Annotated in this window: 51 protein-coding genes and 1 rRNA gene; 31 read left to right on the forward strand and 21 right to left on the reverse strand. The window is 39.7% G+C overall.

The features are described from left to right. Positions 1–884: carbohydrate porin (locus tag BBP83_RS03470; RefSeq protein WP_068886027.1), on the reverse strand; the 884-nt coding region annotated here is incomplete at its 3' end. Positions 885–1,275: 391 nt separating this feature from the next. Between BBP83_RS03470 and mutM the strand changes: the two genes are divergently transcribed. After that, positions 1,276–2,130, forward strand: a complete 855-nt coding sequence (mutM, locus tag BBP83_RS03475) for a bifunctional DNA-formamidopyrimidine glycosylase/DNA-(apurinic or apyrimidinic site) lyase (RefSeq protein WP_068886028.1) — start codon at positions 1,276–1,278, stop codon at positions 2,128–2,130. Then, the gene (locus tag BBP83_RS03480; RefSeq protein WP_068886029.1) at positions 2,127–2,408 is read left to right on the forward strand and encodes a peptidylprolyl isomerase; all 282 of its coding nucleotides are present in this window, start codon (positions 2,127–2,129) and stop codon (positions 2,406–2,408) included. Before mutM ends, BBP83_RS03480 begins: the two co-directional genes overlap by 4 nt. A gap of 111 nt (positions 2,409–2,519) precedes the next feature. On the opposite strand, the gene mscL is transcribed toward BBP83_RS03480, so the two are convergent. Continuing rightward, the gene (gene mscL, locus BBP83_RS03485) at positions 2,520–2,954 is read right to left on the reverse strand and encodes a large conductance mechanosensitive channel protein MscL (RefSeq protein WP_068886030.1); all 435 of its coding nucleotides are present in this window, start codon (positions 2,952–2,954) and stop codon (positions 2,520–2,522) included. Between the two features lie 223 nt (positions 2,955–3,177). Then, a complete protein-coding gene (typA, locus tag BBP83_RS03490; protein ID WP_068886031.1) occupies positions 3,178–5,016 on the reverse strand; it encodes a translational GTPase TypA in 1,839 nt (612 codons plus the stop codon). Between the two features lie 175 nt (positions 5,017–5,191). Here typA and BBP83_RS03495 point away from each other — a divergent pair, with 175 nt between their 5' ends. From BBP83_RS03495 to BBP83_RS03505, 3 genes are all read left to right on the forward strand, one after another. After that, positions 5,192–6,562: a uracil-xanthine permease family protein gene (locus tag BBP83_RS03495; protein ID WP_068886032.1), complete on the forward strand. Its 1,371-nt coding sequence runs from the start codon at positions 5,192–5,194 to the stop codon at positions 6,560–6,562. Positions 6,563–6,627: 65 nt separating this feature from the next. Continuing rightward, positions 6,628–7,665: a methyltransferase gene (locus BBP83_RS03500; protein ID WP_068886033.1), complete on the forward strand. Its 1,038-nt coding sequence runs from the start codon at positions 6,628–6,630 to the stop codon at positions 7,663–7,665. Further along, positions 7,662–9,128 carry an amino acid permease gene (locus BBP83_RS03505; protein ID WP_068886034.1) on the forward strand — a complete coding sequence of 489 codons (1,467 nt, stop codon included), beginning with the start codon at positions 7,662–7,664 and terminating at the stop codon, positions 9,126–9,128. The genes BBP83_RS03500 and BBP83_RS03505 overlap by 4 nt, the downstream gene beginning before the upstream one ends. Positions 9,129–9,249: 121 nt before the next feature. Here BBP83_RS03505 and BBP83_RS03510 read toward each other — a convergent pair whose 3' ends face one another. Then, the gene (locus tag BBP83_RS03510) at positions 9,250–9,780 is read right to left on the reverse strand and encodes a cysteine peptidase family C39 domain-containing protein (protein ID WP_068886035.1); all 531 of its coding nucleotides are present in this window, start codon (positions 9,778–9,780) and stop codon (positions 9,250–9,252) included. Between the two features lie 115 nt (positions 9,781–9,895). Beyond that, the gene (gene omp38 / locus BBP83_RS03515) at positions 9,896–10,930 is read right to left on the reverse strand and encodes an outer membrane protein Omp38 (protein WP_068886036.1); all 1,035 of its coding nucleotides are present in this window, start codon (positions 10,928–10,930) and stop codon (positions 9,896–9,898) included. A 377-nt stretch (positions 10,931–11,307) separates the two neighbouring features. Here omp38 and BBP83_RS03520 point away from each other — a divergent pair, with 377 nt between their 5' ends. The 3 genes from BBP83_RS03520 to BBP83_RS03530 all read left to right on the forward strand — a co-directional run bounded on the left by BBP83_RS03520 (position 11,308) and on the right by BBP83_RS03530 (position 13,812). Further along, on the forward strand, positions 11,308–11,829 hold the full coding sequence (locus BBP83_RS03520; protein WP_068886037.1) for a GspH/FimT family pseudopilin: 522 nt from the start codon (positions 11,308–11,310) through the stop codon (positions 11,827–11,829). A 109-nt stretch (positions 11,830–11,938) separates the two neighbouring features. Beyond that, on the forward strand, positions 11,939–13,114 hold the full coding sequence (locus BBP83_RS03525; RefSeq protein WP_068886038.1) for a thiolase family protein: 1,176 nt from the start codon (positions 11,939–11,941) through the stop codon (positions 13,112–13,114). A 257-nt stretch (positions 13,115–13,371) separates the two neighbouring features. Further along, positions 13,372–13,812 (forward strand): VOC family protein, encoded by a 441-nt coding sequence (locus BBP83_RS03530; RefSeq protein WP_068886039.1) that lies wholly within the window; start codon positions 13,372–13,374, stop codon positions 13,810–13,812. A 56-nt stretch (positions 13,813–13,868) separates the two neighbouring features. On the opposite strand, the gene BBP83_RS03535 is transcribed toward BBP83_RS03530, so the two are convergent. The 5 genes from BBP83_RS03535 to BBP83_RS03555 form a co-directional block, all read right to left on the reverse strand. After that, a complete protein-coding gene (locus BBP83_RS03535) occupies positions 13,869–14,354 on the reverse strand; it encodes a DUF934 domain-containing protein (RefSeq protein ID WP_068886040.1) in 486 nt (161 codons plus the stop codon). Continuing rightward, complete coding sequence (locus BBP83_RS03540; RefSeq protein ID WP_068886041.1) at positions 14,347–15,990, reverse strand: nitrite/sulfite reductase; 1,644 nt, start codon at positions 15,988–15,990, stop codon at positions 14,347–14,349. The genes BBP83_RS03535 and BBP83_RS03540 overlap by 8 nt, the downstream gene beginning before the upstream one ends. A 262-nt stretch (positions 15,991–16,252) precedes the next feature. Further along, positions 16,253–18,649, reverse strand: coding sequence for a glucose/quinate/shikimate family membrane-bound PQQ-dependent dehydrogenase (locus BBP83_RS03545; RefSeq protein ID WP_068886042.1), 2,397 nt, complete (start codon positions 18,647–18,649; stop codon positions 16,253–16,255). A 172-nt stretch (positions 18,650–18,821) separates the two neighbouring features. Beyond that, positions 18,822–20,102, reverse strand: a complete 1,281-nt coding sequence (locus BBP83_RS03550) for a carbohydrate porin (protein WP_078055390.1) — start codon at positions 20,100–20,102, stop codon at positions 18,822–18,824. Between the two features lie 116 nt (positions 20,103–20,218). Then, positions 20,219–21,337 (reverse strand): CaiB/BaiF CoA transferase family protein, encoded by a 1,119-nt coding sequence (locus BBP83_RS03555; RefSeq protein ID WP_068886043.1) that lies wholly within the window; start codon positions 21,335–21,337, stop codon positions 20,219–20,221. A gap of 211 nt (positions 21,338–21,548) precedes the next feature. Here BBP83_RS03555 and BBP83_RS03560 point away from each other — a divergent pair, with 211 nt between their 5' ends. Beyond that, complete coding sequence (locus tag BBP83_RS03560; protein ID WP_068886044.1) at positions 21,549–22,559, forward strand: AraC family transcriptional regulator; 1,011 nt, start codon at positions 21,549–21,551, stop codon at positions 22,557–22,559. A 97-nt stretch (positions 22,560–22,656) separates the two neighbouring features. Here the strand turns inward: BBP83_RS03560 and BBP83_RS03565 are convergent, their stop codons facing one another. Beyond that, the gene (locus BBP83_RS03565) at positions 22,657–23,091 is read right to left on the reverse strand and encodes an NUDIX hydrolase (protein ID WP_068886045.1); all 435 of its coding nucleotides are present in this window, start codon (positions 23,089–23,091) and stop codon (positions 22,657–22,659) included. Positions 23,092–23,294: 203 nt separating this feature from the next. Between BBP83_RS03565 and BBP83_RS03570 the strand changes: the two genes are divergently transcribed. After that, on the forward strand, positions 23,295–24,500 hold the full coding sequence (locus BBP83_RS03570) for an acetyl-CoA C-acetyltransferase (protein WP_068886046.1): 1,206 nt from the start codon (positions 23,295–23,297) through the stop codon (positions 24,498–24,500). Between the two features lie 279 nt (positions 24,501–24,779). Next, positions 24,780–26,912, forward strand: coding sequence for a 3-hydroxyacyl-CoA dehydrogenase NAD-binding domain-containing protein (locus BBP83_RS03575; RefSeq protein ID WP_068886047.1), 2,133 nt, complete (start codon positions 24,780–24,782; stop codon positions 26,910–26,912). Between the two features lie 67 nt (positions 26,913–26,979). Here BBP83_RS03575 and BBP83_RS03580 read toward each other — a convergent pair whose 3' ends face one another. Beyond that, the gene (locus tag BBP83_RS03580) at positions 26,980–27,450 is read right to left on the reverse strand and encodes an Lrp/AsnC family transcriptional regulator (RefSeq protein WP_068886048.1); all 471 of its coding nucleotides are present in this window, start codon (positions 27,448–27,450) and stop codon (positions 26,980–26,982) included. A 138-nt stretch (positions 27,451–27,588) separates the two neighbouring features. Here BBP83_RS03580 and BBP83_RS03585 point away from each other — a divergent pair, with 138 nt between their 5' ends. Beyond that, positions 27,589–28,221, forward strand: coding sequence for a LysE family translocator (locus BBP83_RS03585; protein ID WP_068886049.1), 633 nt, complete (start codon positions 27,589–27,591; stop codon positions 28,219–28,221). Positions 28,222–28,347: 126 nt separating this feature from the next. Further along, positions 28,348–28,683 carry a hypothetical protein gene (locus BBP83_RS03590; protein ID WP_068886050.1) on the forward strand — a complete coding sequence of 112 codons (336 nt, stop codon included), beginning with the start codon at positions 28,348–28,350 and terminating at the stop codon, positions 28,681–28,683. Between the two features lie 90 nt (positions 28,684–28,773). On the opposite strand, the gene BBP83_RS03595 is transcribed toward BBP83_RS03590, so the two are convergent. Both BBP83_RS03595 and BBP83_RS03600 read right to left on the reverse strand, forming a co-directional pair. Continuing rightward, positions 28,774–29,202, reverse strand: coding sequence for a GNAT family N-acetyltransferase (locus BBP83_RS03595; RefSeq protein WP_068886077.1), 429 nt, complete (start codon positions 29,200–29,202; stop codon positions 28,774–28,776). A gap of 8 nt (positions 29,203–29,210) precedes the next feature. Then, on the reverse strand, positions 29,211–30,431 hold the full coding sequence (locus BBP83_RS03600) for a class I SAM-dependent methyltransferase (protein WP_068886051.1): 1,221 nt from the start codon (positions 30,429–30,431) through the stop codon (positions 29,211–29,213). 102 nt (positions 30,432–30,533) lie between these two features. Between BBP83_RS03600 and trhA the strand changes: the two genes are divergently transcribed. Both trhA and BBP83_RS03610 read left to right on the forward strand, forming a co-directional pair. Next, entirely contained in the window at positions 30,534–31,181 is a 648-nt protein-coding gene (gene trhA, locus BBP83_RS03605; protein WP_068886052.1) for a PAQR family membrane homeostasis protein TrhA, read from the forward strand. 142 nt (positions 31,182–31,323) lie between these two features. Then, positions 31,324–32,637 carry an MFS transporter gene (locus BBP83_RS03610; RefSeq protein WP_068886053.1) on the forward strand — a complete coding sequence of 438 codons (1,314 nt, stop codon included), beginning with the start codon at positions 31,324–31,326 and terminating at the stop codon, positions 32,635–32,637. 78 nt (positions 32,638–32,715) lie between these two features. On the opposite strand, the gene BBP83_RS03615 is transcribed toward BBP83_RS03610, so the two are convergent. Together BBP83_RS03615 and BBP83_RS03620 are read right to left on the reverse strand one after the other, a co-directional pair. After that, a complete protein-coding gene (locus BBP83_RS03615; RefSeq protein WP_068886054.1) occupies positions 32,716–33,063 on the reverse strand; it encodes a hypothetical protein in 348 nt (115 codons plus the stop codon). A gap of 163 nt (positions 33,064–33,226) precedes the next feature. Beyond that, positions 33,227–34,237, reverse strand: coding sequence for a metallophosphoesterase (locus BBP83_RS03620; RefSeq protein ID WP_068886055.1), 1,011 nt, complete (start codon positions 34,235–34,237; stop codon positions 33,227–33,229). A 184-nt stretch (positions 34,238–34,421) separates the two neighbouring features. Here BBP83_RS03620 and BBP83_RS03625 point away from each other — a divergent pair, with 184 nt between their 5' ends. Beyond that, positions 34,422–35,978, forward strand: a complete 1,557-nt coding sequence (locus BBP83_RS03625; protein WP_415502434.1) for a phospholipase D family protein — start codon at positions 34,422–34,424, stop codon at positions 35,976–35,978. 22 nt (positions 35,979–36,000) lie between these two features. Here BBP83_RS03625 and BBP83_RS03630 read toward each other — a convergent pair whose 3' ends face one another. Then, positions 36,001–36,819, reverse strand: coding sequence for a lysophospholipid acyltransferase family protein (locus tag BBP83_RS03630; RefSeq protein ID WP_068886057.1), 819 nt, complete (start codon positions 36,817–36,819; stop codon positions 36,001–36,003). A 374-nt stretch (positions 36,820–37,193) separates the two neighbouring features. Between BBP83_RS03630 and hflX the strand changes: the two genes are divergently transcribed. The 6 genes from hflX (at position 37,194) to BBP83_RS03660 (ending at position 41,313) form a co-directional block, all read left to right on the forward strand. After that, entirely contained in the window at positions 37,194–38,525 is a 1,332-nt protein-coding gene (gene hflX, locus BBP83_RS03635; RefSeq protein WP_068886058.1) for a ribosome rescue GTPase HflX, read from the forward strand. Positions 38,526–38,568: 43 nt separating this feature from the next. Further along, the gene (locus BBP83_RS03640; RefSeq protein WP_068886059.1) at positions 38,569–38,940 is read left to right on the forward strand and encodes a hypothetical protein; all 372 of its coding nucleotides are present in this window, start codon (positions 38,569–38,571) and stop codon (positions 38,938–38,940) included. Between the two features lie 9 nt (positions 38,941–38,949). Then, on the forward strand, positions 38,950–39,624 hold the full coding sequence (locus tag BBP83_RS03645) for an LrgB family protein (RefSeq protein ID WP_068886060.1): 675 nt from the start codon (positions 38,950–38,952) through the stop codon (positions 39,622–39,624). 140 nt (positions 39,625–39,764) lie between these two features. Continuing rightward, complete coding sequence (locus BBP83_RS03650) at positions 39,765–40,211, forward strand: DUF2147 domain-containing protein (protein ID WP_068886061.1); 447 nt, start codon at positions 39,765–39,767, stop codon at positions 40,209–40,211. A 146-nt stretch (positions 40,212–40,357) separates the two neighbouring features. After that, on the forward strand, positions 40,358–40,807 hold the full coding sequence (locus BBP83_RS03655; RefSeq protein WP_068886062.1) for a DUF2147 domain-containing protein: 450 nt from the start codon (positions 40,358–40,360) through the stop codon (positions 40,805–40,807). Positions 40,808–40,860: 53 nt separating this feature from the next. Further along, positions 40,861–41,313: a DUF2147 domain-containing protein gene (locus BBP83_RS03660; protein WP_068886063.1), complete on the forward strand. Its 453-nt coding sequence runs from the start codon at positions 40,861–40,863 to the stop codon at positions 41,311–41,313. A 56-nt stretch (positions 41,314–41,369) separates the two neighbouring features. On the opposite strand, the gene BBP83_RS03665 is transcribed toward BBP83_RS03660, so the two are convergent. The 3 genes from BBP83_RS03665 to pdxA are packed head-to-tail and all read right to left on the reverse strand — an operon-like array spanning position 41,370 to position 44,039. Next, the gene (locus BBP83_RS03665) at positions 41,370–42,224 is read right to left on the reverse strand and encodes a symmetrical bis(5'-nucleosyl)-tetraphosphatase (protein ID WP_068886064.1); all 855 of its coding nucleotides are present in this window, start codon (positions 42,222–42,224) and stop codon (positions 41,370–41,372) included. Then, positions 42,225–43,037 carry a 16S rRNA (adenine(1518)-N(6)/adenine(1519)-N(6))-dimethyltransferase RsmA gene (rsmA, locus tag BBP83_RS03670; RefSeq protein WP_068886065.1) on the reverse strand — a complete coding sequence of 271 codons (813 nt, stop codon included), beginning with the start codon at positions 43,035–43,037 and terminating at the stop codon, positions 42,225–42,227. Positions 43,038–43,070: 33 nt separating this feature from the next. Beyond that, a complete protein-coding gene (gene pdxA, locus BBP83_RS03675) occupies positions 43,071–44,039 on the reverse strand; it encodes a 4-hydroxythreonine-4-phosphate dehydrogenase PdxA (protein ID WP_068886066.1) in 969 nt (322 codons plus the stop codon). Between the two features lie 501 nt (positions 44,040–44,540). On the opposite strand from pdxA, the gene rplM reads away from it, so the two are divergent. The 9 genes from rplM to BBP83_RS03720 all read left to right on the forward strand — a co-directional run bounded on the left by rplM (position 44,541) and on the right by BBP83_RS03720 (position 50,345). Continuing rightward, the gene (gene rplM, locus BBP83_RS03680; protein ID WP_068886067.1) at positions 44,541–44,969 is read left to right on the forward strand and encodes a 50S ribosomal protein L13; all 429 of its coding nucleotides are present in this window, start codon (positions 44,541–44,543) and stop codon (positions 44,967–44,969) included. Positions 44,970–44,982: 13 nt separating this feature from the next. Further along, the gene (rpsI, locus tag BBP83_RS03685) at positions 44,983–45,369 is read left to right on the forward strand and encodes a 30S ribosomal protein S9 (protein ID WP_068886068.1); all 387 of its coding nucleotides are present in this window, start codon (positions 44,983–44,985) and stop codon (positions 45,367–45,369) included. 380 nt (positions 45,370–45,749) lie between these two features. After that, positions 45,750–46,400 (forward strand): glutathione S-transferase N-terminal domain-containing protein, encoded by a 651-nt coding sequence (locus BBP83_RS03690; RefSeq protein ID WP_068886069.1) that lies wholly within the window; start codon positions 45,750–45,752, stop codon positions 46,398–46,400. An 11-nt stretch (positions 46,401–46,411) separates the two neighbouring features. Continuing rightward, positions 46,412–46,840: a ClpXP protease specificity-enhancing factor gene (locus tag BBP83_RS03695; protein ID WP_068886070.1), complete on the forward strand. Its 429-nt coding sequence runs from the start codon at positions 46,412–46,414 to the stop codon at positions 46,838–46,840. A gap of 18 nt (positions 46,841–46,858) precedes the next feature. Continuing rightward, the gene (locus BBP83_RS03700) at positions 46,859–47,500 is read left to right on the forward strand and encodes a hypothetical protein (protein WP_068886071.1); all 642 of its coding nucleotides are present in this window, start codon (positions 46,859–46,861) and stop codon (positions 47,498–47,500) included. 421 nt (positions 47,501–47,921) lie between these two features. Next, a complete protein-coding gene (locus BBP83_RS03705) occupies positions 47,922–48,281 on the forward strand; it encodes a roadblock/LC7 domain-containing protein (protein WP_068886072.1) in 360 nt (119 codons plus the stop codon). Between the two features lie 124 nt (positions 48,282–48,405). Then, positions 48,406–49,362: a hypothetical protein gene (locus BBP83_RS03710; RefSeq protein WP_245669707.1), complete on the forward strand. Its 957-nt coding sequence runs from the start codon at positions 48,406–48,408 to the stop codon at positions 49,360–49,362. Between the two features lie 12 nt (positions 49,363–49,374). After that, on the forward strand, positions 49,375–49,914 hold the full coding sequence (locus tag BBP83_RS03715; RefSeq protein WP_068886074.1) for a GTP-binding protein: 540 nt from the start codon (positions 49,375–49,377) through the stop codon (positions 49,912–49,914). Between the two features lie 11 nt (positions 49,915–49,925). Further along, positions 49,926–50,345, forward strand: a complete 420-nt coding sequence (locus tag BBP83_RS03720; RefSeq protein ID WP_068886075.1) for a roadblock/LC7 domain-containing protein — start codon at positions 49,926–49,928, stop codon at positions 50,343–50,345. Positions 50,346–50,428: 83 nt separating this feature from the next. Here the strand turns inward: BBP83_RS03720 and rrf are convergent. After that, positions 50,429–50,543 (reverse strand): 5S ribosomal RNA (gene rrf, locus BBP83_RS03725). Positions 50,544–50,603: the final 60 nt, after the last annotated feature.

The following is a 50,603-nucleotide window of genomic DNA, read 5'->3' on the forward strand; positions in this document are numbered from 1 at the left end:
CCGCCATAACTGCGGTCTTCGCCCACGGTTCCGGCTTTATAGGCAACATCATATTGGTTTTTAGCGTCATCGGCGGTGTTGTACAGCATACCCACGCGATAACTTCCCGGTAAATCATTCAAGCCTTTTTTCGGTGACCAAACCACTTCACTTAAAATATTTACACCATCTGCATTCTTTGTGTCTAAATTCCAGCCATGGCGCTCTAAGGCATTTTCAGGGTTATATTCAAACACCCCAACTTGCGCAAATAATTCAGGGTTTATTTGATATTTCACACGGCCACCCCATTGGGAAACAGGTGTGTTGTACCAAAGCTTACCTTGCCATTTGCCCATTTGAGCCGCACAAAAAGCGTTGCTTTGGAAATCGCATGCCATGGTATTAAATTCAGTCCCAAGCCCCATGCGACCCAATCTAATGCTAATGCCTTGGTCTTTAAATGTTTTATCAAGGTAAAATTCACTTAGGCGACTGCCCGAATTGCCTCTCCCCCAGTTTGCTTGTGAGTTGGCCCACTGCGGTGCAGCTGGGTCTTGAATCCCTTCAAGACTGGTGCTTTGCCCTTGGCGTGCCGTCACCAACGCACGAATAATGGTGCCGTCCCAACCTGCTAGTTTTTCCATATCTAGCGTAGTGCCAAGCCCGAACTGCGTACCGAAGGTTGGCGATTGATGCGCATCATACCCCCCGTCTGCTAAATATGCGCCGTCTGTTGCAATCGTTGCGTCAAACTTTAGACCTTCTGTTGCCAGTGCAGTACGTTTTCCATTCCAATCACCCAATAAATATTGACCATTGGGAGAAAATGCATCTTCAGCATAGGTATGAGTCGTGGTTGCCGCCATCAATAAAGGCAATAGAGTTAGACTAAATTTTTTCATAGAAAAACCTGATTTTTAGAGAGTTTTTTCAGACTGCAATGGCAAGATTGAAAACTATTGCATGAATAATTACATAATTATTCAACCCCAATATCTGCAAAATTTTTATCATTTTAAAAACTTTTTTTTATGTATTTATTTGAAATAAATAACCAAAATACAGGATAAAAATAATTCTTTTAAATTTCAAACAATTATAAACATACTTATTAAAACAGATACTCTCCAGAGCAAAAAACTGTCAGAAAAGCCTCCATTCGGCTATACAGTCTACTCGCAGTTTTCTTGTACTCTATTCATTATAATGTCCAAGGATCTATGCCATTTTAACCTTGCATTCAAACGCAATTAGCCCAATATTAAGCACATCTCAATCTCATCCTTATGTCGCATGCCTGAATTACCTGAAGTTGAAACGACAAAAACCAGTTTATTACCGCTCCTTGGTCAAACAGTACTTAAGGTGACTGTGCATCAACCTAGCCTGCGCTGGCCCATTCCAAATGATCTACAAAAACTGGTGGGACAAAAACTCATTCAACTCACACGTCGCTCTAAATATATTTTGGCGCAATTTGAACAAGACACCATGCTTTGGCATTTAGGCATGTCAGGCAGTTTTAGAATTTGTGATGAGCACGATGAACTACGTAAACATGACCATTTCATTCTTCAGTTGGATGATGTGCAATTACGCTACCATGACCCACGACGTTTTGGCTGTATTTTATGGTTAGATGAGTATTCTCAAAGCAAGCTAATAGATACATTAGGCCCTGAACCACTCAGTGAAGCCTTTCATGCAGAATATTTATTCTCTAAATTTAAAACTAAAAATACCGCTATAAAAGTCGCCATGATGGACAATCACATTGTGGTCGGTGTCGGCAATATTTACGCAACAGAAAGCTTATTCAATTTAGGTATTCACCCTGCCCAGCCTGCCTCTAGCCTGACATTTCAGCAAGTTGAAAAAATGGTCATTGAGATTAAGCGCATTTTAAAACAAGCCATTGATTTAGGGGGGTCAACCTTACGCGATTACAGCAATGCCATGGGCGAAAATGGTTACTTTCAGCAAACCTTATTGGCTTATGGTCGCGCGGAGGAAATGTGCGTGAACTGCGAGACCACTTTAGAAAATTTAAAATTAGGACAACGTGCCAGTGTTTTTTGCCCACAATGCCAAGCCTTAAAACAGGTTAAAATAGTGCCGAAGAAAGCACTCAAAGGAAATAAAGCATGAAATCTGCCATCGTGCGTCATATTTTAGTCAAAGACAAAGAATTGGCTGAACAGTTAAAAAAGAAAATTACAGGTGGGGCAGATTTTGCCAAAATAGCCAAACAGCATTCGACTTGTCCGTCAGGAAAAAAAGGCGGTGAGCTGGGTGATATTAAAAAAGGACAATTGGTTGGCCCAATTGATAAAGCGGTGTTTACGTTAGCTGAACGTGAATTGCATGGCCCCATTAAAAGCCAATTTGGTTGGCATTTATTAGAAATTAAATTTCGGATGGATTAGGGTTACTAATCCCTCCGAACCTCCCTTTAATAAAGGGAGGAAAAGTCCCTCTTAAAAAGGGGATTAAAAAACGGCGCATTAAGCGCCGTTTTTTATATATGTAAATCTACATTAACCTTTACGTTTTAATTCATCACGAATTTCGCGAAGTAACTCAATATCTTCTGGGGTTGCTTCAGGTGCAGGTGCTTCTTCTTCTTGTTTACGGCGTATTTTGTTCATGACTTTCACCAACAAGAACACCACCCAAGCCAAGAGTAAGAAATTAATCAGAATGGTGAGAAAATTACCATACGCTAAAACGTTCAATCCAGCATCTTGCGCTGCTTTTAATGTATTCAAGTTATTAGGATTATCACCTAAAACGACAAACCAATTTGAATAATCAACATCACCGCCCAAAATCCAAGAAACGATTGGCATGATAATATCTTTTACCATCGAATCAATAATTTTACCAAATGCGCCACCGATGATGACACCAACAGCCAAGTCCATTACGTTGCCTTTTACAGCAAACTCTTTAAATTCTTGAACAATACTCATCTCAATCTCCAGCGAACGTTCGTAACTATTCTTTATTAAAATATTTTAGTGATATACATCACAAATTATAATGTATAAGTATTTTAAATTCCTTGTAATTTACTCGGAAATCATCTGCTTTTATACATGGGTTTGCTAATTCTAAACAAAAAAAATGCCATCAATCACTTGATGACATTTTTAAATCATGTTGCCCCAGTAGGAGCAACATCATTTTTAAATCTTATTTACCAGAACGGTTACGCTTACGCTCACCTTCAGTTAGGAAACGCTTACGAATACGGATTGACTTAGGTGTTACTTCAACTAATTCGTCATCTTCAATGAATTCAAGCGCTTGTTCAAGCGTGTATTCAATTGCAGGAACCAATGTTAACGCTTCATCTGTACCAGATGCACGTACGTTGGTTAACTGTTTCGCTTTTGTTGGGTTAACAGTCATGTCGTCTGAACGAGAGTTGATACCAATGATCATACCTTCGTAAACTTCTAACTGTGGCTTAGCGAATAGACGACCACGGTCTTGCAATGTGAACAATGCATAACCCAAGCACACGCCTTGAACCATAGAAACCAACACACCGTTTTGACGTTTCGCAACAGTACCTTGTTTCATTGGACCATAATGCGAGAAGCTTGACGTCATGATCCCTGTACCAGAAGTCATGGTCAAGAATTCAGAACGGAAACCAATTAAGCCACGTGAAGGAACAGTTGCTTCAATACGGATACGGCCTTTACCGTCAACTTCCATATTGGTCATTTCGCCTTTACGGTAACCCATTTGCTCCATTACAGAACCTTGGTGCTGTTCTTCAACGTCAAATGTTACGTTTTCATACGGTTCTTGCTTTTCGCCGTCAACTTCTTTCAAGATTACTTGTGGACGTGATACGCCCATCTCGAAGCCTTCGCGACGCATGTTTTCAATCAGAACTGAAAGGTGAAGCTCACCACGACCAGAAACTTTGAAACGGTCTGGACTGTCAGTATCTTCAACACGTAAAGCTACGTTATGAATCAATTCACGGTCTAAACGCTCACGGATGTTACGTGAAGTTACAAACTTACCTTCTTTACCAGCAAACGGTGAGTTGTTTACTTGGAATGTCATGGTAACAGTAGGTTCGTCTACAGAAAGCGGTGGAAGTGCTTCAACAGCTTTCGGATCACAAATTGTGTCAGAGATATGAAGTTGATCAATACCTGTGATACATACGATATCACCCGCATTTGCTTCTTCTACGTCAACACGGTCTAGACCATGGTAACCCATAATTTTTAAGATACGACCGTTACGAGTCTTACCTTCTTTATCAATTACAGTAACTTGTGTATTCAACTTAACAGAACCACGTTGAATACGACCCACACCGATAACACCAACGAAGCTGTTATAGTCCAAAGACGAAATTTGCATTTGGAATGGACCATCAATGTCAACTGCTGGTGGCTCAACGATGTCTACAATTGTTTGGAACAATGGCGTCATGTCGTCAGCAAGTTCTTCTGGAGAAGGACCAGCAACACCACGAAGACCCGATGCATAAACGATTGGGAAGTCTAACTGTTCATCAGTACCACCAAGGTTGTCGAATAAATCGAATACTTGGTCAATTACCCAGTCTGGACGCGCGCTTGGCTTGTCTACTTTGTTAATGATTACGATTGGCTTTAGACCGCTCGCAAAGGCTTTTGATGTCACAAAACGTGTTTGTGGCATTGGACCTTCTTGAGAATCGACAAGAAGAAGTACGCAGTCAACCATCGACATTACACGTTCAACTTCACCACCGAAGTCGGCGTGTCCCGGGGTGTCCACGATGTTAATACGATATTCGATATCTGTACGTGCATCAGTCCATTTAATTGCAGTGTTTTTTGCAAGAATGGTAATACCACGTTCACTTTCAATAGCGCCTGAATCCATCACACGTTCAATCTCACCCGCGCGATCACCGAGAGCACCAGATTGTTGCAAAAGTTTGTCTACAAGAGTCGTTTTACCATGATCGACGTGCGCAATAATGGCAATGTTACGGAGAGTTTTAATATCTGACATGTAAAAATTCAATACGTATATAATTTGAGGGCAAATTATACAGAAAAATACGCAACTTTTATAGTCACAGTTTATTGACAATACCGATTTTTTTGACCAACAGCGGTTTTTTAGGTTTTGTAAAGCTGTGTAATCAGATTAGAATAGCGCCACCTAGCCTTTATTTGCCTTGAACATGTCTGATTTTAATCAATCTCCCCATCCCAAAGATCAACTCGATTTAGTCTACGAACTCAATGATCGTCCGAAACCTCTTGTTGCATTTCTAGCTGCATTTCAGCATTTATTAGCCATTATTGTACCAATTGTTACGCCGGGCTTACTCATTTGCTTAGCATTAGGGGTCTCGAAAGAAGACACCAATATGATTTTATCGATGTCATTGGTGATTTCGGGTATTGCGACATTTCTTCAGTGTAAAAAAGTTGGCCCATTTGGCGCAGGTTTACTGATTGTTCAAGGCACAAGTTTTAACTTTATTGGCCCCATTATTGGTATTGGTTCTGCCATGGTGGCTGCAGGTACACCTGTAGAAGCAGTCATGGCATCGATTTTTGGTGTGGTAATTGCGGGTTCTTTTATTGAAATGGGCGTGTCGTGTATTCTGCCTTGGATCAAAAAACTCATTACACCTTTAGTTACAGGTATCGTGGTATTGCTCATTGGTTTGACTTTAATTAAAGAAGGTCTAATCAGCATGGGTGGTGGCTATCAAGCCATGGGCGATAAAACCTTTGCCAATGCTGACAATTTGATGATGTCATGTACTGTTTTAGCATTAATTATCATTCTTAACCGTGTCCGTGTGACATGGATTAAAAGCTCTGCCATTTTAATTGCATTAGTTATTGGCTATATTTTAGCTGGCTTTATGGGATATCTAGATTTTTCTGGCTTAAAAGATTCACCTGTAATACAAGTGCCTATGCCTATGCATTTTGGTTTAAGTTTCTCTTGGAGCTTATTTATTCCAATGGCATTTATCTATTTAGTGACTTCATTAGAAGCCATTGGTGATATTACTGCAACATCGAAGCTGTCAAACCAACCTGTCGATGGCCCTCAATGGATGCAACGCATTAAAGGTGGTGTGTTGGTTAATGGTGCAAACTCATTATTGGCAGGTTTATTCAATACCTTCCCTAGTTCTGTATTTGCGCAAAATAATGGCGTCATTCAACTGACAGGTGTTGCAAGTCGTTATGTCGGGATTTGGATTGCGGTACTTTTAGTGATTCTAGGTTTATTTCCAGCAGTTTCCGGTGTAATCCAAGCGGTTCCACAAGCGGTACTGGGTGGCGCAGTGATGGTGATGTTTGGTGCAGTGGCAGCTTCAGGCATTAATATTCTTTCAGGTGTACAATTAGACCGCCGTGCTTTACTAATTATTGCCATCTCCCTTGCATTGGGTCTTGGCGTTGCGCAAGTACCTCAGATTCTTGAGCATCTGCCTGAATTATTCCGCAACATTTTCAGCTCAGGTGTCGCAACAGGCGGTATTGCAGCCCTTTTACTTAATATTATTCTTCCTGAAACGAAGAAATAATTTCATTTCAGTATGTACCTTGCCCAGCACTGTCTGGGCATCGTTTTTACTTAGGAGTAGCAAAAATGGATCCGAGAAGTGAAGTAGTTCTTCGTCAGCAAGACTATTTATCTGGCCCTATCCTGTTGGTCAATGCACCTTGTGATGATCTATCATCTCAGTTGCCAGCCACTGTTGATGCACATTTTTGGACATGGAATCACAACGAATCGTTGTATTTTCAAAATAAACAAAACCCAGTCCATTTTGGCATTGATTTACCCACAGCAGATTTTGAACAAGCTATTGTTTTTGTGCCCAAATCAAAAGAATTACTCAATTACATTTTGCACAATTTAGCGAGTCGCCTCAAAATTGGTGCTTCTATTTTTTTAGTGGGTGAAAAAAAAGCTGGCGTAGAACGTGCAGCCAAACAATTACAACCTTATGGTCATACTCTTAAGTTAGACAGTGCGCGCCATTGCCAAATGTGGCAATTAACAACCAATACCCAGCCTGACCTAAAACCAATTGAAAGCTGGATACAGGAATATACGGTCAACACACCAAATGGCGATTTAAGCATTTGTGCATTGCCCGGTGTATTTAGCCAAAATCGTTTAGATGTAGGTACAGCAGTATTATTGCCGTATTTAACACAAGTGACTTCTGGCAAAATTGCAGACTTTGGTTGCGGTGCTGGAGTCATTAGCGCCTATTTAGCCAAACTAAACCCAAAGAATCGTATTTTTGCGCTAGATGTTGATGCGTTCGCGCTCGCATCGACACAACTGACCTTTACTAAAAATAATCTTTTGCCTGAACAACTTGAAATTAAAGCCGTCAGTGGCATTGAAGATGCACCGCTATTTTTGCATGCAATTGTCAGTAATCCCCCATTCCATCAAGGCATCCATACCGATTACAATGCCAGCGAAAACTTATGTAAAACCTCACGTCGCCATCTTAAATCGGGTGGCGAGCTTTGGATTGTTTCAAATCGCTTTTTGAATTATCCATTATTAATTGAACAAAATTTTGGAAAATGTACAACCAAAGCCGATCAACAAGGCTTTAAAGTGCTGTTTGCCAGTACACAGAAAAAACTTAAGGATGAACGATGAGCGAAACAGATTTACCCCAGCTCAAGCGTAAGCTTGGTGCTCGCCATCTTAATATGATTGCCATTGGTGGCTCGATTGGTACAGGATTATTTCTTGCCTCTGGTGCAACCATTGCCAATGCTGGCCCAGGTGGCGCGTTACTGGCGTATTGCCTTATTGGCATCATGATTTACTTTCTCATGACCAGCTTAGGTGAGCTTGCGACACATAACCCAACATCGGGCGCATTTTTTACCTACGGTACAAAATATGTAGAAGGTGGTTTTGGTTTTGCCTTGGGATGGAATTATTGGTACAACTGGGCCATTACCGTTGCCTTTGAACTGGTTGCTGTACAGTTCATTATGAAGTTTTGGTTTCCTGATATTCCGGGTTTCTACTGGAGTGCGATCTTTCTAGCGATCATTTTTGGCATTAATGCATTAACCGTTAAAGGCTTTGGTGAAACTGAGTTCTTATTTTCTTTGGTGAAAGTCCTTGCCATTATTGTCTTTATCATTATTGGTATTGCCATGATTGTAAAAATTATGCTGACACCTAATATGGTTACTTTTGCCAACTGGACCAAAGGAGATGCACCCTTTGTTGGAGGCTTCCAAGCCCTGATTGGCGTCGCAATGATTGCAGGGTTCTCTTTCCAAGGAACCGAAATGGTTGGCGTGGCTGCGGGCGAATCAAAGGATCCAAAGAAAACTATTCCTATTGCCATTAAACAAATTTTCTGGCGAATCCTCCTGTTTTACGTGGTGTGTATTTTCATTATTGGTACATTAGTCGCTTATGATGACCCACGCTTATTACAAGCCGCTGCCAGTGAAAACATTACTCTTTCACCTTTCACCTTAATGTATGAAAAAGCAGGGTTTGCCTTCGCTGCCGGCTTAATGAATGCTGTCATTTTGACGGCCATTCTATCCGCAGGTAATTCGGGCATGTATTCTTCTACACGTATGCTATTTGATATGGCACGTAAAGGAAGCGCACCCAAATGGTTTGCGAAACTAGACCCGCGTGGTGTGCCTATGAATGCACTCTATGCAACAACAGCTATCGCAGCACTTTGTTTCTTAACCACATTTATTGGTGAACAACAAGTCTTTAACTGGCTACTCAATATGTCTGGGATGTGTGGCTTTATTGTTTGGTTAGGTATTGCTATTTCACATTACCGGTTCCGTAAAGGCTATTTAGCGCAAGGTCATAAGCTTGAAGATTTAGCGTATAAAGCTAAATTTTTCCCATTTGCACCGTGGTTTGCTTTTATTCTTTGCTCGATCATTATTTTAGGTCAAAACTACGAAGCACTGATTGGCGGTAAAATTGATTGGCTTGGCTTACTGTCAACCTACATCAGTATTCCACTGTTCCTTGTAATCTGGCTCGGTTATAAGTGGAAATATAAAACTAAACTGGTCTCTTACCAAGACATGGACGTTAAGCCCATGAATCCCGATCTTGATTAAGTTGAAGATGTAAAAAACAGCCTACGGGCTGTTTTTTTATATTTAGCCGATCAATACTGATTTTGACTCATCATCAGTTCAATCATAACATTAAATGTTGCATTGCAATGAACACCCTATACTACGAATAGCGTTGCATAAACTGGCGACCATCAATCACCAAAGCTTGACGACAAATCCCCTCTGCGCTTCGTTGTTGTTCAAATAACGCTACTGACATCGTATCAAAATGGTCAAAGAAACTAATTTCTGTTTCATCTATCGAATAAACAAGCGAATGATTGCCTAAGCCATCTAATGTGTCATAAAACACAATGACAAAATAACCAGATTCAACATTCTCCCTTAACTCTTGATAACTTAATGCTTCAGCTATTGGAATATCCAGTGCTTGAGCGTCTTGATAACAATATTGTTCTTTTTCATGCACATTTGGATCTGTATCAGTATGGAAACTGACCACAAAACCAAAGCGAGCCAATGCCACTGCAAGACCAATTCCAAAAGTCCCATCTTCTTCATCATACTGACAAGCATCTTTAAGCCGTTCAATATCCATCTGAATACCATAGTGCTGAAAAATCATCCACACGGCATAAATACCGCAATTAGACTCTAAATTTAATAATGCTTCTGGAATTTCCAAACTGATGCTGTTCCAATAATTGAATACTTATATTCTAAATGGATCTGTAATTTTAAACATAAAAAAAAGCAACCTTACGGTTGCTTTTTTTTATCAGTTCAATAACGAATTATTGAGCTTATTATTCTGCAACAACAGTACGGCTACCAGAAATCGTTGCAAATACGCGACGGTTCATAGCACGACCTTCTTTAGTGTTGTTGTCAGCGATTGGTTGATCCCAAGCGAAACCTTGAGTAGCCAAACGAGCTGGATCTACATTGTATTCATTTACAAGTGAAGATTTAACAGAGTTAGCACGAGCCAATGATAAACGTTCGTTTAATGCACGTGGACCAGTGTTGTCTGTGTGACCTTCGATGCGAGCAGTAGCGTTTGGATATTCAACTAACTTCTCAGCAACTTTAGCAATTTCTGGCTTGTATTGATCTTTGATGTTTGATTTGTTTGTATCAAAGAACACACGAAGTTCCATGTTCAAGTCTTCAGTCAACTCTTGTGGAGCTGGAGCTACTGGAGCTGGAACTACAGGCACAACTTCAACTACAGCAACTGCTGGCTTCAAGTGACCGCCAAGAACTACGTTAAGACCAGCTAAAGCTGTGTAGTTCCAGAAATCTTCATCAATGTTGTAAGTAGCACGTGCTTCAGTACGTAGAGATAAAGCATCGTTTAAGCGCCAGAAAGCACCTAGACCAGCATTACCTAAAGTACCTTCTTCTTCAGTACCACGATAAGCACCGTTAAAACCACGAGCAGTTGCATTGTCAAACTCATATTTGTAGTGACCAGCACCTAACAATACATATGGTTTGATTTTGCTATCGTAATTTTTAGTGATCAAATCAGAAGTAGCATAGAAGTTACCGTTGATTTGAGATTGCTTATATTCGCCCTGTTGAACGTCTACATCACCTTTTACTTGATTGTATTCAACTTCGAAACCTAGCCATGGCGTTAATTCAACACCAAGTGCAGCACCAACGAATAAGTCGTCTTGAAGCTCAGGACCATTAGTAAGGTTGCCATTGCTATTATTGTGCTGAGAATCTTGGAATGTATAACCAAGCATTAATGGAGTAACAGTTACGCCTGCGTTTGCAGCAGCTAAAGGTGCAGCTACGAGCATTGCTAATGCAATACGACTCATTTTCATGGATTTATCCTCCAGAGATAAAAATTGTTGTTCAAGCTTAAGCCTAAATTTGGCTATCCTGAGATAGGCTTTCTAATACCCCAGTCTTATTTTTAAGCTATTCACATCGAATCATACAAACACTTTATTCTTTTTCCAAGTGCTTGATTAATTTAATCAAGTAAATTATTGACAAAATTACTTACAATTTCCGTTGTAATTCGGTAATTTTTTACTCAAATTATTCTTGTGAATCGCTTATTGTCACCTGTTTGCATTTTAGCAGTTTTATCAAATCTTGAGTAATATAATTACCTACTCGACATAAGAACACATTAAAACAATTTATTAATATCATGTTTTTTATAAAAACAATATACAACAACAGGTCTAATCCCATGTTTCCTATAATAAAAAATGGCTTTACGCTATTTGAACTCATCACTACTCTTGCTGTTTTAGCGATCATCAGCGCGATCGCTTTACCCTATTACCAAAAAACTATGGCAGAACAAGAAGTTAAAACAACAATTTCCAAACTTAGCCTCGCCAACCGTTCGGCAAAAAATTTAGCCGTATTACATCATTCCAATATTGTGATTTGCCCAAGCAAAGATTTTACTCAATGTAAATCCGATGCTTGGAGTAATGGCTTTATTATATTTATCGATATGAATAAAAACCGAAGCGTTGATACAGACGAACAAATTCTACAAACAGAGGCACTGGATCTGAAATACGGTTACTTAAATTGGAAAGGCACGCTGAGTATCCCTAGTGTGACTTTTCAAACCTGGTCTGGGCTACCTATTGGTTCGAATGGTGGTTTTTATTACTGTTCCTTAGCCAACCTCCCCCATCAAAAACTTAACCTAAGTAAAATGGGTCATATGCGTATCGAGCATCCAACCACATGTTGAAACTCATGCGTCTAGTTTGATCAAGGAATTGGACTTTATTCCTGCTCATTTTTTTATATACTGCTGGAGCTAGGAATATTTTAAATAAAACATGATTGGAGAAATAACAATGACAGACATCGTAATTGTAAATGGTGCTCGTACTGCCATGGGCGGTTTTCAAGGCAGTCTTTCTGGACAAACAGCACCAGAACTTGGAGCGGCCACAATTAAAGCGGCTATTTCACGTGCTGGTTTACAACCAAACGATGTCGAAGAAGTCATTATGGGCTGTGTTTTATCTGCAGGCCTAAAGCAGGGCCCTGCCCGTCAAGCCATGCGCCAAGCAGGTATACCTGATGCTGCAGGTGCAGTTACCATCAATAAGCTGTGTGGTTCAGGTATGAAAGCGGTGATGCAAGCTGCCGATATGATTAAAGCAGGTTCAGCTACTGTGGTCATCGCCGGTGGTATGGAATCAATGAGCAATGCACCTTATGTATTGCCAAAAGCTCGCGCAGGTTACCGCATGGGTCATGGCGAAATTAAAGACCATATGTTCTTAGATGGCCTTGAAGATGCTGAAACCAGCCGTTTGATGGGCTCATTCGCACAAGATATGGCAAATAGCAAGGGCTATACTCGTGAACAAATGGATGATTTTGCCATCCGTTCACTTAAACGTGCCCAAACGGCTATTACTGAAGGCTATTTTACCGATGAAATCGTGCCTGTTACGGTTTCAACACGTAAGGGCGATGTGATCGTCGATAAAGATGAGCAACCGTTTAATGCCAATATTGATAAAATTCCAACATTGCGCCCTGCTTTTGCCAAAGATGGGACGATTACCGCGGCCAATGCCAGCTCTATTTCAGATGGTGCATCAGCATTAGTCTTAACTTCTGCGGATAATGCTACAGCGAAAGGTTTAACACCTTTAGCTAAAATTGTAGCTTATGCATCAAATTCTCAGCATCCTTCAGAATTCACTATTGCGCCTGTGGGCGCAATTCAAAAAGTGCTTAATAAAACGGGCTGGGCTGTGGCAGAGGTAGATCTTTGGGAAATTAATGAAGCATTTGCCATGGTCACCATGTGTCCGATTGATGAATTTCAGTTAGATGCTGAAAAAGTCAATATTAATGGCGGAGCTTGTGCACTCGGTCATCCTGTAGGTTCAACGGGTTCACGTATTATTTTGACTTTAATTCATGCATTGAAACGTACTGGTGGCAAAAAAGGTATTGCTGCACTGTGTATCGGTGGTGGTGAAGCAACTGCTGTGGCGATTGAATTACTTTAATCCTACTTTTCAACCCCTTCTTAAGATGAGAATAATTTTCATCAAAGAGAAGATAAATATCCATTTTAAATTAGATATTTAGAAGGATTGATTTCAGCCCCTCTCTACAGAATTTTTCTAATCCTGAATAAAAAAATTCAAAAGCTCTCTACGGAGGGCTTTTTTCTGCTTACATTTTTTTATACTTTCGTTATTTCAAATCTACAAATGGCTTGTAAAATAAGCAAAGTGAAAAACAACAAAAATGGATATTCCGAATGCAATTCAATCACTATCTTAATTTTCAAGGTGAAACCGAAGTCGCCTTTAATTTCTATAAATCTGTTTTTGGCGGTGAATTTTCACACTTTCAAAAATATACCGACTTAGCTGATGCTCAAATTGCTGAACATGAAAAAGATTATGTTCTGCACGTATCTTTGCCGATCAATGCATTTACAGAACTTATGGGTTCCGACACCTCGGAGCAGTTTTGTGCGCAAAACAGTGCCCCATTTATTAAAGGCAATAATCACTATATTTCTATTAATTTAGATGCCAGTGAGCAAGCCGAGGCAAAACGCTTATTTGATGCTTTGTCTGTCAATGGACAGGTTGAAATGCCTTTAGAAAAAACCTTCTGGGGCGCAATCTATGGTGCATTTACCGATCAATTTGGGGTGAAATGGATGATTAATTGTCAGCTTGAAGACCATTAGTTCACATAAAAAAGCCGAACAATTGTTCGGCTTTTTTATTGATGACTTAATTAAAATTAAGCACCGGTTTGATAATGCGCTTTCGGCACAGCAGTCGATGCTTGGTAAGGATTGGTAAAATCACCTAAACCCATCGCAGCTTCCTGAATATCTTTACCTTCTTTTACAACAAAGGTGTCAAAGCCCGAACGCTTCATGTAGTTCAATACATCTTTGAATACATCACCCGTTGCACGAAGTTCACCTTGATAACCTTGGCGACGTAACAATGCAGCAAATGAATAACCACGACCATCATTAAAACCCGCAAAATCAATAAAGATAGTATCGAGTTGATCTAATGGAAATTCATTCACTTCAGGAGATGCATCTACAGTAAGAAATAATGCTTTTTTACCTGAGACATTTGCCAATTGATCCAGTTGTTCTACGCTCAGAACGACATCGCCCTGAGGCAAAATACCATCTTCACCAATCACTTGATAAGTGTTATCAGCAACTGCGCCATCTTTTGAAAGAACTTGAAGTGCTGTATTAAGCATATGCACGCTCCTTAAATGGCTGAATGCCAACACGGCGGTAAGTTTCAATAAACTCTTCACCTTCTGAACGAAGGTCTAAATAGGTATTTAGGATTTCTTCAACCACATCAGGGACACGGTCTGCAGCAAATGATGGCCCTAAGATGTCACCAATAGATGCATCATGGTCTGCATTACCACCCAATGTAATTTGGTAGAATTCAGCACCTTTTTTATCGACACCCAAAATACCAATATTACCTACATGGTGGTGACCACAGGCATTCATACAGCCTGAAATATTCAGGTCTAAATGACCAAGGTTATACACAGTATCCAGATCATCAAAACGACGTGAAATGGCTTCTGAAATAGGAATCGATTTTGCATTGGCCAATGAACAGAAATCACCGCCCGGACAGCAGATAATATCGGTAATGAAACCAATATGTGCGCGAGCAAGGTTATTTCTTTCAAGAATCTGCCACAATTCAAACAAGTCTTTTTGCGGTACATCGACCAAAGCAATATTTTGTTCATGGGTTGTGCGCAATTCACCAAAAGTGTATTTATCCGCAAGATCTGCGATTAAATCCATTTCTTCAGTGCTCATATCACCCGGTGCAATACCCGCACGTTTCAATGAAATTGTGACAATGCGGTAACCCTGCACTTTATGCGCATTGGTATTAATATTGAACCATTGCTTGAATTTTGGTGTAGCAGCAAATTGTGCTGTGAAATCTTCATCGGCATAATCTTGATAATCAAATGGTGTGAAGTTCTCATCCATTTTTTTCAAGGTATCTGCATCTACTTTTAAAGTTTTGATGGTATGTGCAAATTCAGCTTCAACTTTTTCAGCAAAGACAGCTGGCGTTAAAGCTTTAACCAAAATTTTAATCCGTGCTTTATATTTGTTGTCACGGCGACCATGCAAGTTATAGACACGTAAAACAGCTTCTAAATAGGCAATTAAATCTTCACGTGGTAAGAAATCACGAATAAAGCTACCAATGACGGGAGTGCGACCTAAACCGCCACCGACTTTAATTTTATAGCCAATTTCGCCTGCTGCATTTTTTACAATATACACACCGATATCATGGAATGAGGTCGCAGCACGGTCAATTTTTTCCAATGCAGACACCGCAATTTTAAATTTACGTGGCAGGAAAGCAAATTCTGGGTGGAATGTAGACCATTGACGAATCAATTCACACGTTGGACGCGGGTCAGCAATTTCACCTGCAACAACACCTGCATACTGGTCTGTTGTGGTGTTACGAATACAGTTACCCGACGTTTGAATAGCGTGCATTTGAACCGTTGCAAGTTCTTGCAACATATCAGGCACATTTTCCAGTGCAGGCCAGTTAAACTGAATATTTTGACGGGTTGATACATGTGCATAACCACGGTCATAGTCTTTTGCCAACGTCGCAACTTTACGCAGTTGGTTGGAGTTCATAAGACCATAAGGCACAGCAATACGTAACATCGGCGCATAGCGCTGAACGTATAAACCATTTTGGAGGCGTAGCGGACGGTATTCGTCTTCCGTTAATTTGCCCGCTAAATAACGTTCCGTTTGATCGCGGAACTGTGCAACACGTTCATTAACCAGTTGCTGGTCAAAATCAGTATATAAATACATGGCGTACAGCTAGTAAGTTCTATTATAACGGTGCACAGCATAACCAGATTTCATCTATCAGGAAAATGTCTTTTTTACATAGTTAATAGCGATTTTATTGATAAGACTCTACAGGTTTCACTGATATAAAGCCTTTGCGCCGTTTTTAATTTGTTTTTACTGATATTGATTATTTTATTCATTCCTTAGCATTTATTTTCATAATAAAAAAAAGCCTGACGAATCAGACTTTTTAAATCGTTTAATTTACATCCAATTCTTTTTAATCTGGTAATGCATAAGCAACCAGTGCATCGCCCATCTTGGTTCCGAATGAACCATGCCCACCTGCCATAATCACAACGTATTGTTTACCATTGCTTTCATAAGTCATTGGTGTTGCTTGTCCACCTGCGGGCAAACGACCTTTCCAAAGTTCATCACCGTTAGTGACATTGATGGCACGGATGTAATCATCTTGCGTTGCGCCAAGGAACATTAAGTTACCCGCAGTAGAGATTGATCCACCCAACATTGGCACACCCATTTTAAATGGCGGTAAAGGAATACCCGGCATACTGTCGCGAATGGTACCAATACGACGTTTCCAAGCCACATCATGGGTATTTAAATCGACACCCGCCACATACCCCCAAGCAGGTTGTTTGCATGGCAAGCCGAATGGAGACAAGAACGCACTAATTTCAACCCCGTAAGGCACGCCATACATCGGCTGAATACCCGCTTCAGTGCCCGCGCCTTTGGCTGTTTTTGGACGGTTCGGATTTTCAGGAATCAGTCTAGAGACAAATGGCAAGCCAATTGGATTCATCACGGCAATTTGACGGTCTGGATTGACTGACATACCGCCCCATTCAAATACCCCTAAATTACCTGGGAAAACCAAAGTTCCATTTTCTGAAGGTGGAGTATAAATGCCATCGTAGTTCAATTTATGGAAAGACACACGACAGATCAATTGGTCAAACATGGTGGCACCCCACATTTGTTTGTCGGTTAATCTTTCTTTCGGTGCAAGATCAAAATCAGAGAACGGTTGTGTTGCAGAATAACGTTCACCTTTGGTTTGAGGGCCACGTTTCACCGTTTGTGGTACAGGTTTCTCAGTAATCGGAACAATCGCGGCACCCGTACGACGGTCTAAAACAAAGACATTGCCAGTTTTCGTTAATACATAAATTGCAGGAACGGTCTGACCCGATTGATTTTTAATATCAGTCAATGTCGGTTGAGATGGTACGTCCATATCCCACAAATCGTGATGCGTGGTTTGGAAGTCCCAAACCAATTTACCCGTAGATGCATTGATCGCCAACATCGAATTTGCATAACGCTCATGCAATTCAGTACGGTTACCGCCCCAAATATCAGGCGTACCGACACCCGTTGGAATATAGACGATGTCTAATTTAGCGTCATAAGCTAAAGGTGCCCATGCGTTTGGCGAGTTTTGAACATATTTCTGACCTGGTGCAGGAATCGCATTTGGATCTTCTGCGCCTGTATCAAATACCCAAAGCAATGCTCCTGTATTAACATCATAACCACGAATGACTCCAGATGGTTCTTCAGTCGAATAGTTATCTGTAGTTGAGCCCGCAATAATAATCGTTGTACCTGTCACCACTGCAGGTGAGGTTGGGTTATAACCACCTGGATATGGGAATGGCATATCTTTTTGCAAGTCAACTTCACCATTTTTACCAAAGTCAGTACACGCTTTACCTGTGTCTGCATTTACAGCCACAAGACGACCATCATTGACAGGTAAAATGACTTTTTTCGGACATTCTGCTGAAGTGGTTTTTTTCGTAGCTAAACTGGTTTCAAAACCGGCGGTATTGCTCGCATCAAAATACGAAACACCGCGACAAGTTAAATGCTGAAAGGTCTTATCCGCTTTTAATTTCGGATCAAATGTCCATTTCGCCTTACCGGTTGTCGGATCCAGCGCAACCAATTTTTGATGCGTGGTACAGATATACATGTTGTCGCCGACTTTAATTGGCGTTACCTGATTGGTGGTTTCACCTGAATCATTTTCAGTTTTAAAGTCGCCTGTGTTGTATGTCCAAGCCACTTTCAAGTTTTTCACGTTCTCTGAATTAATTTGATTTAATGGCGAATAACGTAAACCTGATTGCGTACGACCATAGGCTGGCCAGTCTGCATCAGCAATACCCGCAATTGATTGTGCTGTTGCAGGTTGCTTGGTGGTTAATTCACCGCGAATTTCTTGCGGATCATTAAATACCGAGTAAATCATCACAGCAATAGTGATGGCCAAGGTTCCCGACAATGCAATTTTTGCACCTTTGGTATTGCTAAAGCCACGGGTCACAGCAGGAATTAATAAAAATAAGCCAAATAGGCCTAAAATATCTAAACGTGGTGCAAGTGCAAAGAAGTCAGATCCGACTTCCCACAAGCCCCAAATCACTGTACCCAATACAAATACAGCATAAACAAGGAGTGCCGAACTTTTTAATTTTTGCAGTAAAACTGCTGTAGCAATGAAGAATAAACCTGCAATGATGTAGTACCAAGACCCACCAAGCACTGCAAGATAAATCCCTCCAATCAGCAATACCAAACCAAAAATGACAGCAACCACGGCTGCAATGGTTTTCAGTACTGAACCTGAAGATGGAGTACTCATATTGACCACCTATTTCTAAGATTCTGTTGAAAGCCTATATCGTATGAAATATATATAAGCACTTGTTTTTACAGTTTTTAGATTTTAAGTATCTACCCAACATTGAATATGCGGAAAAACTTGTGTATCAAAACATCCAATAGCTCAAGACAAATACTTATCTATCTAAAAACTAAAAGACGGTCTGAAATTTAATACCACCCACCCATGCATTTTCACCATTTTTATATGCACCAACATGGCGGATATATTGGATATTGGGGCGAACGGTGAGCCAGTTGGTGGCGTGTATGCCGTAGTAAATTTCGGCATCATATTCTTCACTTTGCAGACCACGAACATCGACGCTGTTATTGACAATATTGCTGTCATTTACATCATCATTTATGCTAATACGTGCAAGGCCAATGGCGATTTCATCTTTTGGACGGGCATCGAATGCGCCTTTATAAACCAAGCCTACATTCTGCATATTGCTCACGTTGTTGGTTTTTGAATCGTGCACAGTTAAATTCATAAAACCAGTTAAACCACGTGATGTATCGCCGTGATGAGTCGCCAATTGTTGTTTCACAACAACCCAACCGCCCTGTTTATGGGCATTTTGCTCTGGATGATTAATTTCTACCGCATCGGCTGTACTGTAATAATAGCCTGCACGATATTCACCAGACAGTTGTTCTGCACCCAATTGGGAAGACCAAACCACTTCTGCAGGAATAATTACCCCATGTGAACCATCGGTACTTAGATTAAAGCCTTTGCCACGTTCAAGGTTTTCAGGGTTATATTCATATACGCCAACTTGGGCATATAAATCGGGGCGAATATTATATTTAACCCGAGCCGCCCATTGGCTCACTGGCCAGTTGTACCATTGGTCGCCAACCCAGTTACCGACTTGCGAACCACACAAAGCTAAGTTCTGAAAATCACAGTCAAAAGTATTGAAATCCTCACCTTCACCAAAACGACCGACTTTGATATCTAGCTTCTGATCAAGAAATTGTTTTTTAATCCAAAAATCAGTCAAACGCCATGTTTGACCACGTCCCCAAACTTCTTGGGTAGAACTCAAATGACCATTTAAGGCATTGGACGTTTGCGATAAAGAATGTCCATTACGTTCAGTAATAGTGATTTGTGCTTCTGTATCTTGCCAACCTAAAATTCTTTCTAAATTGAGGTGCGCACCAATCGCAAATTGATCTGCATATTCAGTGCCATGGCTTGAGGAATGTTCTGCATCAAGCAATGTTGCCATTTCACCCGTATAACCAAGGCTGAAATCGTAACCTTTTGCCTGTAATGCTGTACGCTGACCGTTCCAATCACCCAACATCCAGGGACTTTCGGTACTAAACGCATCTTTAGCATAAACACTTTGAATTCCGAAACTTAGGGTCAAGACCCCAAGGCTAAAACACCAACTAACTCTTGATTTATTTATCATTGGCGACCTCTTTTACATAATATTACTTATGGGGACGTTCCGCTTTTCCTATATAGGAATGCATGTTTTTTTTACCCTGTTGCTTATTTTATCTACACATTATCATTATGAAATATTTACAATAAATCATGACCGAGTGATTTTCCAATAAAATCATAACGTATTCTTGACCTTGAAAACTTGATTGGGCAAGCTAATTGTTGTTCTTTTTTTGTACTACCTTCAGAGACTGGAACATCGACAATCCAGCCTCGCTCCAATGCCAACGGCGAATGAAGTGCTTCATCTAAAGTTAATACGGGTTCTACACACACATCTTGCGCTTTAAATATTTCATTCCATGTCGCCAAGTCTTTGGTGGCAATTTTTTCCTTAATGGCAATTTTCACTCTGTTACGGTCATGTACATCAAATGAAGCGCCTTTTTCAAGCAGAATAGGTAATTCTAATAATTGCGCTAAACCCAGCATAAATTGCGGTTCTAGACTGCCTATAGATAAATAGCGACCATCACGCGTTTGATAATAGTCATAAAATGTCCCTCCATTTAAATGCGATGTTTCAGGAGACTGTCGTTCATTGCCAGCCAACTCTGCGGCTGCAGCCATATTATTCAAAGTTACAGCACAATCGGTCATTGAGATATCAATATACTGCCCCAAGCCACTTTGGGTGCGTTCAATGACTGCACTTAAAATGGCAATAACTGCATGAAGTGAACCACCAGCCACATCTGCAATTTGCACGCCCAATGGCGGTGGCCCACCGTCTTGACGGCCACTGTGTCCTGCAATACCAGATAAAGCCAAATAGTTAATGTCATGGCCCGCACGATCTTTATAACTGCCCGTCTGTCCATAACCAGTTATTGAACAATAAATTAATTTGGGGTTAATTTCTGCAAGAGTTGCATAATCTAAACCCAAACGCTGCATGACTTCTGGTCGAAACTGCTCAATCACTATGTCATAGTCTGAAATCTTGGTTTTAAGCAATGCAATACTGGCAGAATCCTTTAAATTTAAAGCAACCGACTGTTTATTACGATTCAAGTAATTATGCGAAGTTGCTTGCCCATTTGCATAAGGTGGCATCAGCCGAAGCAGATCTGGTCGCGTGGGTGATTCAATATGCACAACTTCCGCACCTAAATCGGCCAAGTACATTGTGGCAAATGGCCCCGGAAGAAGTGTGGAAAAATCAAGGACTTTCAAACCTTTTAGTGGGTAGCTCATAATAATATTTACTCTATTTATGTTGCTTTTTCAGACATATTAGAAATATAAAAGAACTTAAACAATGTCATGTTCAGCCATTTACCTTGATAGTTTCGGCAATCTACCATGTAAAAATGGTAAAAGTTATGTTGTAAATTGCCATATACACATTTTTTAGCGTCATTTAGGTCAAGCAATAGTGAACATTAAAGAGACTGAAGGAATTAACATGAGTCGCGATACGATTAGTATCCATTTCGTCAACGCCGCCTTATCTGGTGTAAAGCGCCTTGGCATGGATGTCGAAACTTTATTGTCTCACGTTGGCATTGAGGCAGAATTACTGCGCCAACCTAAAGCTCGTATTTCACCAGAACAATACACCCGCTTTATTCAAATGCTGTGGATGGTGACTCAAGATGAACACGTTGGCTTTGACACGCAACCACGTCGTTTGGGTACTTTCGCCATCATGTGCCAACTGATCATTCATGCCAAAACCTTGGGTGATGCACTGGAACTATCATCACAGTTTTATAAATTATTCGGCGATGAATGGTCGGTAACTTTAGAACGAGATAAGCACGAAGCGCGCTTGGTGCCACTCATTCCAAAAAATATGGACCCTGACCATTTTATTACTGAAAGTATGCTGATGATTTGGCATGGTTTAGCATCGTGGTTAATTGAACGCCGTTTACCATTAGAACGTGTGCATTTTGGCTACAGTCGCCCAGATCATGCCGATGAATATGATGCATTATTTTTTGCACCTGTGATGCAATTTGATATGCCACGTACAGAAATTACTTTTGCAGCCGATTACTTAGATTTACCACTTCGTCAAACCGAAGAGTCACTCGAAGAATTCTTAAAAGCAGCCCCTGCTCAGTTATTGGTGAAGTTTAAAAACACCAATTCTTTAACCTCACGTATTCGTGAAGTATTAAAGAGCCAAATTGGCGAAGAAATGCCAACATTGAACGATGTGGCGTCTATGCTCTATTTGTCTCCGCAAACTTTACGTCGTCGCTTAGCGACTGAAGGCAAAAGCTATCAGGGTGTCAAAGACGCCTTACGTCGTGATGCAGCCATTCACTTATTATTGAATCCAGCACTGACTTTGGAAGATGTTGCACAACAAGTCGGTTTCAGTGAAACTAGTACATTCCACCGTGCATTTAAAAAATGGACGGGGGTTACACCGGGTCTGTACCGTCAGTTGCACGGTTATCATTAATACCATTTGTGGATAAGTTTTGACTTATCCACTTTTGCAAAATGAATGTAGAACTGAATTGCCCAAGCTGAAACTTGGGCTTTTTTATACTCATGCATTAGATGGACTGAAAAAGGAAAGGTTCAATTCCCTTTGGATAAACAGGATAAGCCAAGCTTTCCAGCTGAATTTGGCTATACCAAGTCGCAAAATAAATCAGTCCACTGGTTTCCACCCCTCGGATTTGCTCCATCTGATAAATATCAGTCTGGACAAAATCAGCACTATAAATAAAAACAATTTCATGACCTTGTTGGGCATCAAAAGTAAAAATATTTTCTAGAATATGCAGGCGCTGTAGATTACAGATGGGTTGCTGAATTTCTTCCATCACTTCACGCTGAATCGCATCAATTGCAAGCTCTCCAAATTCTATACCTCCACCAATTGGCATTAAATAATGTTCATTTTTTGCAGGATCAAAGCTCTGCATGAGCAACACCCGATCGTCCTGTCTAAATAAACACACGGCTTTAGCCCGAATATTCCCCATTTGATTCTCCCCATTACCAAATACGTATTGTAATTAAGTCTTTAGATTTAAATTAAAAAATAAAATTAAAACTCAAGTTGATCCCCTCTGTCTTGGCAAAAAACCTCACATGATCTGAGCCGTTCTTGTCATTGCACTTCATCAATTAATCATTACACTCAAAAGCACATAAAAATTTTAATACAGCAATTCAAGGACAAACTATGAGTGAGGCTTACATCATTGATGCCATCCGCACACCACGTGGCAAAGGGAAAAAAGATGGTTCACTTTATGAAGTGAAACCCATTACGCTACTGACCACCTTGCTGAATGAACTCAAAGACCGTCATCAACTAGATACCTCTAAAGTTGACGATATTGTCATTGGTTGCGTCACCCCCATTGGCGATCAGGGTTCGGATATTGCCAAAACTGCTGCCATTGCTGCAGGTTGGGACAATAATGTTGCTGGCATGCAAATCAACCGTTTTTGTGCTTCGGGTTTAGAGGCCGTGAATATGGCAGCCCAAAAAGTCCGTTCAGGATGGGAAGACCTTGTGGTTGCAGGTGGTGTAGAGTCAATGTCACGTGTACCAATGGGTTCAGATGGTGGCCCGTGGGCACTAGACCCTGAAACCAATATGGCTTGTGATTTTATTCCCCAAGGCATTGGTGCAGATTTAATTGCAACCATTGACGGTTATACGCGTTCTGATGTCGATACTTTTGCCGAGAACTCACAAAAGAAAGCCACTGCTGCGCAAGCCAAGGGTTATTTTAATCAATCGATTATTGCTGTGAAAGACAAAGCAGGCGTGACGATTTTAGCGCAAGATGAATTTATTAAACCGACAACTACCGCAGAAGGTTTAGCCAAACTCAATCCTAGCTTTACCATGATGGGACAAATGGGTTTCGATGCCATTGCCCTACAAAAATATCCAGAAGTTGGCCAAATTAACCATGTGCATCATGCAGGCAATTCATCGGGCATTGTCGATGGTGCTGCACTCGTTTTGCTGGCTTCTGAAAAAGCAGTTAAAGAACAAGGGCTAAAACCACGTGCCAAAGTCTTGGCAACGGCATTGGTTGGTACTGACCCGACCATCATGTTGACAGGCCCTGCACCTGCTGCACGCAAAGCTTTAGCCAAAGCAGGCTTAACGATTGATGATATTGACCTGTTTGAAGTCAATGAAGCCTTTGCTGCCGTGGTCATGCGTTTCATCACAGAACTTAAGGTTGATCCTGCCAAAGTCAATGTCAATGGCGGTGCGATTGCAATGGGACATCCCCTTGGTGCGACGGGCGCAATGATTTTAGGTACATTGCTAGATGAGTTAGAACGCCAAGGCAAAAAACGTGGCCTTGCAACCTTGTGTGTGGGCGGTGGTATGGGTATCGCAACCATTATTGAGTTGGTATAACCCCTTTCTCATAGATATTTGATACACGTTGGTCATACGCAACCTACCCAAATTATGAGAATCATGTTTCTGCGAATAATTGGATGAATGCAGAAATTTAACAGGTTTTGCGTATGACAATGGTTTTGCCTACTTTTGCCGAAACAAAAGTAGGTCGAACCGAAGGTTAAGCCCGATATTAAATGGAAATTGGAAAGACTCCGCTGCAATAAGTAATTTTGAAATTAAGCAGCGATTGCCAATACCAAATTCATTCTAAAAACATTTGGATAAAAATTTATGAGCGCAATTCAATATGAAAAAAATGCCGATAATATTGTCATTTTAACGTTAGATTCTCCCAACCAATCTGCCAACACCATGAACGCTGATTTCCGTGTGGCACTGGAAGATATTGTTTCCAAGCTACAAGCCGATGCCGAAATTTCGGGCATTATTTTCCGTTCAGCGAAAAAAACCTTTTTTGCAGGTGGTGACCTTGATGAACTGATTCAAGCAGAACCAGGTCATGCCACAACATTCTTCCACATGATTGAAGAAATGAAAGCCAAACTGCGTTATATCGAAACGCGTGGGATTCCTGTGGTTGCAGCCTTAAATGGTACAGCGCTGGGTGGCGGTTGGGAACTGGCTTTAGGTTGCCATCATCGTATTGCCCTAAACAATGCTCAAGCCAAATTTGGCTTACCTGAAGTGACTTTAGGTTTACTGCCGGGTGGCGGTGGTGTGGTGCGTATGGTGCGCCTACTCGGTCTACAAAATGCTTTTCCATTCTTGATGGAAGGCAAGCAGTTTGGTGTTGATAAAGCCAAATCACTCGGCTTAGTGCATGACACGGCTGAAAATGAACAAGAACTTTTAGATAAAGCCATTGCTTGGGTCAAAGCCAATCCAATATCGCAACAACCGTTTGATGCCAAAGGCTATAAACTTCCGGGTGGCCTGCCCTCTACACCTGCTGTTGCGCAAATACTGGCGATTGCCCCTGCCATGCTACGCGATAAAACCAAAGGTTGTTACCCTGCGCCTGAAGCCATTATGGCAGCAGCTGTGGAAGGTGCTCAGGTCGATGTCGATACCGCACTGACCATAGAATCACGTTATTTTACTTACCTTGCCACGGGTCAAATTTCCAAAAATATGATTGGCACCTTCTGGCACGGATTAAATGCGATTAAATCTGGTGCAAGCCGTCCCCAAGATATTGCAAAATGGAAAGCAACAAAAGTCGGTGTGCTTGGTGCAGGCATGATGGGCGCAGGAATTGCCTATGCAACGGCAAGTAAAGGCATTCAAGTTGTACTCAAAGATGTGACGCTGGAAAATGCAGAAAAAGGTAAAGCTTATAGCCAAAAATTACTGGATAAAAAAGTCTCCCAAGGACGACTGACTGCGGAAAAATGTGAGCAAATTTTAGCGTTAATTGCAGCAACCGCATCTGCTGAGGACTTAAAAGGCTGTGATTTAATCATTGAAGCAGTTTTTGAAAATCCAGAACTGAAAGCCAAAGTCACCCAAGAAGCAGAAAGCTATTTGGTCGATGACGGTATTATGGCTTCCAATACCTCAACCCTGCCGATTACAGGACTGGCCAAAGCCTCTAAAGACGCGAGCCATTTTATTGGTCTACATTTCTTTAGCCCTGTCGATAAAATGCAACTGGTTGAAATTATTAAAGGCAAAAACACCTCAGCCGAAACATTAGCCAAAGCCTATGACTATGTACAGCAAATTGGCAAAACACCAATTGTAGTCAATGACAGTCGTGGGTTCTTTACCAGTCGCGTATTTGGTACTTTTGTACAAGAAGGCTTACGTTTACTTGCAGAAGGTGTGCATCCTGCCAAAATTGAAATGGCTGCCCTTAAAGCAGGTATGCCTGTAGGGCCACTTGCCATTCAGGATGAAGTGTCTCTAACCTTATCTGAACATGTAGCAAATGAGACCCGTAAAGCCCTACAAGCTGAAGGCAAAGACTTACCACGCTCAGGTGCAGATAATGTGATTGAAACCATGATTCATCAATTTCAACGTAAAGGTAAAGCCACGGGTGCTGGTTTCTATGACTACCCTGAAAATGGCAAAAAACATTTATGGGATGGTTTAAGCCACTGGAAAAAAGACACGGAAATTTCAGAACAGGAAATGATTGACCGTTTCTTATTTGTGCAATCTTTGGATACTTTGCGCTGTTTTGAAGAGGGTGTTTTAGAATCCGTGGTCGATGCCAATGTCGGTTCTATTTTTGGTATTGGTTTTGCACCTTGGACGGGTGGTGCGTTGCAGTTTCTCAATCAATATGGTTTAGAAAAAGCCTTACTTCGTGCCAATGTACTTGAAGCCAAATACGGCGCACGTTTTAAAGCACCACAATTGCTGATAGATAAAATCCCACACGGTAAAATTGACTAAATTTTCCCTCTCACTCACAGTAAATAAAAAAGAGATCTGATGATCTCTTTTTTATATCTCATTTATTTTAAACATTTTTAGATACAGGAAAGCCTTTAAAGGCTTTGATTTCTTTTAAAACAAATATACTTTGCATTTCCTTAATTCCCGGAAGCCTACGAATAATAGACATCGAAAATTCAGCATAAGTATCTAAATCTGGTGAAACCACCTGCAATAAAAAATCAGCATCGCCGCCGACGCTATAGCACGCTACAACATTGTCCAGTTCCGCAACTTTTTCTTCAAATTTTCGTGCTTCAGCTTCACTATGACTGTCAATAGAAACTCGGATAAAAACCATCACCCCCAAACCTAATTTTTTACGATCCAATAATACGCCATACCCTCGAATGACTTGGTCATCTTCCAGTCGTTTTACTCTTCGCCAACACGGTGATGCAGACATGCCAATCTGTTCAGACAATTGCTGATTGGTGGTTCTTGAATCTAGTTGCAAAATTTTAAGAATTTTTTCATCAGTGAGGTCGATTTTCATATCTAGGTATATTTCATCTAATTTTAGCAATTATTCATAATTTTATACCCTATTTTATATATTTTAGGGAATAAATAGACCAGTCTAACCTTGTAAATTATTCAACAATAAATTCCATATTCAACATGGAATTTCACGATGAACAGCATTGCTCTGCTAAGCAGTTATGCAATTACCTTAGCGACTGCAGCCTTAATTCCAGGACCTGGCATGACTGGTTTGATGTTTAAAACCCTCACAAAAAGCACATGGCACAGCCTAATCATGTTAATGGGATTAATTACTGGAGATTTAATTTTTCTCTTACTGGCTATTTTTGGAATGCACTGGGTCAATCAATTGTTCGCCCCTGAGTTTATATCGGTACTGATTTGCGTCGCATGCCTATATCTGTTGTATTTGGCGTACTGCTTTTGGATTGCAAACTCTACTCATTCCGAACCAAGCCCTTTTGTACAACCCCAACATACAGACTACCTCGATGGCTTGCTTATTACATTAAGCAACCCCAAAACCATTTCATTTTATCTGGCCTTGGTTCCCTCTATTTTTGGCTCTACAATCATCCCTACTCCAATGTTATTGATTATTTTATCCATGACCATACTGACTCTAGGCGCTGTGGGTGGCTTATATATTTTCAGTGCCATCCAAATGCAACAACGCATCAAACAACCGCAATTTCAGCTTTTTCTACGAAAATTCTCTGCACTCATCATGGCTGGTTTTGCACTCAGCTTAATGTCTATCGAAATATTTCAATTCATTTAGACCTCCATCCTATTTTCAAATTTAAAGTCTTTGAAAATTTAGGGATTTACAGAAAGGTGGCCATTTTGATTATTTTTCATGTTATAACATTGCCCATCTTTGATTCTTTCACTATTGGAATCCACCATGACCGATTCAAGTTCTCCTGAAAAATCATTTTGGGGTTGGAAAGGACTAATTATTGCCTGTATTTTAGGCGCACTGTTTATGGGCTTTTTCTGGCTTGCAATGAGCAATGAACCTGACTATATGCCTAGTCAGCAGAAAAAAGAAAATACCCAACAACATGCTTTTAAAAATGCACCTGCAATGTCTCAAGCAGATTTAGCCGAAGCGCAAAAGCAAAAAGAAGCACGTGAGTCAGCAAATACAGCTACACAAATGAATATGAGTAAAGAAGAACATGCTCATATGAATGATATGCAACATGAGCCTGCAACAGGCACTGAGCAAAGTCATTAAAGTGAACGAGATAAAAAAGCCCTAATTTCAATTAGGGCTTTTTTATACCAATAATAGTCACGCAAATGAGGTTGCGACTAGCACTCACGATCATCCGTTAGAGCATAGACGCATATCAATATGCGCAATGCCACAATCTAAATATTCAGCACCTTCTACCACAAAACCCAAGCCTGCATAAAATGCAATAGCATGTACCTGAGAAGACAATTTTAAAAATTCACGACCTTGCAGTTTGGCTTGCTGAATGATTTCAAGCATGAGTAATTTACCCACGCCATACCCACGATATGTTTTTAATACCGCTACACGGCCGACACTGTTATTTTGTAATAAACGTGCCGTTGCAATCGGCTGATCATGATCTAAAACAATAAAATGCAACGAAATCGCATCTTCATCATCCCATTCATCTTCGGGTGCAATTTGCTGTTCCTGAATAAAGACCTGCTCACGAATTGTCATGGCATTGGACTGTAATTCCTGCCAAGTACCCGAAATAATTTTAAAATCAGTCATCTTTTTACTTAACATTTGCAGCCTATATCCTGCTGATCCCATTGATTATTCATGAGCAACTCCAAGGAGTGTTTTTGAATACCATACATTTCTTTCAATGCTTGAATTTGTGCCAATACTTCAGGGTCTGGCGCTTGTACATCTTTACGTTTTATAGCCAAAATCATTTTGTTTTTACTGGTATGTTCCAACGCCACAAATTCAAAAACTTTGGTTTCATAGCCATAGGCTTTCAGTAAAAGTGCGCGAATGGTGTCGGTGAGCATTTCTGCTTGCTGACCTGCATGAATACCAAATTGCAACATCGGTGCCAGTACCTTTGGACTTTGTAATTGTGGGCGCAACTCTTTGTGACAACACGGCGCGCACATAATCATCTGTGCATTTAACCGAATACCTGTGTGAATTGCAAAATCAGTGGCAACATCACAGGCATGTAGCGCAATCATCACATCTAACTGTTCTGGGTTATAGGTACGCACATCGCCTTGAAAGAAGTCCAACTGATTGAAGTTTGCTTCAGTTGCGACCTGCTGACAAAATTCCACCATTTTCGGGTTCAGCTCGACACCCGTTACAAAAGGAACTTGTAAATTTTTAGCCAAATAATCATATAAAGCAAAGGTTAAATAGCCTTTACCAGAGCCAAAGTCGACCACGTGCAGAGGCTGATTTTCATTTGAAATTTGCCCTAAAGCCCCCGCGCAAATTTCGACAAATTTATTAATCTGTTTCCACTTTCGGGCCATGCTCGGAATAATTTTTGACTGCGCATCGGTAATGCCCAGTGGTTGCAAAAACAAACTGTCTTGATCGACATAACGTTGCTTCACACGGTCATGCCCTTGCTGTTCCACTGCTGGTTTCGCTGCAGATTTGTTTTTACTGATGGTCAGCATGGCTTTTTTCTTATTCTTTTTTAATTGTAATTCTTCATCTAAAGTCAATAAATTGGCTTGCTTACAAAATGGAAGTAACGCTATTACTTGAGCTAAAGCTTCATTTAAAGGATAATTTTTAGTGATATCTTGGGTTTTATAACGGTAGACACAGCTCATGACTTTTTCATTTTGCAAAGAAATGACGCGTAAGGTTATTTTTTCCAATTGATCAAGTTCACCTTTATACTGACTCAGGATTAAACGCTCAAAACCCTGTGTATCAACGGCTTGCTGAAACGCATCTAGTAATTGCTGTTCCTGTGGGAACAAAGAAGCCGTGGTAGACATATATAAAACCTAAAAAGAATTGCTGTTGAAGTTTAAATCTTCTTACACGAAAAGCAAAATTGAATTACTATACAGTTGTATATTTAACTTGGGCGACATTAAATGACTAACAACGCTCCACTTGTTCCTAATTATGACCACATTGAAGAACGCTTAAATTTTCTCAGCCATGGTTTAGGCGCTGTACTGGCAATTATTGCGGGTATTTTATTGATTATAAAAGGCGCTTACCTGCCCGCAGGACAATGGTTTGGGCTTTGGGTTTATGCTGCAAGCATGATTTTGTTATTCTCGGCATCCACGCTATACCATATGGCAACCACAGCCGACCGTCGCTATTTTTATAAAAAGTTAGACCATACAGCAATCTATTATTTGATAGCAGGTACGTATACGCCCTTTCTGGCGATCGCGATTCCAACTGAAAAGGCACATTATTTGTTAATTGCCCTATGGATCATTGCGATAATTGGGACACTATTCAAGTTAATATTCATTAACTCATTTCAAAAAATTTCTTTATTTGCATATTTAGCAATGGGTTGGTTAGCCTTACTAGTCATCGATGATATGCAACAGTTTCTAAGTGCTCAAGCTTTAACCTACCTCATCATTGGTGGACTTTCTTACACCGTCGGCGCATTGTTTTATGCATTAAAAAGAGTAAGATATACCCACGCTATCTGGCATATTTTTGTACTGATAGGTGCAGGATCACACTTCTTGTCCATCTATCTATACGTGATTTAATCCTCTCATTCTGCATTTCAGCGACCCTGAGCGAGTGGAATAGAGAAGATCGCTGTTATTTTTTTAAGAAATTACGCCTTTTTTAAAAGGATTGCGCTTTTAAAACTAAGCTTTTTTATTTTTAGTAAGTGTAAGGTTCATCATGGCGTCAACAAATTCTGCTACACAACCAGAAGTAGCAACAAACTCAAAATTCCGCGTACTTACAGCCAGCCTTGTCGGTACAACAATCGAATTTTTCGATTTTTATATTTATGCAACAGCTGCAGTACTAATCTTCCCGTATTTGTTCTTCCCTGCAAGTACAGATCCAACCACGGCAACCATTCAATCTTTAGCGACTTTCGCCATTGCCTTTATTGCTCGCCCTATTGGTGCGGCATTGTTTGGCCATTTAGGCGACCGAATTGGACGTAAAGCCACTTTAGTCGCTGCTTTGCTAACCATGGGTGTTTCTACCGTATGTATTGGCTTACTTCCAACTTATGCACAAATTGGAATTGCAGCGCCGTTATTGCTCGCCCTGTGTCGTTTAGGCCAAGGTTTAGGCTTAGGTGGCGAATGGTCGGGTGCGGTACTGCTTGCAACTGAGAATGCCCCTGAAGGCAAACGTGCTTGGTATGGCATGTTCCCACAATTGGGCGCACCCATTGGTTTTATTTTAGCCACAGGTTCATTCTTGAGCTTAGGTGCATTCATGTCTGAACAAGACTTTATGCAATGGGGCTGGCGCATTCCATTCATTGCAAGTTCACTCTTAGTGATTGTCGGTTTATGGATTCGTCTAAAACTTCATGAAACACCTGCGTTCCAGAAAGTCTTAGACAAGCAAAAAGAAGTCAATATCCCATTTAAAGAAGTCATGACCAAACATTGGGGGATGCTAATTCTAGGTACAATTGCAGCTATTTGTACCTTCGTGGTGTTCTATTTAACCACGGTTTTTGCTTTGAACTGGGGAACCACCAAACTGGGTTATACCCGCGCTGAATTCTTAAAACTGCAATTACTTGCAACATTCTGCTTTGCAGCGTTTATTCCACTTTCTGCCATTTTGGCTGAAAAATTTGGTCGTAAAACTACGTCCATTGCGGTATGTATTCTTTCTGCATTATTTGGCTTAGTATTCTCAACAATGCTTGAATCTGGTAACACCATTGTGGTGTTCCTATTCTTGTGTACGGGTCTTGCCATTATGGGTTTAACATACGGACCTATTGGTACTGTACTTTCTGAAATCTTCCCCATCTCAGTACGCTACACAGGGTCGGCTTTAACCTTTAACTTAGCAGGTATCTTTGGTGCATCATTTGCGCCATTAATTGCAACCAAACTCGCCACTGAATACGGCCTGTATGCTGTCGGTTATTATTTAACAGCTGCATCTCTTCTGTCACTCATTGCTTTCTTGATGATTCGTGAAACCAAAAATGATGATGTAAACAACCAAATCTAAAATCCTTTTAACACCATAAAAAAAAGCTGGCGCTTCATGCGCCAGCTTTTTTTTATAAGCACCCATCCTCAAAGCAACTTACATCGACTGCTGTAACTCTTCCATCATGAGCTGATAAGTATCGGAGAAAACGGCTCTATCGCCACCTGAATTATAATAACTTGGCACAATATAGGTCGCCACTTGCTGATGATCATCACTGAAATATAAGACATTCACCAAGGGTTCAATATCGTCTTCAGTCAAACCACTTTGCATGACCAACTGTGTAAATTTCTGATAATAATCTGCTGAAAAAGTGTGGTCTTCTACATTAGACGCGACAGCAAATTCCTGCTCTAGCTGATTCAATCCCTGCTCCAGTCGCTCAGACTGCTGCTCAGAGAGCCCAAATAACGTTCCCACTTCTTTATGAAATTCTGACATATATTTCTTCTCTTATTCTTCGCCATACAAGGTATTCAGGCTGTGCTTTAAAACCGACAAATACACACGTTCAATAAAATGTGAATGTGCCACTGCTTTCAACTTCAGGTTTTAACAGCTTTAATATAATGCCTTAATCGCATAAATAACAAGCACTTTATTTTTAAACTAATTCAATAATATCAATGGTAGGTGGGACTCTAAAACGAAAAGGCACACCGACCATTCCTGTTCCTACCGTCACAAAAACATCGGCATTTTCATGCTGATACAATCCTTTTTTATGTCCTAAAATTGACACTTTTTTCATCACATAATCGGTTAACCACGGTAATTCCACCTGTCCACCATGCGTATGCCCAGACAACATCAGGGGGCGCGTTGGCAGTTTAGGAACCATATCCACTGTATCTGGGTTATGCGATAAAATGATCCACGGTTTGTCTTGTGTCAGTTGTGGCATAAAACGCATATCGGCTTTCCCTGCCCATAAATCACCAATTCCAATGAGCCTAAACTCATTAAATTCGACGACTTGCCCTTCAATATCCATAACATCATTGACTTCTAAAGCATGGCGTAACAACTGCTGAATCGGTGGCCCTGGATATTGCTCATCATGATTGCCATTTACCGAATAAACCGGTGCATGAATTTTTTTTAGTACCGCCAGTTCTTCTACTAACTTATTTTCTGGCTCATACGTCCAATCACCAGCAACAACCACCAAATCTGGTTTGGCTTTATTTAACTTGTCGACAATCATGTTCAATTGACGTTCATGACCAGAAAAAAGCCCAATATGTAAATCTGCCACCAATGCAATTTTAACCGGTTTGAGCATTTTTTTATCATCATGCAGTTGATAGCGTGTGGTTTTTACCTGAATTAAATGCGGTTCAATAAAGCGCGCATAGCAAAACACACCCGACACAATGAACACAAAAATAGCTTCATGTAAAAAATAATAACCACTCCATCCTGCATAAATGCTGAAGAAAAATAATGGAATAAGCAAATAAGAAAGATAGAAAGCCAACAAGTGTACAAAGGCCTTAAAAGGATGAATCGTTTCCGTGCGAGATTGACTCAGCCATGCCTGAGAGATCCCCCAAAGAGCAAGCAGGCCCATCCCAATATAAAAACAAATCACTACGGAATTTTGATTCCACATACCAATACTCAACAATTTGAACGGTCGGATTTCACCGTTTCTATATTTATCTTTTCATAGCTGGCAATTATACTCAATTCTAATTTTCTGATTTTCCGTACGCATGACGAATTTACTCAATAGTAAAGAATATAAAATTGCTCGCACTGTAAAATCATTCAAAAGCTCAAAGCAGGCGACGGTTCTGCTCAGTTGTAGCTTAATTTTGGGAATTCCTGCCTGCTCGACGTTGCCTAAACAAATGCCACAACCGATGGAATATGCATTTAGTACTCCCACAGAAGAAACAGCGTTGGCAAAAATTGTGCTTCCACAGCGCAATGCCAATCCAGGTTTAACAGGATATCACGTCTTGTATGATCCGCTGGAAGCCCTTGCAGCTCGGTTAGAACTCATCAATAAAGCCGAAAAATCTTTAGATTTACAATACTATATTTGGGACAATGACAAAATTGGCGCGATGGCATTACACGCCATTATTCAAGCTGCCGACCGCGGGGTAAAAGTCCGTTTATTGATTGACGATAATAATTCTAAACATATGGAAGGAATTTATCTGGCGCTTAATCAACATAGCAATATAGAAGTTAAACTGTATAACCCCTACCGTTTTCGACACTACCGTGCCATGGACATGGTACTGGATTTAAAACGGATTAACCGACGAATGCATAACAAAAGCTTTATTGCGGACAATCAGATTGCATTGATTGGCGGACGCAATATGAGTAACCAATATTATAATGTCAGTGACAACTATCAATTTTCTGATGTCGATGTGATGTTAGTCGGTGCGGCTTCCGATGAAATCATTCATTCTTTTGATGAGTATTGGAATGATGATTATGCTTTTCCAGTCAAACAATTGGTCAACCCACGCCATTACACATTACGTTTTGATGGGTTGAAACAACAACTGGAACAGTACAATCAAGAAGTTACAGTACAAAATTATTTAGACTTAGCCAATCGTTCTCATGCCTTTGAAAATTGGTTGAATCACCGTATTCAATTTGATTGGGTCAAAGCCGAAATTGTGAAAGACTCACCCAGTAAAATTAAAGCCAAAGCCAAAAAAGAAGAACATTTAAATTTTCAGTTAATCAAACACTTAAACACCCCAGAACAAAGTGTAGATATTGTGTCGGCTTATTTCGTACCCGAAAAAGAAGGAACAAAAAAACTGGCGCAATTGGCAGAAAATGGCGTTAAAGTTCGCGTGCTGACTAACTCATTCAAAGCCAATGATGTACCCGTTGTACACGCATTTTATGGCAAATACCGCCAAGACTTATTAGAAAATGATGTACAACTGTATGAATTTTTATTCAATCCAAATGTAGAAAATTTAAATATTAATACCGATGAATTGGCCAAAAAAGCCAAGGTCAGTATGAAAGGATTAAGCCGTTCAAGTCTGCATGCAAAACTTATGGCCTTAGATGAAAAACAGGTTTTTATTGGCTCATTCAATTTTGACCCACGTTCAGCCTATTTAAATACTGAAATTGGCGTCCTGTTAAATAGTCCATCTTTGGCACGCGCCGTTCATCACACAATGGATGAAAACCTCAGTAAATATGCCTACAAATTAGTGTTAGATGCCAATCAACGAATGAACTGGAAAATTCAACTCGATAACGGTAAAACACGGATCTATCACAAAGAGCCTAAAATGAAATGGTGGCAACGCACAGGGATGAAAATGATTTCTTGGTTGCCCATTGAAGGTTTTATGTGAAACCTTCAATGCATTTGTGCTGTCAGTCTAACTGAACAGGGTGTTTCAAGACCTTCGCCTGCAGTTGGGCTAAACCCTCAATCATTTTGGACTGCACTTCTTCGGTTAAGCTCTCTACGCTATGCCCTGTAGAATCAATTGCGGGTAATGCCATTAAATGTGCTATCACATTTGGCATTTCCAATACATTTTGTACATGTTTTGCAAAAGTAGTGTCACCAATAAAGGGCGCTACCGTATCTAATTCACCCTGTTGGTTCACATAACAAATTAAGCACACTTGTACAGGACGTTGGGCTTCTATGGCAGCGCCTAACAAACGACCATGGACTTTTTTAATACGCGTCCCATCGGATGTGGTTGCTTCTGGAAAAAATAAAACGGGGCTGTCTTGCTTTAAAAATTCAGTCATTTGTTCACGAATTTTAACCGAGTCGCCAGAACCACGTTTAATAAATAAAGTACCGCCCCCTTTCGCAAGTTTCCCTAACAAAGGCCATTTTTCAATTTCAGCTTTTGCCAAGAAAAATACCCGAGCGCCCGACCCTAATACGGCTACATCTAACCATGAAATATGATTACTGACCCACAGCGCAGGCGTACGTGGAATTTCACCATGTACCTGAATTTCAATATTAAAAACTTTACACAACCGACGGCAAAAATATTGCACATAACGTGTATTTATTGGATTATTCGGGTCTTTATATAACTGATAACGATAAACCAAATAGAACCCTTGCGTTATCGCGCCAATAGAAGCCACAATTTTTCTGACATATAACGCAAATCGAGAAAACCCTTTTAAACGGGATGATTTCGGTTTTACAGGTTCATTCATAGACGGATCACTAATCACAAGAATTATAATTTCTGAGCTTTATTTTTATCATACTATACTGAAATTAGGCATTTTACATTGATCATAAAAACCGAAGACCTCAATTTTTTGCCCTCATTTCAATCGAGTATCAAAATAAATTATCATCTATTTATCGCGCTATTAGATGAAATATTCAGCATAAATTTTCAAGAACAGCGACATAGAGCGCATTCAATCCAAAACCGCTTAAAATGTTACCTGCTGATCTATTTTATACATTGTCATGATGATGATTTTTGCCCTGACATTTCCCTATACAATTTAAATTCAGCAATCCCCCGCTCTGGCTTATTTTCACCTAGAATAGAACTTTAAAGAGGAGTTTTTGCTGAGTGGATGATTTCAATAAACAGCACGGTGGTGAGCGCGTTATCTTGGTCAGTGTTGCAGTGCAAATGCTGGAAGATTTAGATGCCGAAGAATTCAATTTACTTGCTCAATCTGCAGGAGCGGTCATTCTTGAGCATCTTCATGTGCAACGCATCAAACCAGACGCAAAACTGTTTATCGGCTCAGGAAAAGCAGAAGAAATTGCGACATTGGCAGAAGAGCTTGAAGCTGATTTGGTCATTTTGGATCATGCCCTTACTCCTGCGCAAGCACGTAATTTAGAAAACATTATTCATTGTCGTGTGGTGGACCGCACCGAGCTCATTTTAGATATTTTTGCACAACGTGCACGTACCTACGAAGGCAAGCTACAAGTCGAATTAGCTCAGTTACAACATATGTCATCACGGCTAATTCGTAGTCATGGCACATTGGATAGCCAAAAAGGCGGGATTGGCTTACGCGGGCCAGGTGAGACCATGTTGGAAACTGACCGTCGTCTTTTACGTATTCGTATGGGGCAACTGAAAGCCAAAATTGAAAAAGTTCGACAAACCCGTATGCAAGGTCGTGTTGCGCGTCAAAAAGCCGCCGTTCCAACGGTATCCTTAGTCGGCTATACCAATGCCGGAAAATCGACGTTATTTAATATTTTAGCCAATAGCAATGTGTATGCGGCTAATCAATTATTTGCAACGCTCGATCCAACACTGCGTCGCTTAAATTGGGATGGTATTGGCAATTTAGTTTTAGCCGATACCGTTGGCTTTGTACGTAATTTATCGCATTCCTTAGTAGAGTCGTTTAAAGCCACTTTAGAAGAAACCGTTGAAGCCAATCTACTTTTACATGTCATTGATTCTAGTAGCCCAGATATGCTGGAACAGATTGAAGCTGTAGAAAAAGTGCTTACAGAAATTGGCGCAGATGTTCCTATCCTTCGGGTTTATAACAAAATTGATAGCTCAGGCGAACAGGCTAAAATTATTTATAAAGCGCAACATCAACCAGACCGTGTCTATGTTTCCGCACATACCCAGCAAGGCTTAGATTTGTTGCGCCAAGCTGTACACGAGTGTCTGATGGGCAATATTCAAAGCTTTGAAGTTTGTTTAAAACCTGCGTATGGAAAATTACGCAACCAATTTTATGAACTCAATGTCATTCAATCAGAAAATTATGATGATCAAGGTAATCTTCATTTACACGTCATTATGGCGCCTTCTAAGCTTGAGCAACTGATTAAACAAGCACATTTGCCAATAGAAGAACTTTTAGGTGAACGCGCCAGTCTATTTCAAAAAACACTGGAAGAGTTTGAAATTAAGGACTAAATCGGTTAAAACGTGATAAGTAAAATTTTAATGATAGATCAAAATGGACTGGATCAAGACGCTCGACTGGAAAGCATGGGCAGGTACAATTGCTCTCATCATCATATTCCGCGAAGCTTCAGTATGGTTGATGGGGCAATTTAATCACCCTGAATTAGGCAACTTGGTCGGGCTCATCAGCTTGCTCATCGTGCTTTCTCTTTGGCGAAAATTCAATAAAATTTCGGTACGTTTAGTCGATACCAATAATAAAATTATGAAGGAAAGCGCCTTTGCATTTTTGCCCATTAGTGCAGGCTCACTGTTAATGCTCAAGCATCTGGGTGAAGAAATGCCCATTTTCTTGGTCGTGCTCTTCATTAGTACTTTAATCCCGCTGTGGGTTTACGCAAAAATGTCTAAAAAGTGGCTTTAGGAGAAAATCATGCTCGCAATATTCTACGGATTTTTTCTGACGCTAGTCGCCTACCTTTTAGCAAAACCTATCAATCAAAAACTGCCTCAAATTCCAGTGATTGTGATTGGTATGTTTTTTGTTATTGGCATGTTGTACATCTTTGGCATTCCTTATGAACGCTATATGGCACAGGTCAATCCGCTCTTTAACAATCTACTGGGCTATGTCACGGTGGCCTTAGCTATTCCATTAGCCGCCATGCGTTATGACGATTTACCATTAAAAGCTGTCGGAGGCATTTTGGTCTTTGCCAGTATTAGTGCGGTGGGATTACCAATGGGTCTAGCTTATCTGTTGCACCTATCAGACCCTACAATTATGGCTTTTGCAACGCGAGCGGTGACCACCCCTATTGCTATTAATATTGCAACTTTACTGCACTCACCAATTCCTTTGGTTATTTTAATTGTCATTTTATCAGGGGTAATTGGTGCAGCCTTTTCCCCTCTCATTTTACGCCACATCAATGATGAGCGTGCATCTGGGCTCGCTTTAGGTCTGGCAGCTCATGCCATTGGCACAGCCCAAGCATGGCAACGTGGTAGCGTCGCTGGGCGCTATGCAGCCTTTGGAATGGCCGTTAATGCCGTCTTTACAGCAATCTGGTTACCTTCATTTATCTTTTTTCTACAGAAAATATAACCAAAAACCACCTCCATATGATTGTTTTTGAACATTAAATACCCATATAACTGAGTAATTACTCTGATATGATTGTTTTGCATAAAAAACAATCATATGATTAAGCAATAGTTTTTTCATACTTTAAAAGGACAGTTTTGATGAGGAAATTTCAACTAATTTCTGCTTTACTGATGACCACATGTTCAAGTTTTGCCTTTGCCGAGAACATTACTGGCTTATGGAAAAATATTGATGACAAGACAGGCTCATCTAAAGCCATTTTAGAGATTCGCCAAGAATCAAATGGAACCTATACTGCTAAAATTACTAAAGTTACTCCACGCCCTGGTTATACAGCAAAGGAAATATGCATTAAGTGCCCTGCACCTTATAACAACAAACCTATTTTGGGCCTAGATGTACTGACTGGACTAAAAGCCACGGGGAATAATAACTATGCACATGGAAAAATTTTAGACCCACTGAGTGGCAATGTTTACAGCACCAAAGCCAAACTCAGTCCGAATGGAAATCGCCTCACCTTGCGTGGCTATGTCGGTGTATCAGCACTGGGACGTAGCCAAACTTGGATTCGACACGAATAAAATTTCTGCAATAACAAAAACAATAATTTCAATTGTTTTTGTTATTTCCTATTTGTATAAGCTCAGTTGCGAAAAGGTCAAATATTACCTAATATGACAAAAGAGATTCAAAGGTTGAATCGGTGAATAAAAAAGGAAGATACAAAATGAAAAAAAAAATTATATGGGCATTTTTTATAAGTTTACTTTCTACAAATGCGACACTTCAGGCACAAGACCTTACAGGAATTTGGCAACAAATTGATGATAAAACAGGTTCACCCAAAGCATTAATTGAAATTCAAAAAGACAACAATGGTAGCTTTACAGGGAAAATTAAAAAAATTACACCTCGTGCTGGCTATACACCAAAAGAAAAATGTATCAATTGCCCCCCACCCTATACCAATCAACCACTTTTGGGCCTAGAAGTCTTTAATGGTTTAAAATATGATGGCGAAAATAAATACAATGACGGTAAAATCCTCGATCCGCTTTCTGGTAAAATTTACAACTTAAAAGCGAAACAAACCTCGAATGGAAAGCGCTTACTGTTAAGAGGATATATCGGTATTTCAGCCATTGGGCGTACCCAAACTTGGATTCGTCAAGAATAATTTTTTATACTAAAAAGTGTTTAAAATACTGCTAAAATTTCTCAGGAATATTTATGAAACAATACACTAAATTAGCACTTTTTTTGTTCGGAATTGTTATTAGTGGGTCTGCTTTGGCTCAAAGTTTATCTGGCATTTGGCAACAAATTGATGATAAATCTGGTTCACCTAAAGCCATTATTGAAATTCGCCAAGAAGACAATGGAACCTATACGGGAAAAATCATTAAAATTACCCCACGCCCGGGTTATACACCACAAAAAACATGTAATAACTGCCCCGCACCCTATACGAATCAACCTATTTTAGGTATGGATATCCTAAAAGGTCTAAAGCCTTTAACTGGGACGACTAGTTATGAAAGAGGCCGTATTATCGATCCGCTTGCTGGAAAAGTTTATGATGCAAAAATTAAAGTAAATGCTACAGGTAAACGCTTAACACTGCGCGCTTATATGGGCATATCAACCCTAGGTCGAAGCCAAACGTGGATCCGTCAAGATTAATATTCAGTATAAAAAAAGCCGCATTTTGCGGCTTTTTTTACGGACTTAAACTCTATTTAGTCTGAACAAACGGGGTTATCTACACGGAAAATCGTCTTATCTTCTAAACGATAAGCAATCAGCTGATTCCCCCATATACAGCCTCCATCCACATTTTGAATATGGTCACTAATGGTTTGACCTTCTAGTGCAGCCCAATGACCAAAAATCACGTGATGGGTTTCTGTGGCTTTAGATTCAAACTCAAACCAAGGCTGAAAGCCTTTTGGCATAGGTTCATCTAAGGCATCTTTAAAGCTAAACTCTAAACGCCCCTGTGCATCGGTTAAACGCATACGAGTTAAATAATTGGTAATACAACGTAAACGCGCATGACCTGTCAAATCATCTTCCCAAATGTCAGGCTGTGTGCCATACATTTCTTTTAAGAATTGATCCATCACCGAAAAGTCATCATGTCCCACAACCGCTTCAACTTCTTTTGCGAAGTCTGCAACTTGCGCCACAGTCCAATTACATGGAATACCTGCATGAGTCAAAACTGTGGTTTCATTTGGAAAAAGGCACAATGGTTGTTTGCGTAACCAATCAATCAGTTCGTCACTGTCAATCGCGTCAATCACATCTCGCGTATTGTCTTTGGCTTTAACCTCTTTGATCCCACGTGCGCAGGCCAAAAGATTTAAATCATGATTTCCCAAAACCGTGGCAGCAACGCCTCGATCGGCCAATTTTTTAATAAAACGCAAGGCTCCAATCGAATTTTCACCACGTGCAACCAAATCACCTGCAAACCAAATAAAGTCTTGATCAGGATCAAACTGAATTTTTTTGAGTAATGCTTTTAGCGCTTCAAAACACCCTTGCACATCACCAATCACATAGTTATAGCGGATATTTTGATGCGCCATTTACGCCACCACTAGATCAGATAAGGCCACAAAATCGGCCATACTTAAGGTTTCAGGGCGTGCCATTGGATCAATCCCTGTTTTCTCAAAAGCATCTTCAGCCAACATACCTTTTAGGCTATTACGCAGAGTTTTACGACGCTGGGTAAAAACATGAGAAACCAAACGTGCCAGCGCTTTTTCATTTTTTGCCACAATCGGTTTGACATCATAGGGTTCTAAACGGAACACCGCAGAGGTTACTTTTGGTGGTGGATTGAATGATCCTGGTGGCACTTCAAACAAAAAAGTAGGCTTACAGTAGTACTGAATCATCACCGATAAGCGACCATATTCTTTGGTATTCGGTGATGCGGTAATACGATCGACCACTTCTTTTTGCAACATAAAGTGCATATCTTTCACTTTAGCGCCAAATTCTAAAAGATGGAAAAGTAAAGGTGTTGAAATGTTATAAGGCAAGTTACCTACCACACGCAGTGGACGGCCTTCTTGAAACAATGACATAAAATCAAATTTTAAAGCATCGGCTTCAATAATGGTTAAACGCTCAGGATGAGGCACACGACCTGGCAAACCCGCCGCCAAATCACGATCCAGCTCGACCACTGTGAGTGCATCACACTCACCAATTAAAGGTGAAGTTAAGGCTGCTAAACCAGGGCCAATTTCCACTACATTTTCACCTGGGCGTGGATTAACCGAACGAACAATTTTGGCAATTACACGTTGATCATGCAAAAAGTTTTGACCAAAACGCTTACGCGTATGATGCCCTTCATCTTTTGGGTTTAAGGCATTAATTTGATACATAAAAGAATTCCAACGTGAAACTGAATGAGTGGATCAATGACCAGCAAGATCAAGCGCTAAATCGACAGCAACCTGCAAACTTGAACTTTTAGCCAGTCCAGTACCAGCAAGGGAGAGTGCTGTGCCATGATCTACTGAAGTACGAATAAACGGTAAGCCGAGCGTAATATTGATGGCTTCACCAAATCCTTGAGATTTTAACACAGGTAAACCCTGATCGTGATACATCGCTAAAACTGCATCCGCATCTTTTAAATGTTCAGGCGTAAATAATGTATCCGCAGGTAGGCATAAACTCATATCAATGCCTTGTTCACGATAACTTTCTAGCACAGGGTTAATAATTTCAATTTCTTCCATGCCTAAATAGCCGTCCTCACCTGCATGTGGGTTTAAACCACAAACCAAAATTTGAGGATGATCAATCTTAAACTTACTGTTTAAATCATGAATTAATATATCAATCACTTGATGCAAGCGTTCTGCAGTAATTGCATCTGCAACATCACGCAGGGCCAAATGAGTTGTTGCTAAAGCCACACGAAGCGTTTTAGTTGCCAACATCATGACAACACGTGCTACACCTGCAAACTCTTGATAATATTCAGTATGCCCACTGAAATGAATGCCAGCTTCATTAATAATGGACTTTTGAACTGGTGCCGTCGCAACACCGACACTTTTACCCGTCATAGCATATTCAGCAGAACGGCGTAGTTGTTCAAGTACATACGATGCATGGTTTACATCTAATTGCCCCAGAACCACATCATGCGCTAAAGGAACATGCTCTACATAAAGTTGTCCCTTAGATGACGCGCTCTCTTGCCCGATATAATCAATCAGCTCAACGCTCTGTCCTAAAATTTCAGCACGCTTTTTTAGCATCGATTTATCTGCCAATACCACAATTGGTCGTTCATCAATACGGTCTGCTAAATTCAAGCAAATATCTGGACCAATACCTGCGGGTTCCCCGCTCGTGACATATAAAGGAAGCATAACTGACCTTTTAGGACTTATTTCAGTGAAATTATTTTACTGAATCTTTCCAATAAATACCGTTGATTTTTATATTTTAATTATATCTTCATCGGTTTTTTACAATGTGCCCCCAAATAAAAACCAATAGGATCAATAAAATATAACCTCATTATCATATATACCTGAAAAACAATAAATTTAAAGCAACGACCATCAAAAAAATATAATTCAAATACAGACAGATAAATAATATTTCGTCGAATAACGCTACCCCAATAAATTCAATATCATCAATCAAATACCGGATTTATTTTAAATGTTTAAACTGAAGTCAATCAAAATCAACCGATATAAAAATATGATAGAAATCACTAGTCAAATATTAAACAATTCTTTATAATATAGCGCTTGAAATTCAATATTTTCATTTGTGATTCTTCACGTTTTCGTTTAGAATCGCGTCTCCTTTTGTTTGGACAGATTCCATAGTCCAAACCAACTATAATAGGTAGTGGTTTAATGAAAACTCTCAGCGCTAAGCCAGCTGAAGTTCAACACGACTGGTACGTTGTTGATGCTTCTGGCAAAACTTTAGGTCGCCTTGCGACTGAAATCGCTCGTCGTTTACGCGGTAAGCACAAGACTTCTTATACTCCTCACGTTGACACTGGCGATTACATCGTTGTTATTAACGCTGAAGAAATTACTGTGACTGGTAAAAAAGCTCAGGATAAGAAATACTATCGCCACACTGGTTTCCCTGGTGGTATCCGTGAGACTAACTTTGAAAAGTTAATCGCTCACAAACCAGAAACAGTTTTAGAAAAAGCTGTGAAAGGTATGTTACCTAAAGGTCCTCTTGGTTATGCAATGATCAAGAAAATGAAAGTGTATGCAGGTACTGAGCATCCACACGCTGCTCAACAGCCACAAGTTTTGGACATCTAAGGGATAACAGCACATGGCTACTAATTATGGTACAGGTCGCCGTAAGACCGCAACTGCACGTGTTTTCTTGTCAGCTGGTACAGGCAAACTCGTAATCAATAACCGTACACTTGAACAGTATTTCGGTCGTGAAACTGCTCGTATGGTTGTAAACCAACCATTAGAGCTTTTAGAAGCGACTAATAAATACGACCTTTACATCACTGTTGCTGGTGGTGGTATTGGTGGTCAAGCTGGCGCAATCCGTCACGGTATTACTCGTGCATTGATCGCTGCTGACGAAACTTTAAAACCTGCTCTTCGTCAAGCTGGTTTCGTTACTCGTGATGCTCGTGAAGTTGAACGTAAGAAACTTGGTTTACGTAAAGCTCGTAAACGTCCTCAGTTCTCTAAACGTTAATTCGTTTACCGAATCGGACAAAAAGCCTTGGTTTATCCAAGGCTTTTTTATATCTACATTTCATCTTTAGCACCACATACTTAGCAAAATTCAATCAATACAAAATCCTAATATCTAATAAGTAAAAATCTACCAATGATGCTAGTACTAACGCACCACTGATCATTTTTTGAAATCATTGTTCTTTAAATCAAATTATTTTGATCTAGATTAAAAGAGATATCACCTTAAAATGCGCCGCCTAAAAAACTAAATTCAAGAAAGAATACACATTAACCATAACGTCAAATTGACCATTCTTCCAATTATCCAAACTGCTTCGTGATTTTATAGTCTATTTTTAGTATCCTATCTTATTCTAAAAATATTGCTCAGGATTTATGTCAGTCGAACCCGCACCTCCTCAAGGAATCACACTGTATAGTCATGCAGATGATTTTCGATCTCATTGGATCCGATATGTCCTTACAGAGAAGCAAATTAAATATCATTTAATTATCGTTGACGAAGAAGATGAAGATCTAGCCAGCCTGAATCCTTACAATCAACTTCCTATGTTGCTAGAAAATGAACTAAAATTATTCAATACCAATATTATTTCTGAATATTTAGACGATCGTTATCGTCAAAATAAACTGTATGCCGATGCTCCAATGCCCCGCGCAGAACAGCGTCAGTATATTTGGCGCTTTGAGCAAGACTGGCTGAGTTTGGCCGATCTTATTCTTCGTCACCCAGATACACTTGATGCTACAGCAAAAAAAATGGCGCAGAAAAAACTCAAAGATACTTTGGTGTCTTTAACCCCACTATTTCAGCATTTCCCTTTCTTTATGTCTGAACATTTCAGTATTTTAGATTGTATGCTGGCCCCTATTTTTTTACGCTTAAAATCTATGGGAATTGAACTTCCGGCCCAGCAATGTCGCCCAATTCACTTATATTGCCAACGTATTTTTAACCGTCCTGCTTTTGTAAAGTCTATGACGCTGCAGGAAAAAAACCGTTACAGTGATTTACTGACTAATTAATAGAGTACGTTATGTCTGAACAAGAATTGAATCTAAGCCCAACTCGACCTTATATGACCCGTGCCATTTATGAATGGCTCTGTGATAACCAATTAACGCCTTACTTACTGGTCGATGCCACGCAGCCCAACACCATGGTACCAGAGCAGTTTATTCAAGATGGGCAAATCACTTTAAATCTTGCACCACATGCTATTCATGCACTAAACATGGGCAATGATGCCATTACCTTCTCTGCACGATTTGGTGGAGTTTCACGTAATCTTTATATCCCCTTTTCTGCTGTATTGGGTCTCTATGCCCGTGAAAATAGTCAGGGCTTATTCTTTGACCCAAGTGAGTATCAGCATATCCAAAACAATGAAGATGCTTTAAAATCAAGTACTGAAGAAAAACCTGAACAGCCGAAGAAGAAATCAAGCTTAAGGCTACTAGATTAATAATGATGGAGTAAAAAGATGGCTTTTGACTTAGTACAATATTTTGTTGAACAAATTAACACTCAAAGGCCAGAACTTCTTAGCCAATTTAGCAAAGAGGAAAAGCGACATTATATTTCAGAAATTAATGCCCTCACCTTAGGCGAGCTAATTACACAATGGCGCGCAAATGATAAAAAAGCTTATCAAGAAATCACCCAGCCAGATGAGCTTTTCATCCAAGAAGTTGCACGCCACTTAACCACTTCAAAAGAAAATAAGTCCACTTTACCTCATACAGAACTCGAATCGACTACAGTAGCCATTTTCGGTCTACAACTAGCTGAATTAAAACAACTTCATGATACAGCCAATCACAACTTACACAGTATTCGCGAATTACTACTTGGGCAAGTTGAGCATCTAGCCGGCATGGCCGATGATTGGGTTTGGTCAACAAACAATCTTTTAGAACTAAAAGGATCTAAACCCTTTATTGAAGATGAGATATCATTAGAGGCATCAATGAAGGAGTTTAATGATATGGTTAATCAACACTCAGATCATAAACAGGTAGAAATTATTCAATCAATACCTGTTTGGTCAAAAATTCTAGAGCCGATTGTCGCCCTTATCATTCTTTGGTTTTTATATTCTATGGCTTGTAATATTTTTGCATAAATAGAACTAAAGAACAAAAATTAAAAGAACAGACTTGTCTGTTTTTTTAATTTCCAAAGATCAGATTAAGTCTAAAAAAAAAATACTATGTTTGTTTTTTGTAATTTAAATTCAAATCAATACTATATAACTAAAAAAATACTCAAAATTACATTTATTTACACTCTTATTTCCTTAGCTAACTAGTCCAGATTTAAGTTTTAAAAGCACAAAATATCTAAAAAATGATAACAAAATCACATTAATAATTTAGAATCACTCAACTCTCTTTTAAATAAATATTATCTCTTTCTCCTAATAAAATATTTCTATTGAAAACTATTTACCCTTTTCTATAATGAAATTAAGCAAAGACTAAAAGTTTTAAAATCGTTGCTTAGATAAAATTTATAATTATGTATGACCAATAAGAGAGAAAAATATGGCTAAAGTTTCATTAGATTCACTCACAGGTATTGATGGTTTTTATGCGGCAGCTTTAGTAGATGGAGAAAGTGGCTTAGCCCTTGCCACACAAGGGGGTGGAGACATTGATTTAGAACTTGCAGCGGCAGGTAATACCGAGGTTGTAAGAGCTAAAAGACGTGTCGCCCAATCACTTAATTTAAATGACCATATTGTTGATATTCTTATTACTTTAGGAAAACAATATCATCTTATCCGTCCATTAGAAAAAAATGAAAATGTTTTTCTATATTTAGTCCTAGACCGAGCAAAAGCTAACTTAGCCATGGCTCGTCATGAACTAAAATCTTATGAAAAAGAGCTAGATTTCAATTGATTCAAAATAATCCCCTTTATTCAATATAAAGGGGATTTAACACCCACTATTGCAAATAGCATAATCTAGAAATTAATAGAGGGATAATATGAGTAAGCGATATATTAATATTGCTATTACTGGTTTGAATATTCAAGATTCTGTTGAATTAAAAAATCAGCTTTGCAATATAATTCAAAACAACTTAATTATTCAATGGAAAAAAGCTTCTGATATTAATTTGGATTGCTTATTTATTCATGAAACCTTTTTTAATACAGATGGCATACAAAACCTACTGAGTAAAACAAATTTTCCTTGGCTAAAAATATCAAAAAACACTCAATTAAGTGGAAAAGTCCAAGACAACACTTTATATCTTCCTTTAGAAAAGGAAAATGAACTTCATCATTGGCTGAATCAACATATTATTAATAAATCACCAGATAGCCAGACGAATGATGAGGTACAAGCACAATCTCATTCTACAGAACAGACCCTGCAGATTGAACAACCGCATCATTTTAATGAACGCTTTTTCAAGCAAATGCTAACAGACTTACCTAAAAACAAACTACATCTTTATGATAATCAAGGCTCGATAGCAATCATTGATATTGAAAATAACTCTGTCTGGTCTAATCCAAATCGTTTACAACCAACAACTGATCTTAGTTTCAAATACGACCTAGCCTCTACTTCTGATTTAGTCAAAGTCGACAGAACAGAGAGTGTTATTTTACAAGATTGGCTTTGGAATTTATTTTGGAATTCTCCAGAATTTTATCAAATTTGCCCTGAAGATGGCCATTACCGCATTCATTTTTGGCCAAAACCTATTAATAAAAGCCAACGAAAAAAAATATTTAAGCTTTCTGCATGTTTTATTCAAGGTGCAAAAATTTCTAAAATTGCAGAACAACAAAATATCCCAATTCATTTTATTCGACAATTCATTGCCGCCAATATTGCAATCAATAATATTAGCAAAATTAATATTTGGGATACTCATTACACCCCACCTGAAGTTCACGAGACTCAGGCAGATAACAGCTTTATTCAAAGCTTCATTGGAAAGTTGCGCAAAAAATTTGGCTTTTAAAGGATAAATTCGATGATTCTTCAGCAGTATAAAATTGTTTTTGCAGGTTCTATGGGTGCAGGTAAAACTGAGGCGATCCGCTCACTGTCTGATATCCCTGTATTACTCACAGAAGCTTTTAATACAGATACAAATAGCCATTCCAAGTTAGAAACAACAGTGGGTATTGATTATGGTGAAGTCAGTTTAGAAGATAATATTAAAATTGGTCTATATGGGACTCCAGGACAAAGCCGATTTGACTTTATTTGGCCTGTTATTTGTCGTGGCGCAATCGGTGCTATTATCCTAATTGATCACAATACTGAATCACCACTCGAAGAACTAGAGAAATATTTAGAGACCTTTCAAAATTATACAGAAAACATTGCCATAGGGATTACGCATGTTGACAACTCTTCTAAATCTACAGCTTTCTACAAAGATTGGTTAGTCAGTCAAGATTTATTTTCACCACTTTTTTTTATTGATGCACGAAAAAAAGATGATGTTTTATTACTTTTAGAAGCATTAATTACCTCTGTAGAAATCAATCACAACCTATTAACCTAAAAGGAATAATCATGTTTGGTATTCAAGAAAATAGGGTTGCTCCACCACATTTAATTCAAAAAGCAAAAACTGAAATACAAAATATAATGAGCAATACTCGTGGTATCCACTTTATTATGGTCTGCTCTAATGATGGCTTTGAACTTACCAGCCTCTATAAAAAAGAAAATTATAACAATAGTAAGCTTGCCGCTGTAGGAAGTTCAATATTGGCTATGGTAACTGCCTTTACAAAGGAAATTCATTTAACAGGCTGTCAAACTCTAACTCTAGATGCAGAAAATGGAAAAGCAATATTGAGCTCAGTCGCGTCACCTCAGCATCCTTTAATTATTATTGTACTTGCTGAAAAAGATGTTCTATTAGGCCAAATACTTTATATGTTAAAACGTGCATCTCATGCTATTGAAACTTTTGATACACGGCTTTAATTGTTTTCTTATATTTTTTCATTTTTCTTTCCTGCATAAAAACCCCCTCAGTCTTGTGACTGAGGGGGTTTTTAGAATTAATGAGCTGGCGATGACTTACTCTCACATGGGTAACCCCACACTACCATCAGCGCAAAGAGGTTTCACTTCTGAGTTCGGGAAGGGATCAGGTGGTTCACTCTTGCTATTGTCGCCAGCACAACTGTTTATGACTACTCGCTATGGTCTTAATTACGTTGCTTACGCTTCGTTGTGCCT

The sequence above is a fragment of the Acinetobacter celticus genome (assembly GCF_001707755.1).
GTDB classification, from domain to species: Bacteria; Pseudomonadota; Gammaproteobacteria; order Pseudomonadales; family Moraxellaceae; genus Acinetobacter; species Acinetobacter celticus.

What these genes read in the sequence shown, in the direction of transcription:
- mutM (WP_068886028.1), top strand. Translation starts at nt 1,276, where the DNA reads ATGCCTGAATTACCTGAAGTTGAAACGACAAAAACCAGTTTATTACCG.
- BBP83_RS03480 (WP_068886029.1), top strand. Translation starts at nt 2,127, where the DNA reads ATGAAATCTGCCATCGTGCGTCATATTTTAGTCAAAGACAAAGAATTG.
- mscL (WP_068886030.1), bottom strand. Translation starts at nt 2,954, where the DNA reads ATGAGTATTGTTCAAGAATTTAAAGAGTTTGCTGTAAAAGGCAACGTA.
- typA (WP_068886031.1), bottom strand. Translation starts at nt 5,016, where the DNA reads ATGTCAGATATTAAAACTCTCCGTAACATTGCCATTATTGCGCACGTC.
- BBP83_RS03495 (WP_068886032.1), top strand. Translation starts at nt 5,192, where the DNA reads ATGTCTGATTTTAATCAATCTCCCCATCCCAAAGATCAACTCGATTTA.
- BBP83_RS03500 (WP_068886033.1), top strand. Translation starts at nt 6,628, where the DNA reads ATGGATCCGAGAAGTGAAGTAGTTCTTCGTCAGCAAGACTATTTATCT.
- BBP83_RS03505 (WP_068886034.1), top strand. Translation starts at nt 7,662, where the DNA reads ATGAGCGAAACAGATTTACCCCAGCTCAAGCGTAAGCTTGGTGCTCGC.
- omp38 (WP_068886036.1), bottom strand. Translation starts at nt 10,930, where the DNA reads ATGAAAATGAGTCGTATTGCATTAGCAATGCTCGTAGCTGCACCTTTA.
- BBP83_RS03520 (WP_068886037.1), top strand. Translation starts at nt 11,308, where the DNA reads ATGTTTCCTATAATAAAAAATGGCTTTACGCTATTTGAACTCATCACT.
- BBP83_RS03525 (WP_068886038.1), top strand. Translation starts at nt 11,939, where the DNA reads ATGACAGACATCGTAATTGTAAATGGTGCTCGTACTGCCATGGGCGGT.
- BBP83_RS03530 (WP_068886039.1), top strand. Translation starts at nt 13,372, where the DNA reads ATGCAATTCAATCACTATCTTAATTTTCAAGGTGAAACCGAAGTCGCC.
- BBP83_RS03535 (WP_068886040.1), bottom strand. Translation starts at nt 14,354, where the DNA reads ATGCTTAATACAGCACTTCAAGTTCTTTCAAAAGATGGCGCAGTTGCT.
- BBP83_RS03540 (WP_068886041.1), bottom strand. Translation starts at nt 15,990, where the DNA reads ATGTATTTATATACTGATTTTGACCAGCAACTGGTTAATGAACGTGTT.
- BBP83_RS03545 (WP_068886042.1), bottom strand. Translation starts at nt 18,649, where the DNA reads ATGAGTACTCCATCTTCAGGTTCAGTACTGAAAACCATTGCAGCCGTG.
- BBP83_RS03550 (WP_078055390.1), bottom strand. Translation starts at nt 20,102, where the DNA reads ATGATAAATAAATCAAGAGTTAGTTGGTGTTTTAGCCTTGGGGTCTTG.
- BBP83_RS03555 (WP_068886043.1), bottom strand. Translation starts at nt 21,337, where the DNA reads ATGAGCTACCCACTAAAAGGTTTGAAAGTCCTTGATTTTTCCACACTT.
- BBP83_RS03560 (WP_068886044.1), top strand. Translation starts at nt 21,549, where the DNA reads ATGAGTCGCGATACGATTAGTATCCATTTCGTCAACGCCGCCTTATCT.
- BBP83_RS03565 (WP_068886045.1), bottom strand. Translation starts at nt 23,091, where the DNA reads ATGGGGAATATTCGGGCTAAAGCCGTGTGTTTATTTAGACAGGACGAT.
- BBP83_RS03570 (WP_068886046.1), top strand. Translation starts at nt 23,295, where the DNA reads ATGAGTGAGGCTTACATCATTGATGCCATCCGCACACCACGTGGCAAA.
- BBP83_RS03575 (WP_068886047.1), top strand. Translation starts at nt 24,780, where the DNA reads ATGAGCGCAATTCAATATGAAAAAAATGCCGATAATATTGTCATTTTA.
- BBP83_RS03580 (WP_068886048.1), bottom strand. Translation starts at nt 27,450, where the DNA reads ATGAAAATCGACCTCACTGATGAAAAAATTCTTAAAATTTTGCAACTA.
- BBP83_RS03585 (WP_068886049.1), top strand. Translation starts at nt 27,589, where the DNA reads ATGAACAGCATTGCTCTGCTAAGCAGTTATGCAATTACCTTAGCGACT.
- BBP83_RS03590 (WP_068886050.1), top strand. Translation starts at nt 28,348, where the DNA reads ATGACCGATTCAAGTTCTCCTGAAAAATCATTTTGGGGTTGGAAAGGA.
- BBP83_RS03595 (WP_068886077.1), bottom strand. Translation starts at nt 29,202, where the DNA reads ATGACTGATTTTAAAATTATTTCGGGTACTTGGCAGGAATTACAGTCC.
- BBP83_RS03600 (WP_068886051.1), bottom strand. Translation starts at nt 30,431, where the DNA reads ATGTCTACCACGGCTTCTTTGTTCCCACAGGAACAGCAATTACTAGAT.
- trhA (WP_068886052.1), top strand. Translation starts at nt 30,534, where the DNA reads ATGACTAACAACGCTCCACTTGTTCCTAATTATGACCACATTGAAGAA.
- BBP83_RS03610 (WP_068886053.1), top strand. Translation starts at nt 31,324, where the DNA reads ATGGCGTCAACAAATTCTGCTACACAACCAGAAGTAGCAACAAACTCA.
- BBP83_RS03615 (WP_068886054.1), bottom strand. Translation starts at nt 33,063, where the DNA reads ATGTCAGAATTTCATAAAGAAGTGGGAACGTTATTTGGGCTCTCTGAG.
- BBP83_RS03620 (WP_068886055.1), bottom strand. Translation starts at nt 34,237, where the DNA reads ATGTGGAATCAAAATTCCGTAGTGATTTGTTTTTATATTGGGATGGGC.
- BBP83_RS03630 (WP_068886057.1), bottom strand. Translation starts at nt 36,819, where the DNA reads ATGAATGAACCTGTAAAACCGAAATCATCCCGTTTAAAAGGGTTTTCT.
- BBP83_RS03640 (WP_068886059.1), top strand. Translation starts at nt 38,569, where the DNA reads ATGGACTGGATCAAGACGCTCGACTGGAAAGCATGGGCAGGTACAATT.
- BBP83_RS03645 (WP_068886060.1), top strand. Translation starts at nt 38,950, where the DNA reads ATGCTCGCAATATTCTACGGATTTTTTCTGACGCTAGTCGCCTACCTT.
- BBP83_RS03650 (WP_068886061.1), top strand. Translation starts at nt 39,765, where the DNA reads ATGAGGAAATTTCAACTAATTTCTGCTTTACTGATGACCACATGTTCA.
- BBP83_RS03655 (WP_068886062.1), top strand. Translation starts at nt 40,358, where the DNA reads ATGAAAAAAAAAATTATATGGGCATTTTTTATAAGTTTACTTTCTACA.
- BBP83_RS03660 (WP_068886063.1), top strand. Translation starts at nt 40,861, where the DNA reads ATGAAACAATACACTAAATTAGCACTTTTTTTGTTCGGAATTGTTATT.
- BBP83_RS03665 (WP_068886064.1), bottom strand. Translation starts at nt 42,224, where the DNA reads ATGGCGCATCAAAATATCCGCTATAACTATGTGATTGGTGATGTGCAA.
- rsmA (WP_068886065.1), bottom strand. Translation starts at nt 43,037, where the DNA reads ATGTATCAAATTAATGCCTTAAACCCAAAAGATGAAGGGCATCATACG.
- pdxA (WP_068886066.1), bottom strand. Translation starts at nt 44,039, where the DNA reads ATGCTTCCTTTATATGTCACGAGCGGGGAACCCGCAGGTATTGGTCCA.
- rplM (WP_068886067.1), top strand. Translation starts at nt 44,541, where the DNA reads ATGAAAACTCTCAGCGCTAAGCCAGCTGAAGTTCAACACGACTGGTAC.
- rpsI (WP_068886068.1), top strand. Translation starts at nt 44,983, where the DNA reads ATGGCTACTAATTATGGTACAGGTCGCCGTAAGACCGCAACTGCACGT.
- BBP83_RS03690 (WP_068886069.1), top strand. Translation starts at nt 45,750, where the DNA reads ATGTCAGTCGAACCCGCACCTCCTCAAGGAATCACACTGTATAGTCAT.
- BBP83_RS03695 (WP_068886070.1), top strand. Translation starts at nt 46,412, where the DNA reads ATGTCTGAACAAGAATTGAATCTAAGCCCAACTCGACCTTATATGACC.
- BBP83_RS03700 (WP_068886071.1), top strand. Translation starts at nt 46,859, where the DNA reads ATGGCTTTTGACTTAGTACAATATTTTGTTGAACAAATTAACACTCAA.
- BBP83_RS03705 (WP_068886072.1), top strand. Translation starts at nt 47,922, where the DNA reads ATGGCTAAAGTTTCATTAGATTCACTCACAGGTATTGATGGTTTTTAT.
- BBP83_RS03715 (WP_068886074.1), top strand. Translation starts at nt 49,375, where the DNA reads ATGATTCTTCAGCAGTATAAAATTGTTTTTGCAGGTTCTATGGGTGCA.
- BBP83_RS03720 (WP_068886075.1), top strand. Translation starts at nt 49,926, where the DNA reads ATGTTTGGTATTCAAGAAAATAGGGTTGCTCCACCACATTTAATTCAA.